At 67.5% G+C, this 54,937-nt stretch carries 54 protein-coding genes (2 of these 54 running past the window's edge); 25 read left to right on the top strand and 29 right to left on the bottom strand.

Annotated features, from left to right (window positions below; translation table 11 throughout):
- The 3 genes in view from MRBLST15_RS17445 to MRBLST15_RS17435 are tightly spaced (each overlapping or abutting the next) and all read left to right on the top strand, a layout consistent with a single transcriptional unit that may run on beyond the window.
- Positions 1-1,078, top strand: the 3' portion of a protein-coding gene (locus tag MRBLST15_RS17445; RefSeq protein WP_367787035.1) for a DUF4350 domain-containing protein. It extends 107 nt beyond the left edge of the window; the window shows 1,078 of its 1,185 coding nt (coding positions 108-1,185); its start codon lies beyond the left edge, outside the window; its stop codon occupies positions 1,076-1,078.
- Positions 1,075-2,061 carry an AAA family ATPase gene (locus tag MRBLST15_RS17440; RefSeq protein ID WP_089237639.1) on the top strand — a complete coding sequence of 329 codons (987 nt, stop codon included), beginning with the start codon at positions 1,075-1,077 and terminating at the stop codon, positions 2,059-2,061. The genes MRBLST15_RS17445 and MRBLST15_RS17440 overlap by 4 nt, the downstream gene beginning before the upstream one ends.
- Positions 2,058-3,356, top strand: coding sequence for a DUF58 domain-containing protein (locus MRBLST15_RS17435; RefSeq protein WP_251474235.1), 1,299 nt, complete (start codon positions 2,058-2,060; stop codon positions 3,354-3,356). The genes MRBLST15_RS17440 and MRBLST15_RS17435 overlap by 4 nt, the downstream gene beginning before the upstream one ends.
- A gap of 157 nt (positions 3,357-3,513) precedes the next feature.
- Here MRBLST15_RS17435 and MRBLST15_RS17430 read toward each other — a convergent pair whose 3' ends face one another.
- From MRBLST15_RS17430 to MRBLST15_RS17420, 3 genes are read right to left on the bottom strand one after another with little or no spacing between them, the layout of a single operon-like run.
- Positions 3,514-4,176, bottom strand: a complete 663-nt coding sequence (locus tag MRBLST15_RS17430) for a hypothetical protein (RefSeq protein ID WP_312704551.1) — start codon at positions 4,174-4,176, stop codon at positions 3,514-3,516.
- Positions 4,176-5,354, bottom strand: a complete 1,179-nt coding sequence (locus MRBLST15_RS17425) for a glutathionylspermidine synthase family protein (protein WP_165378387.1) — start codon at positions 5,352-5,354, stop codon at positions 4,176-4,178. Before MRBLST15_RS17425 ends, MRBLST15_RS17430 begins: the two co-directional genes overlap by 1 nt.
- Positions 5,355-5,361: 7 nt before the next feature.
- Entirely contained in the window at positions 5,362-5,931 is a 570-nt protein-coding gene (locus tag MRBLST15_RS17420; protein ID WP_367787032.1) for a DUF1190 domain-containing protein, read from the bottom strand.
- Between the two features lie 342 nt (positions 5,932-6,273).
- Here MRBLST15_RS17420 and ilvD point away from each other — a divergent pair, with 342 nt between their 5' ends.
- Together ilvD and MRBLST15_RS17410 are read left to right on the top strand one after the other, a co-directional pair.
- The gene (ilvD, locus tag MRBLST15_RS17415; RefSeq protein WP_367787030.1) at positions 6,274-8,112 is read left to right on the top strand and encodes a dihydroxy-acid dehydratase; all 1,839 of its coding nucleotides are present in this window, start codon (positions 6,274-6,276) and stop codon (positions 8,110-8,112) included.
- A gap of 88 nt (positions 8,113-8,200) precedes the next feature.
- Positions 8,201-8,812: a hypothetical protein gene (locus MRBLST15_RS17410; RefSeq protein WP_367787028.1), complete on the top strand. Its 612-nt coding sequence runs from the start codon at positions 8,201-8,203 to the stop codon at positions 8,810-8,812.
- Between the two features lie 69 nt (positions 8,813-8,881).
- On the opposite strand, the gene dinG is transcribed toward MRBLST15_RS17410, so the two are convergent.
- From dinG to aroE, 3 genes are all read right to left on the bottom strand, one after another.
- Entirely contained in the window at positions 8,882-10,984 is a 2,103-nt protein-coding gene (gene dinG, locus MRBLST15_RS17405) for an ATP-dependent DNA helicase DinG (protein ID WP_367787026.1), read from the bottom strand.
- Positions 10,985-11,136: 152 nt separating this feature from the next.
- On the bottom strand, positions 11,137-11,487 hold the full coding sequence (locus MRBLST15_RS17400; RefSeq protein ID WP_100553948.1) for a hypothetical protein: 351 nt from the start codon (positions 11,485-11,487) through the stop codon (positions 11,137-11,139).
- A 3-nt stretch (positions 11,488-11,490) separates the two neighbouring features.
- Positions 11,491-12,336 (bottom strand): shikimate dehydrogenase, encoded by an 846-nt coding sequence (gene aroE / locus MRBLST15_RS17395; RefSeq protein WP_367787024.1) that lies wholly within the window; start codon positions 12,334-12,336, stop codon positions 11,491-11,493.
- Positions 12,337-12,384: 48 nt separating this feature from the next.
- On the opposite strand from aroE, the gene MRBLST15_RS17390 reads away from it, so the two are divergent.
- A complete protein-coding gene (locus tag MRBLST15_RS17390; RefSeq protein WP_265951191.1) occupies positions 12,385-13,248 on the top strand; it encodes a TolB family protein in 864 nt (287 codons plus the stop codon).
- A gap of 96 nt (positions 13,249-13,344) precedes the next feature.
- Here the strand turns inward: MRBLST15_RS17390 and MRBLST15_RS17385 are convergent, their stop codons facing one another.
- The 4 genes from MRBLST15_RS17385 to MRBLST15_RS17370 form a co-directional block, all read right to left on the bottom strand.
- Entirely contained in the window at positions 13,345-13,614 is a 270-nt protein-coding gene (locus MRBLST15_RS17385) for a hypothetical protein (RefSeq protein WP_100462057.1), read from the bottom strand.
- Between the two features lie 33 nt (positions 13,615-13,647).
- Entirely contained in the window at positions 13,648-14,637 is a 990-nt protein-coding gene (hemB, locus tag MRBLST15_RS17380) for a porphobilinogen synthase (protein WP_025877543.1), read from the bottom strand.
- 19 nt (positions 14,638-14,656) lie between these two features.
- The gene (locus MRBLST15_RS17375; RefSeq protein WP_265951190.1) at positions 14,657-15,574 is read right to left on the bottom strand and encodes a bestrophin family protein; all 918 of its coding nucleotides are present in this window, start codon (positions 15,572-15,574) and stop codon (positions 14,657-14,659) included.
- 124 nt (positions 15,575-15,698) lie between these two features.
- Entirely contained in the window at positions 15,699-15,947 is a 249-nt protein-coding gene (locus MRBLST15_RS17370) for a hypothetical protein (RefSeq protein WP_032952021.1), read from the bottom strand.
- 182 nt (positions 15,948-16,129) lie between these two features.
- Here MRBLST15_RS17370 and MRBLST15_RS17365 point away from each other — a divergent pair, with 182 nt between their 5' ends.
- Complete coding sequence (locus tag MRBLST15_RS17365; protein ID WP_089237661.1) at positions 16,130-16,594, top strand: hypothetical protein; 465 nt, start codon at positions 16,130-16,132, stop codon at positions 16,592-16,594.
- An 82-nt stretch (positions 16,595-16,676) separates the two neighbouring features.
- Here the strand turns inward: MRBLST15_RS17365 and MRBLST15_RS17360 are convergent, their stop codons facing one another.
- The 4 genes from MRBLST15_RS17360 to MRBLST15_RS17345 form a co-directional block, all read right to left on the bottom strand.
- A complete protein-coding gene (locus tag MRBLST15_RS17360; protein WP_367787020.1) occupies positions 16,677-18,473 on the bottom strand; it encodes a DUF885 domain-containing protein in 1,797 nt (598 codons plus the stop codon).
- 76 nt (positions 18,474-18,549) lie between these two features.
- Positions 18,550-19,065, bottom strand: coding sequence for a cytochrome c oxidase assembly factor Coa1 family protein (locus tag MRBLST15_RS17355; protein ID WP_265951187.1), 516 nt, complete (start codon positions 19,063-19,065; stop codon positions 18,550-18,552).
- Between the two features lie 25 nt (positions 19,066-19,090).
- Positions 19,091-21,316, bottom strand: a complete 2,226-nt coding sequence (locus MRBLST15_RS17350) for a S9 family peptidase (RefSeq protein WP_367787018.1) — start codon at positions 21,314-21,316, stop codon at positions 19,091-19,093.
- Between the two features lie 175 nt (positions 21,317-21,491).
- Positions 21,492-22,181, bottom strand: coding sequence for a glutathione binding-like protein (locus tag MRBLST15_RS17345; RefSeq protein WP_367787016.1), 690 nt, complete (start codon positions 22,179-22,181; stop codon positions 21,492-21,494).
- Between the two features lie 113 nt (positions 22,182-22,294).
- On the opposite strand from MRBLST15_RS17345, the gene MRBLST15_RS17340 reads away from it, so the two are divergent.
- Positions 22,295-22,921: a TIGR00645 family protein gene (locus tag MRBLST15_RS17340; RefSeq protein ID WP_265951184.1), complete on the top strand. Its 627-nt coding sequence runs from the start codon at positions 22,295-22,297 to the stop codon at positions 22,919-22,921.
- Positions 22,922-23,121: 200 nt separating this feature from the next.
- On the top strand, positions 23,122-24,129 hold the full coding sequence (locus MRBLST15_RS17335; protein ID WP_312705461.1) for an energy transducer TonB: 1,008 nt from the start codon (positions 23,122-23,124) through the stop codon (positions 24,127-24,129).
- A gap of 73 nt (positions 24,130-24,202) precedes the next feature.
- Here the strand turns inward: MRBLST15_RS17335 and MRBLST15_RS17330 are convergent, their stop codons facing one another.
- Positions 24,203-24,457: a hypothetical protein gene (locus MRBLST15_RS17330; protein ID WP_367787014.1), complete on the bottom strand. Its 255-nt coding sequence runs from the start codon at positions 24,455-24,457 to the stop codon at positions 24,203-24,205.
- A 75-nt stretch (positions 24,458-24,532) separates the two neighbouring features.
- Between MRBLST15_RS17330 and MRBLST15_RS17325 the strand changes: the two genes are divergently transcribed.
- Positions 24,533-25,336, top strand: coding sequence for an AraC family transcriptional regulator (locus tag MRBLST15_RS17325; RefSeq protein WP_367787012.1), 804 nt, complete (start codon positions 24,533-24,535; stop codon positions 25,334-25,336).
- A gap of 72 nt (positions 25,337-25,408) precedes the next feature.
- Here the strand turns inward: MRBLST15_RS17325 and MRBLST15_RS17320 are convergent, their stop codons facing one another.
- The 5 genes from MRBLST15_RS17320 to MRBLST15_RS17300 form a co-directional block, all read right to left on the bottom strand.
- On the bottom strand, positions 25,409-26,593 hold the full coding sequence (locus tag MRBLST15_RS17320; protein WP_367787010.1) for an ABC transporter permease: 1,185 nt from the start codon (positions 26,591-26,593) through the stop codon (positions 25,409-25,411).
- Positions 26,590-27,336, bottom strand: coding sequence for an ATP-binding cassette domain-containing protein (locus MRBLST15_RS17315; RefSeq protein ID WP_025877565.1), 747 nt, complete (start codon positions 27,334-27,336; stop codon positions 26,590-26,592). The genes MRBLST15_RS17320 and MRBLST15_RS17315 overlap by 4 nt, the downstream gene beginning before the upstream one ends.
- Complete coding sequence (locus MRBLST15_RS17310; protein WP_312705459.1) at positions 27,333-28,859, bottom strand: alpha/beta hydrolase; 1,527 nt, start codon at positions 28,857-28,859, stop codon at positions 27,333-27,335. Before MRBLST15_RS17310 ends, MRBLST15_RS17315 begins: the two co-directional genes overlap by 4 nt.
- Positions 28,860-28,978: 119 nt before the next feature.
- Positions 28,979-29,674 carry a GGDEF domain-containing protein gene (locus MRBLST15_RS17305; RefSeq protein WP_367787007.1) on the bottom strand — a complete coding sequence of 232 codons (696 nt, stop codon included), beginning with the start codon at positions 29,672-29,674 and terminating at the stop codon, positions 28,979-28,981.
- Complete coding sequence (locus tag MRBLST15_RS17300; RefSeq protein ID WP_367787005.1) at positions 29,572-30,177, bottom strand: hypothetical protein; 606 nt, start codon at positions 30,175-30,177, stop codon at positions 29,572-29,574. Before MRBLST15_RS17300 ends, MRBLST15_RS17305 begins: the two co-directional genes overlap by 103 nt.
- Positions 30,178-30,312: 135 nt before the next feature.
- On the opposite strand from MRBLST15_RS17300, the gene MRBLST15_RS17295 reads away from it, so the two are divergent.
- The 4 genes from MRBLST15_RS17295 (at position 30,313) to MRBLST15_RS17280 (ending at position 33,947) form a co-directional block, all read left to right on the top strand.
- Positions 30,313-30,798, top strand: coding sequence for a DUF1203 domain-containing protein (locus tag MRBLST15_RS17295; RefSeq protein ID WP_312705457.1), 486 nt, complete (start codon positions 30,313-30,315; stop codon positions 30,796-30,798).
- A 236-nt stretch (positions 30,799-31,034) separates the two neighbouring features.
- Positions 31,035-32,204 (top strand): lytic polysaccharide monooxygenase, encoded by a 1,170-nt coding sequence (locus MRBLST15_RS17290; RefSeq protein WP_265951176.1) that lies wholly within the window; start codon positions 31,035-31,037, stop codon positions 32,202-32,204.
- A gap of 216 nt (positions 32,205-32,420) precedes the next feature.
- Positions 32,421-33,578 carry a lytic polysaccharide monooxygenase gene (locus MRBLST15_RS17285; protein ID WP_367787003.1) on the top strand — a complete coding sequence of 386 codons (1,158 nt, stop codon included), beginning with the start codon at positions 32,421-32,423 and terminating at the stop codon, positions 33,576-33,578.
- Between the two features lie 87 nt (positions 33,579-33,665).
- A complete protein-coding gene (locus MRBLST15_RS17280; RefSeq protein ID WP_265951174.1) occupies positions 33,666-33,947 on the top strand; it encodes a DUF1883 domain-containing protein in 282 nt (93 codons plus the stop codon).
- Between the two features lie 17 nt (positions 33,948-33,964).
- On the opposite strand, the gene MRBLST15_RS17275 is transcribed toward MRBLST15_RS17280, so the two are convergent.
- A complete protein-coding gene (locus tag MRBLST15_RS17275) occupies positions 33,965-34,714 on the bottom strand; it encodes a ferredoxin--NADP reductase (protein ID WP_089237690.1) in 750 nt (249 codons plus the stop codon).
- Positions 34,715-34,798: 84 nt separating this feature from the next.
- On the opposite strand from MRBLST15_RS17275, the gene MRBLST15_RS17270 reads away from it, so the two are divergent.
- From MRBLST15_RS17270 to MRBLST15_RS17255, 4 genes are all read left to right on the top strand, one after another.
- Positions 34,799-35,767, top strand: a complete 969-nt coding sequence (locus tag MRBLST15_RS17270) for an ABC transporter ATP-binding protein (RefSeq protein WP_367787000.1) — start codon at positions 34,799-34,801, stop codon at positions 35,765-35,767.
- The gene (locus tag MRBLST15_RS17265; RefSeq protein ID WP_088101854.1) at positions 35,764-36,564 is read left to right on the top strand and encodes an ABC transporter permease; all 801 of its coding nucleotides are present in this window, start codon (positions 35,764-35,766) and stop codon (positions 36,562-36,564) included. Before MRBLST15_RS17270 ends, MRBLST15_RS17265 begins: the two co-directional genes overlap by 4 nt.
- Before the next feature lie 652 nt (positions 36,565-37,216).
- On the top strand, positions 37,217-38,155 hold the full coding sequence (panE, locus tag MRBLST15_RS17260) for a 2-dehydropantoate 2-reductase (RefSeq protein ID WP_367786998.1): 939 nt from the start codon (positions 37,217-37,219) through the stop codon (positions 38,153-38,155).
- Positions 38,156-38,159: 4 nt separating this feature from the next.
- Complete coding sequence (locus MRBLST15_RS17255) at positions 38,160-39,074, top strand: NAD-dependent epimerase/dehydratase family protein (protein WP_367786996.1); 915 nt, start codon at positions 38,160-38,162, stop codon at positions 39,072-39,074.
- A gap of 58 nt (positions 39,075-39,132) precedes the next feature.
- Here the strand turns inward: MRBLST15_RS17255 and MRBLST15_RS17250 are convergent, their stop codons facing one another.
- The gene (locus tag MRBLST15_RS17250) at positions 39,133-39,930 is read right to left on the bottom strand and encodes a TatD family hydrolase (protein WP_367786994.1); all 798 of its coding nucleotides are present in this window, start codon (positions 39,928-39,930) and stop codon (positions 39,133-39,135) included.
- A 68-nt stretch (positions 39,931-39,998) separates the two neighbouring features.
- Between MRBLST15_RS17250 and hrpB the strand changes: the two genes are divergently transcribed.
- Complete coding sequence (gene hrpB, locus MRBLST15_RS17245; protein ID WP_367786992.1) at positions 39,999-42,506, top strand: ATP-dependent helicase HrpB; 2,508 nt, start codon at positions 39,999-40,001, stop codon at positions 42,504-42,506.
- 162 nt (positions 42,507-42,668) lie between these two features.
- Positions 42,669-43,058: a hypothetical protein gene (locus tag MRBLST15_RS17240; protein WP_025877588.1), complete on the top strand. Its 390-nt coding sequence runs from the start codon at positions 42,669-42,671 to the stop codon at positions 43,056-43,058.
- 105 nt (positions 43,059-43,163) lie between these two features.
- Here MRBLST15_RS17240 and MRBLST15_RS17235 read toward each other — a convergent pair whose 3' ends face one another.
- Both MRBLST15_RS17235 and MRBLST15_RS17230 read right to left on the bottom strand, forming a co-directional pair.
- Positions 43,164-43,703 carry a pseudouridine synthase gene (locus tag MRBLST15_RS17235; RefSeq protein ID WP_100462038.1) on the bottom strand — a complete coding sequence of 180 codons (540 nt, stop codon included), beginning with the start codon at positions 43,701-43,703 and terminating at the stop codon, positions 43,164-43,166.
- A 176-nt stretch (positions 43,704-43,879) separates the two neighbouring features.
- Entirely contained in the window at positions 43,880-44,737 is an 858-nt protein-coding gene (locus MRBLST15_RS17230; protein ID WP_089237702.1) for a class I SAM-dependent methyltransferase, read from the bottom strand.
- A gap of 169 nt (positions 44,738-44,906) precedes the next feature.
- Between MRBLST15_RS17230 and MRBLST15_RS17225 the strand changes: the two genes are divergently transcribed.
- The gene (locus tag MRBLST15_RS17225; protein ID WP_367786990.1) at positions 44,907-45,863 is read left to right on the top strand and encodes an aldo/keto reductase; all 957 of its coding nucleotides are present in this window, start codon (positions 44,907-44,909) and stop codon (positions 45,861-45,863) included.
- Between the two features lie 66 nt (positions 45,864-45,929).
- Here MRBLST15_RS17225 and MRBLST15_RS17220 read toward each other — a convergent pair whose 3' ends face one another.
- Positions 45,930-46,835: an NAD(P)/FAD-dependent oxidoreductase gene (locus MRBLST15_RS17220; protein ID WP_367786988.1), complete on the bottom strand. Its 906-nt coding sequence runs from the start codon at positions 46,833-46,835 to the stop codon at positions 45,930-45,932.
- Positions 46,825-47,280 carry an Rrf2 family transcriptional regulator gene (locus MRBLST15_RS17215; RefSeq protein ID WP_367786986.1) on the bottom strand — a complete coding sequence of 152 codons (456 nt, stop codon included), beginning with the start codon at positions 47,278-47,280 and terminating at the stop codon, positions 46,825-46,827. The genes MRBLST15_RS17220 and MRBLST15_RS17215 overlap by 11 nt, the downstream gene beginning before the upstream one ends.
- Before the next feature lie 183 nt (positions 47,281-47,463).
- Between MRBLST15_RS17215 and MRBLST15_RS17210 the strand changes: the two genes are divergently transcribed.
- Positions 47,464-49,584 (top strand): methyl-accepting chemotaxis protein, encoded by a 2,121-nt coding sequence (locus MRBLST15_RS17210; RefSeq protein ID WP_367786984.1) that lies wholly within the window; start codon positions 47,464-47,466, stop codon positions 49,582-49,584.
- A gap of 91 nt (positions 49,585-49,675) precedes the next feature.
- On the opposite strand, the gene MRBLST15_RS17205 is transcribed toward MRBLST15_RS17210, so the two are convergent.
- Positions 49,676-50,578, bottom strand: coding sequence for a LysR family transcriptional regulator (locus MRBLST15_RS17205; RefSeq protein ID WP_265951650.1), 903 nt, complete (start codon positions 50,576-50,578; stop codon positions 49,676-49,678).
- A 105-nt stretch (positions 50,579-50,683) separates the two neighbouring features.
- Here MRBLST15_RS17205 and MRBLST15_RS17200 point away from each other — a divergent pair, with 105 nt between their 5' ends.
- Both MRBLST15_RS17200 and dkgB read left to right on the top strand, forming a co-directional pair.
- Complete coding sequence (locus tag MRBLST15_RS17200; protein ID WP_089237714.1) at positions 50,684-51,898, top strand: MFS transporter; 1,215 nt, start codon at positions 50,684-50,686, stop codon at positions 51,896-51,898.
- An 85-nt stretch (positions 51,899-51,983) separates the two neighbouring features.
- Entirely contained in the window at positions 51,984-52,793 is an 810-nt protein-coding gene (gene dkgB, locus MRBLST15_RS17195) for a 2,5-didehydrogluconate reductase DkgB (RefSeq protein ID WP_099819865.1), read from the top strand.
- 116 nt (positions 52,794-52,909) lie between these two features.
- Here dkgB and MRBLST15_RS17190 read toward each other — a convergent pair whose 3' ends face one another.
- Complete coding sequence (locus tag MRBLST15_RS17190; RefSeq protein ID WP_367786981.1) at positions 52,910-53,617, bottom strand: alpha/beta fold hydrolase; 708 nt, start codon at positions 53,615-53,617, stop codon at positions 52,910-52,912.
- A 45-nt stretch (positions 53,618-53,662) separates the two neighbouring features.
- On the opposite strand from MRBLST15_RS17190, the gene MRBLST15_RS17185 reads away from it, so the two are divergent.
- A complete protein-coding gene (locus tag MRBLST15_RS17185) occupies positions 53,663-54,043 on the top strand; it encodes a YbjQ family protein (RefSeq protein WP_100462026.1) in 381 nt (126 codons plus the stop codon).
- Positions 54,044-54,085: 42 nt separating this feature from the next.
- Here MRBLST15_RS17185 and MRBLST15_RS17180 read toward each other — a convergent pair whose 3' ends face one another.
- Positions 54,086-54,937, bottom strand: the 3' portion of a protein-coding gene (locus tag MRBLST15_RS17180; protein ID WP_367786979.1) for a bifunctional acetate--CoA ligase family protein/GNAT family N-acetyltransferase. 1,875 nt of this gene lie beyond the right edge of the window; the window shows 852 of its 2,727 coding nt (coding positions 1,876-2,727); its start codon lies off the right edge, out of view; it ends in the stop codon at positions 54,086-54,088.

Below are 54,937 nucleotides of genomic sequence, written 5' to 3'. Positions count from 1 at the left end.
CGTGCTGCCGCCACAGGGCGAAGCCAGCTACAACCCGCTGTATGTGCTGGGCCAGGCCCTGCGCGCCGACGGCATCGAGGTGCAGTCCCGGCAGCGGTTGGACCTGGCACAGATGCCACTGGCCGCCACCGATACGCTGGTGCTGCTGCAGGACACCACCGACATGCCGCCGCGCACTGCGCAGGCCCTGCTGGACTGGGTGGATACCGGCGGCCATCTGCTGCTGCGCACGCAGCCGCCGGCCGAGGACGACGCCAGCAGCACACAGGGTCCCTTGCTGGACAGGATCGGCGTGGACAGCCTGTTCCATGCCAGCGACTGCCAGCCCTTCCATGTGGTCGATGACCCCAGCCATGTCGAGTTCTGCGGCGGCCGGCGCTTCAGCCTGGGCTTCCAGGCCAACGCCACGGCCGAGCGCCGCTGGGGCGGCAACGAAGGACTGGTGTTCGCGCGCCTGCCGCACGGCAAGGGCCGCATCGACGTGCTGGCGGACATGGACGTCATGCGTGGTGAAGGACCGAACGCATCAACGCGCCGCCGCACATTCGATGCCGTCGCCCGCGATGGCCTGCATGACCTCTCGCACCGCGACCTGACACGCTACCTGCTCGATCCCAACTATGGGCGCGGCACGGTCTGGCTGGTGTACGGCAGCCGCCCTCCCTCCCTGGGCGCGCGCATCTTCTACCAGGGCTGGCCGCTGTGGGTGCCGCTGCTGCTGGCGATCCTCGGCTGGCTGTGGTCGCGTGCGCAACGCTTCGGCAGTGCCCTGCCAGCGCCAGTGATCGAGCGCCGTTCGCTGCTGGAACACGTCCGCGCCAGTGGCGAACTGCTGCTGCGCTTCGGTCATGGCGCGCGCCTTTACCAGGCCGTGCAGGCGCTGTTCCTGCATCGCCTGCGCCTGCGTGCCCCCGTGGCGGCCGCACTCGACGGTGCCGCGCGTGACCAGGCCATCGCCGCGGTGCTGCAATGGCCGGTCAGTCGTGTCACCAGCGCACTCACGCCACCTTCGCCGCATGATTCCTCCGCCCTGCGCGAGCGCATCCGCTTGCTGCTCCAGATGAGATCCCTGCTATGACCGATGCCCCTGAACTTCCGGCGGCCGCCACCGCCCGCCTGATCGAACGCGTCGACGCCATCCGCCAGGCCGTCGGCCACGCCTTCATCGGCCAGGCCGATGTGCTCGACCAGATCCTGGTCGCCCTGCTGGCCGGTGGCCACGTCCTGATCGAAGGCGTGCCCGGGCTCGGCAAGACCCTGCTGGTGCGCGCGCTGGCGCAGGCACTGGAGCTGGACTATGGCCGCGTGCAGTTTACCCCCGACCTGATGCCCAGCGACGTCAGCGGCCATGCGGTGTACGACCCGAAGAGCGAGAGCTTCAAGATCCGTCGCGGCCCGGTGTTCACCAATCTGCTGCTGGCCGATGAAATCAACCGCGCCCCGGCCAAGACCCAGTCCGCGCTGCTGGAAGTGATGCAGGAAGGCCAGGTCACCATCGAAGGCAAGGCCTTCACCCTGGCGCCGCCGTTCATGGCGCTGGCCACGCAGAACCCGCTGGAACAGGAAGGCACCTATCCGCTGCCGGAAGCGCAGCTGGACCGCTTCCTGCTGAAGGTGCTGATCGACTATCCGCAGCTGGAGGACGAGAAGCGCATGGTCGCGGCGATCACCAGCGGCCGTGCCGCCAGCGATTTCGACCTCAGCCAGGTGCCGCGCGTACTCGGTGCCGGTGAGCTGCTGGCATTGCAGCAGGCCACTGCGGCGATCACCGTCGATGACGAAGTGATCGACTACGCGGTGCGCATCGTGGCCGCCACCCGCCAGTGGCCAGGCATCGCCGTCGGTGCCGGCCCGCGCGGCAGCATCGCCCTGGTACGTGCCTCGCGCGCGCAGGCGGTGCTGGCCGGGCGTGATTTCGTCACCCCCGATGATGTGCGCGACATCGCCCGCCCTGCCCTGCGCCACCGCATCGCACTGGCACCGGAGCTGCAGATCGAAGGCCAGGATGCCGACGACGTGCTGGGTGCGCTGCTGGCCAAGGTCGAAGCGCCGCGCCGATGAGGCCTGCGCCGCTGCTGCTGGCGTTGCTGTTGGCCTGGGCCGTGCTGGGAGGCGTGGTGCTGGGCGGCCTGCTGCCGCGCTGGAGCTGGGCGCTGGCCGGCGCATTGATTGCGGTGCTGGCACTGGTTGATCTGTGGCGACAACGGCGACGGCCCTCGCCCAGCGTCGAGCGCGACGTGCCCGAGGCGCTGGCACTGGGCGTGCGTCGCGAAGTCGGCCTGCGCCTGCACAGCGAACAGGCCATGCTCGTGCACGTGTTCGATCTGGTGCCGGGCGGTTGGCCACTGGAATCGCTGCCACAACGCGTGCCGTTGCGGGCCGGCCATGTCAGCTCCCTGCATTACCACGTGCAGCCGCAGCAGCGCGGCCGCTTTGCCTTCGAGGGCGTGCAACTGCGCATCCGCTCGCCGTGGCGATTGTGGTGGCAGCAACGCACGCTGCCACCGGCGCTGGAGGTACGGGTCTATCCCAACTTCGTGCCGCTCACCCGCTTCGCACTGTTCAGCGCCGATCAGGCCTCACGCCTGGTGGGCGCCCATGTGAAGCGGCGCCGTGGCGAGGGTACCGACTTCCATCAGATGCGCGAGTACCGCATCGGCGACAGCCTGCGCCAGCTCGACTGGAAGGCCACCGCACGCGCGCGCAAGCTGATCTCGCGCGAGTACCAGGACGAGAAGAACCAGCAGCTGCTGCTGATGCTCGACAGCGGCCGCCGCATGCTGGCCAGCGAAGGCGGGCTCTCGCATTTCGACCATGCCTTGAACGCCTCGCTGGTGGTGGCTTACCTGGCGCTGCGCCAGGGCGATGCCGCCGGCCTGTTCGCCGTGGGCGGCGAGCGCCGCTGGGTGGCGCCGCAGCGCGGCATGGGCACGGTGCAGCACCTGTTGCGCGCCAGCTACGACCTGCAGCCGCAGGCCGTGGCCACCGATTACCTGGCCGCCGCCACCGAAGTATCACTGCGCCAGCGTCGGCGCGCGCTGGTCATGCTGGTCAGCAACGTGCGCGATGAAGACATCGAAGACCTGCTTGCTGCCGTGCGCCTGCTGCAGCGCCGTCACCTGGTGTGCGTGGCCAGCCTGCGCGAGCGCGAGCTGGATGCCGCGCTGGAGGGCGAGGTACATACGGTGGAAGATGCCGCGCAGGCCGGCGCCGCCGCGCTGTACCTGCAGCAGCGCGCGCAGGCGCACGACGCGCTGCGCGCCGAACGCGTGATGGTGCTGGATGTGACCGCCGATGCACTGCCCGCCGCGCTGGTGGAACGCTACCTGGCGGTGAAACGCGAAGGGTTGCTGTAACCGGTAATGCCGGCCGCTGGCGGGCGGATCACCGTGGGTACCGGGCATGGCCCGGCGCTACCGGCCCGTTGCTCTGGTAGGTGCCAACCTTGGTTGGCACACAATCAACGGCGCCGACCAAGGTCGGCATCTACCAACTAGGGCTACCGACGCGCAATCAGCGTTCGCCCAGCAAGCGCTTCTGCAGCCGCTCCACCGAGCGCTGCAGCAGTACCCTGTTGCGCGCGAGCTTCATCCATTGCGGCAGGCGCGAGAACATCGACGCATTGGTCACTCCGGCGCGTTCACGCAGCGGCGCGACCGCGTAGTCGTGCAAGGCCTGCAGATGGTCTTCGTTGTAGGCCCAGAGCAGTCCGGCGGCGGTCTTCTCAACCAGACGCAACGGCAGGCCGAAGTGCGGGTCGATCGCCTCATTGCCTCGCAGCCGCGACAGCGTCACATCGACCTCGCTGCTGCGCCCACACTGGCTGCAGTCCGCGACCAGCGTCCGCACTGCAGACGCAGCGCGCGCTTGGCGCACCTCGGCACTGACCCATTTATGCCCGCAGTAACCGCAGGGGCGGTAGCCGCTGTAGCGCACCGGCCCCACCCAGTCTCCCGCACCACAACGACTGCAGCCACACCCGCCGTCCAAGGCTTCGCTGCAGCCCAGGCAGCGGAAGCGTCGCGATTGCGATGTGCCGACCACCCAACCTGGGGTGTCACAGCGGTGGCAGCGCACCGCGATGCGGTCGGCATAGCGCCACAGGCCATGGCCGTCATCCAAGTGACGTCCAGGCAGCGGCGCAGGCCGCAGATCGCGGTTGCGCCGCACCACCATCAGACGTAGATCCGCGTCGGCGCTTCGTCGATGATCGCGTGCGGCACGAAGCGCGCGCTGTCGCGGGTGATCGCGCTGTCGTCTTCGCGGATGCCGATGCCGCAGGCGTGGTCGCCGATCACCCAGCTGCCGATCAGCGGGTAACCGCCTTCGAAGCGGGTGAGCGGATGCGCACGCTGGAGGATGGCCGGACCGTCGTACGGGCCATCACTGCGCTGCGTGCTACCGTCGGCCAGGTGCATCTCGATGTTGGCGCCTTCGCGCGAGAACAGCGGCTTGCGCACCCAGCCCGATGCCAGCGCGCTGCCGTCATCGAAATGTGCTTCCAGCAGGTTCGGGTGACCGACGTTGCGCTGCCACAGCAACGGCAGAATGCCCTTGTTGCTCAACACCGCCTTCCATGCAGGTTCCAGCAGCTGCACGCCCGACCCCGGCAACGCGCGCCCGAATTCCTCGGCCATCAGGTCTTCCAGCGGGTACAGCTTGAACAGCGTGCCGATCACCGTATCGTCCAGCGCGGTGAAGCGCCCATCTTCGGACAGGCCGATATCCTCGATGGCGATGGCCTGCCCGTGCAGTCCCGTCTGCGAGGCGCAGTCGCGCAGGTAATCGACCGTACCGCGGTCTTCGTCCGAGCTGCCCACCGCACTGAAGTACAGCGGCGGCGGCAGCTGCGTGGCCAGTTCGCCGAAGCGTTCGACCAGGGCTTCATGGATCGCATTGAACTGGTCGGCATGCTGCGGCAGGCGGCCGGCATTGCGCTGGTCCTCCAGCCACTGCCACTGGAAGAAACTGGCTTCGAACAGCGAGGTCGGCGTGTCGTAGTTCAGCTCGTACAGCTTGGCCGGACCGGTGCCGTCGTAGGCCAGGTCCAGGCGCCCGTACAGGTGCGGCTGGCGCTGGCGCCAGCTGTCGGCGATCCAGTCGCGGTAATGCGCGGGGATCGCCAGCTGGTCCATCAGCCGCTCGCTGCCGATGACATCGCCGACCAGGTCCATCGCCATCGCATGCAGCTCGGCGCTGGGGTCTTCGATGTCCTGTTCGATCTGGCGCAGGGTGAAGGCGTAATACGCGCTTTCATCCCAGTACGGCTGGCCGTCGATGGTGTGGAAGCGGAAACCGGCTTCCTCCGCGCGCGCCCGCCACTGGGCGCGCTCGGCAATACGGATACGTTGCATGGATTGATCAGCCGCCGACGCTGCTGCCGCTGCGGCGCGCACTGGTGCTGCCGAAGCCGCTGCGGCTGGCGGTGACCGCGCGGTTGGGTTCGCTGCTGACCGGGGCCAGCCCGGCCTTGCCCGCGCCGATGCCGCTGGCGGTGTTCAGGCCGCCGCTGCCACCCGGCGCAGGACGCGCCCAGCCGGCGCTCTTGTCCTGGTAGGCCGGCGCCGAAGCCGGCGCCTGCGGGGCCAGGCCACCGCGGTTGCTCAGCATCTGCGACATGAAGAAGCCCATCATCATCGGGCCGATGAACGACGTACCGGCCGAGGTGTGCTGCTGCACGCACTGCTCAGGCTTGTAGTCCTGTTCGCAGGCTTCCTTGGTCGAGTACTTCGGCGCCGCATCGGCGGACTTCTTCTGCGCCTCGGCAAATGCATTGCGGCAGGCTGAAGGATCAGCGGTGGCCGTGGTGCAGGCCTCCACCGAGGTATACAGGCCTTCCTGCACCTGCACCTGCTCTTCCTTCTGGCAGGCAGTGAACAGCAGCGGCGCAGCGCTCATCAGCAGCAGCGCAGTGGTGCGGGAACGTTTCATGGCCTCATGCCTTCAAGTCGGAACAATGCCCATCATGCCAAATCCCGGCCAACAACCGGAATCGGCAAAGTGGGAAAGATGAACGGAATTTCATTTTCGTTGTTCTGTCCCTCGCTCCATCCACGCATGGCGTGGATCTACCGAGTGCCTGGTCTGTGCAGCCCATCGTCCGGGCAGGAGCCCCCTTGTTGTTCAAGGGGGCGCGCCAACGGCGCGGGGATAAGGTGGAATGCGCGAACCACCCAGCCGCTGCAAGCGGCGCAGGTGGTTGCAGCAGCAACCGAAAAACTCCGCCATCATCAACCGACTCCCACGTCGTACGGCCCGCCCGTTCCGCCAGCCATGCCTGAATACCGCTCCCGCACCTCCACCGCCGGCCGCAACATGGCCGGCGCCCGCGCCCTGTGGCGTGCCACCGGCATGAAGGATGGCGACTTCCACAAGCCGATCATCGCCATCGCCAACTCCTTCACCCAGTTCGTGCCCGGTCACGTGCACCTGAAGGACCTTGGCCAGCTGGTCGCGCGCGAGATCGAACAGGTCGGCGGCGTCGCCAAGGAATTCAACACGATCGCCGTGGACGACGGCATCGCCATGGGCCACGACGGCATGCTGTACTCGCTGCCCAGCCGCGAGATCATTGCCGACTCGGTGGAGTACATGGTCAATGCGCACTGCGCCGATGCGCTGGTGTGCATCAGCAACTGCGACAAGATCACCCCGGGCATGCTGATGGCCGCGCTGCGCCTGGACATTCCGGTGGTGTTCGTGTCCGGCGGACCGATGGAAGCCGGCAAGACCAAGCTGTCCGAGCACAAGCTGGATCTGGTTGATGCCATGGTCGTCGCCGCCGATGACAGCGCCTCGGATGAGAAGGTTGCCGAGTACGAGCGCAGCGCCTGCCCCACCTGTGGCTCGTGCTCGGGCATGTTCACCGCCAATTCGATGAACTGCCTGACCGAAGCGCTGGGCCTGTCGCTGCCCGGCAACGGCACCACCCTGGCCACGCATGCCGACCGCGAAGCGCTGTTCCGACGCGCCGGCCGCCTGATCGTCGAGCTCTGCCACCGCTGGTATGGCGGCGAGGATCCGCGCGCACTGCCGCGTGGCATCGCCACCCAGGCCGCGTTCGCCAACGCAATGACCCTGGACATCGCCATGGGCGGCTCCACCAACACCATCCTGCACCTGCTGGCCGCTGCGCAGGAAGCGGAGGTCGACTTCGACCTGTCCCACATCGACGCACTGTCGCGGCGCGTGCCACAGCTGTGCAAGGTGGCGCCGAACTCGCCCAAGTACCACGTCGAAGATGTGCATCGCGCCGGTGGTGTGTTCGGCATCCTCGGTGAGCTGGACCGCGCCGGGCTGCTGGATACCTCCGTACCCACCGTACACAGCAACACGCTCGGCGAAGCACTCGATCGCTGGGACGTGATGCGCAGCGACAACGACACCCTGCACACCTTCTTCAAGGCCGGCCCCGCCGGTATTCCCACCCAGGAAGCCTTCAGCCAGGCCACGCGCTGGCCGTCGCTGGATGTTGACCGCGCTGAGGGCTGCATCCGCTCGCTGCAACACGCTTACTCACTGGAAGGTGGCCTCGCCGTGCTGCGCGGCAACCTCGCCGTCGACGGCTGCGTGGTGAAGACCGCCGGCGTGGACGAATCGATCCACGTGTTCGAAGGCAATGCACGCGTCTTCGAAAGCCAGGACGCGGCGGTCGCCGGCATCCTCGCCGATGAAGTGAAGCCCGGCGACGTGGTGGTGATCCGCTACGAAGGCCCGAAGGGTGGCCCGGGCATGCAGGAAATGCTGTATCCAACCAGTTACCTGAAGTCGAAGGGGCTGGGCAAGCAGTGCGCCCTGCTCACCGACGGCCGCTTCTCGGGCGGCACCTCTGGCCTGTCGATCGGCCATGTCTCGCCGGAAGCGGCCAGCGGCGGTGTGATCGGCCTGGTGGAGGATGGTGACCGCATCCGCATCGACATCCCGGCGCGGCGCATCGACCTGCTGCTGGACGACGCCACGCTGGCACAACGCCGCGCCGACGCCGATGCACGTGGCTGGAGACCGCGCGCGCCGCGCCCACGCAAGGTCACCAGCGCGCTGAAGGCCTACGCCCTGCTGGCCACCAGCGCCGACAAGGGCGCCGTGCGCAATACCGCCCTGCTCGGCGATTGAAGACGGGTAGTGCCGGCCGCTGGCCGGCAGTGCCCCTTCAGCACGCGGCACTATCCACCTCCGGGGTGCATCATGTGCAGCCCCGCACATGGACGTCACGATGCGCTTCCACCGCAGTCTGATAGCACTGGCACTGGCCACTGCGACCACGTCGGCGTCCGCCGACGAATGCCGCTTCGACAATCGTGCCGAACTGCTGGCGATGTCGCCTGGAGCATTCGACCACGGCCCCGGCGAAGGTTGGGACGCGCTGGTCCGGCGTGCCGGTTGCCAGTTGGAACTGGCTGACCTGTTCGCCGCATACCGGCGCCAGGCCAAGGCAAGCGGCCACCCAGAGCTGGCCTGGCACGAGGCGCAACTCCGCGCCTACGAGGGGCAACGTGATCCGGCCAGCGCGCTGATGCGGTTGACGTACAGGCCTGCCGGCGCCGATCCGGAGGGGTGGAACCTCTACGTGGATGCGACCATCGCCTTTCTGGATGACGACCTGCCGGCACTACGACGTGCTCGCGCGCGCTTGGCCGCCCTGCCGCTGCCACCCGGTACCACGCTCAAGGAAGGGATGGTCGAGATGCGTAACGCACAGGGCCTGCAGCACGTCGCATGGCCACCGCGGCTGAAGACGGTGGACGACCTGATCCGCTGCATGTACCAGCCCTACGCACTGGCGTCCGAGTCATGTCCGCAATCGCAGGACTGAAAGGCGGAACGACCCTGCTCGCGCGGCGGGGTCAGAGCCCTTCCGGCGGAGGGGATCTGACCCCGCTGCTCAGCCGATGGTGCGCTTGAACGGCGGCAGCGCGTCGATGATGCGCTTGCCGTAGCGGCGGGTCAGCAGGCGCGAGTCGAGGATGATCACCCGCCCGGTGTCGGTGGAGGTGCGGATCAGGCGGCCGGCGAACTGGGTCAGCGTGCGCAACGCATGCGGAATCGCAATCAGGTTGAACGCATTGAGGCCACGCGCTTCCACCCACTCGCTGAGCGTGGCGGTCTGCGGATCGGTCGGCACCGCGAACGGTACCTGGGTGATCACCACCGTGGTGCAGGCCTCACCGGGAAGATCCAGGCCTTCGCCGAACGAGTTCAGCCCGAACAGCACCGAACCCTCGCCGGCCGCCACCCGGCGCAGATGTTCGTCGATCATGCGCGTCTTCGACATCTCGCCCTGCACCAGTACCTGCTTGCGCTTGGCGGCCGGCATCAGGCCCGCCACCTTCTCCATCTTCCAGCGCGAGGTGAACAGCACCATCGAGCCCTTCGTCCAGTCCAGTTCCTTGCCGATGTAGCGCGCCACTTCACGCGGATGGCCTTCGCGGTCATCGGGCGTGACCGGGAACGGCGGCACGATCAGCTCGGCCTGGTTGGGCAGGTCGAACGGGGAGGACAGCGAGACCATCTCGGCGGTTTCAGGGATACCGTTGTCGATCGCCAGCGCCTGGAAATCGCCGCCGCCGGTCAGCGTCGCCGAGGTCAGCACCACCGAATCCACTTCATCCCACAGCAGCTTGCGCAGCACGTGCGCGGCCGACACCGGCGAGCCATGCAGCACCAGGTCGCCGTCGCGGGTGGCGGTCACCCAGCGCGCCATCGGCGGCGCGCCTTCCTTGTCCTCGCGGCGCCAGACCTGCCACAGGTTGTACTGCTGCTCGATCATCTCCAGGGCCATGCCCAGGTTGCGCTGCAGGCGCTCGCGTGCCGGATCGTCCGGCTTGCCCTTGGCGACCTGCGCGGTGGCAGCGTGTGCCCAGTTGTAGAGGCTGCGGGTATCGTCGGCCAGCGCCTCGATCGGTTCGCGCCAAGCCTCGGGCAGGCGCCCGTTGGTGGCGCGCCACATCGGTTCCTCATCGGCCGGCGCCGGCATCCACACCGCCTCGACATGATCGCGGAATGCACGCAGGCCCTTGGCCACGTTGCTGGCCGCGTCGATGGCTTCGTTCGGCAACAGGTTGCCAAGGCGATCCTTGTCGACCGCGCGGTAGGCGCCGGCGATCAGGATCTGCAGGCGGCCGGTGCGCTTGGCCATTTCATCCAACGCCAGGCTGGCCGCGCCCTGATCGATGGCCACATTGCCAACGTGGTGGCCTTCGTCGAGCACCAGCAGCATGTCCGACGGCGCGGCGATCATCGGCTGGCCGTTGTCGCTGTCACCAATGGACAGCGCCGACAGCAGCAGCGCGTGGTTGGTGACCACGATCTGCGCATCACGCACGGTGTTGCGCGAACGCAGCACCGCGCACTGCGCCGAGTACGCACAGCGCCGCCCCGCACAGCCCGAGGCCGGCGTGGTGATGCGCCCGCGCAGGCCGGGGCTGATGGTTTCCGGTGCGTTGTCGATGTCGCCGTCCCAGCTACCGCTGGTGAAGGCCACGGTGAGGCGCTTGGCGATGTCCATCTCGATCGGCGCCAGCGGGCGGTCGAACAACGGCTGCTCGTCCTCGAACATGCCGTTCTGCGCGCCCTCGCCGTGCGCCTCGGCGGCGTTGCGCGTGCACAGGTAGCGGGTGCGGCCCTTGGCCAGTGCAACGGTCGCTTCCAGGCCGGTGGCCTTGAGGAAGTTCGGGATATCGCGCTCGACCAGCTGCGACTGCAGCGCCACGGTGCCGGTGCTGATCACCAGCTTCTTCTTGCTGGCCAGGGCAATCGGCACGCCCGCGGTCAGATAGCCCAGGCTCTTGCCAACGCCGGTCGGCGCCTCGACCACGCCCACGCCACCGCTGGTGGACAGCGCACGCGACACCACGCCGATCATCTGGCTCTGCGAGCGGCGGGTGGAGAAGCCGGGGGTATTGGCCTGCAGCGTCGTGTACGCCTTGCGGATCGCGTCCTTCAGGGTGTCATCGAGCTTGCGAGGGGCGGCGACGGTTTCGGTCACGCCAGAACTACCGTAGCGGGGTCAGGCCGGCCATTGTCGCATGGCCGGCCACGGGCTCCGAGGCGCGGGCGCTGAACAGGGTCAGCCGCGTCGCGCGATGGCTGGATGCGCGCCTCGCGACGCCACCGGCGCGGCCACTGCCGCCATCGCGGTCAGGGCGTCGCAGTGCGCTGCCGCAGCAGCCGTACCAATGCCCAGACCAGCAGGACCGTGCCGACGGCATCGAGCATCGCCAGGCCGAAGTGGACCACGCCCAGCACGGTGCTCAACTGCGAGATCGCACTGAAGTCACCCCGGCTGACCATCCACATCGGCACCAGGTTGGCCAGCAGGCTGCCCATGCTGGACCCCAGCAACAGCAGCAGTCCGGTCAGCGCGCCAGTGCGTGCCGGATCGCGCGGCGCGCCCATTACCCAGACCAGGCCGACGCACAGGGCGATGAGCACCGGCAGGCGCACGCCGACCATGGTCAGCAGGGAGACCATCAGAGCCTGGCTGTCCATCGATCAGTCCTGCCCGGCGAAGGCGCCGGCACCGGCGCGCAGCTGCTGGTAGACCTCGTCGGTCTGCGGACGTACGGCATGCCACTGCAGGAAGCTCTCGGCCGCCTGTTCGACCAGCATGCCCAGGCCATCAACCGTGTTGCGGCACTGCGCAGCGCGCGCCCAGGCCAGGAACGCGATGGCGGCCTCGCCGTAGTTCAGGTCGACGGCGGTGGTCATCGAATTGACCAGCGACAGCGGCAGCTTGAACTCGGCGTCGCGATCGCGGCCGGCCGAGGTGGCGTTGAGGATCAGCTCGAAATCTCCGAGGTCGCGCAGATCGTCCCAGTAGCGGCTGAGCGCTCGGCCCGGCTCGCCCATGGCATCGATCAGTTCGTCGGCGCGTTCCGGCGTGCGGTTGACCACCACCAGTTCGGTGATGCCGGCATCCAGCAGCGCCGGCGCAACGCTGCGCGCCGAACCACCGGCGCCCAGCAGCAGCACGCGGCGGCCGCGCAGGTCCAGGCCGTGACGATCGGTGAGGTCGCGCACCAGGCCGATGCCATCGGTGGTGTCACCGTGCCAGCGGTCGCCCTTGCGCAGCAGGGTGTTGACCGAGCCGGCGCGGCGCGCGCGCGCGGTCAGCGTGGTGCACACCGAGAACGCCGCTTCCTTGTGCGGTGAGGTGACGTTGGCACCGACACCGCCCTCGGCGGCGAACGCCTCCAGCCCGGCCAGGAAGGCGTCCGGGGCAAGATCGATGCTGCAGTAGTCGAGGGAGATGCCTTCCTGGCGACCGAACGCAGCATGGATCTGCGGCGACTTCGAGTGGGCGACGGGGTGTCCGAAGACGGCGTAACGATCGGTCATGGAATCCTCAAGCTGGCTAGACTGGTGCTCTTTCGTGCATGGACCTGGATGATGCGTATCGCCCCGACCCTGCTGGTGCTCGCCGCCAGTCTACTCTCTGCCCCGGTGGCGATGGCGTTGAACGAGTACGGCATCGAGGGCATGGGCGTGGTCTCCACCCGCGCCGATGAGGGCCGGGCCACGATCAGCGCCGATGGCCAGCGCATCGTCTTCGCCCGCCGTGGCGATGCCGGCTGGGGGCTGTGGCAGGCGCGCGTGGTCGACGGCCGCTGGCAGCAGGCGCAGGCCTTGCCGCTGGCGGTGACCGGTGAGGTGCGCGACCCGTATTTCAGCCGCGACGGCCGCTGGCTGCTGTTCGCCGCAGGCCGCGAGGGCCGGCTGGCGCTGTACCGGGCGGCGATTGCCGCCGATGGCGGCTTGGGCACCCCACAACCGTTGGCCGGCGATGGCGGTCGCCATGAGGAGCGCGGCCCGGCCTTGAGCGCGGACGGGCGGCGGCTGCTGTTTGCCCGTCAGCAGGGCCGTGGTGCCGGCTGGGACCTGTTCGTGGCCACGCTGGACGCGCACGGCGCGCGAGGGCCGGCGACGGCGTTGCAGGCGTTGAACAGCGCTGCCGATGAAACCGACGGCGACTGGCTGGGCAGCGCAGGCGCGGTGGCCTTCAGCCGTGGCAGCGGTGACACCGCGCAGGTCTGGACCAGTGGCTGTGCGTGGACAGGCGCTGCGTTGCAGCCGTTGGGGTTGTCGTTCAATCAGGCCAGCGGCTGGACCGGCGCGCCAGTGGTCGACAACGCCAAGCCGGGCGAAATGATGGTGGCCAGCAGTGCCGCGAAGTCGCCACGCGCCGGTGGCGTGGATGTGTACCGGCTGGCAGTGCCGAAGGTGGTGGCAGTGGCGGAGTGCGTGCGGTAGATCCACACCATGCGTTGATGTCGTCTTCTGACAGGTGCCGACCTTGGTCGGCACACCGGAGCGCCAACCAAGGTTGGCGACTACCAGAACATCAACTCAGCGCGACAGCACCTTCGCGCGCTGCTGTTCGTATTCCACTTCGCTGAGCTGGCCATTGTCCTTGCGCCGGTTCAACGCGGCCAGTTCGGCCTGCACGCTCTCCGGCAGGGCCTGCTCGCGGGCAACCTGGGCGGCAGCGGAAAGCTGCTCGGGCGGGCGCCTGGCGGCGCGCCAGGCAGCAACGAACACGCCGACGATGATGGCCCCGAACACCAGCGTACCGGTGCCCCAGATCAACCATTGCATCCAACCCATTTCAGGTCCCATCGCGTGTTCCTCCGTCCGTCGTGGGCGCTATTGTCAGCGCTCGCGCAGCCAACGCGCCACCTGCGGCGCGAAGTAGGTCAGCACGCCATCGGCGCCGGCACGCTTGAAGCCCAGCAGCGATTCCAGCACGCAGGCGCGCTCGTCCAGCCAGCCGTTGGCGAACGCCGCCTTCATCATCGCGTACTCGCCGCTGACCTGGTAGGCGAAGGTCGGCACACCGAAGGTCTCCTTCACCCGCCGCACCAGGTCCAGGTACGGCATGCCCGGCTTGACCATCACCATGTCCGCGCCCTCTTCCAGATCCAGCGCGATCTCGCGCATCGCCTCGTCACCGTTGGCCGGGTCCATCTGGTAGGTCTTCTTGTCGGCCTTGCCGAGGCTGGCGGCGCTGCCCACCGCGTCACGGAACGGGCCGTAGAACGCCGACGCGTACTTGGCCGAGTAGGCCATGATGCGCACGTTGAGGTGGTGGTCGGCGTCCAGCGCACGACGGATCGCACCGATACGGCCATCCATCATGTCAGACGGCGAAATGATATCCGCGCCCGCCTCGGCGTGCGACAGCGACTGCTTGACCAGCGCTTCGACGGTGATGTCGTTGAGCACGTAGCCCTTGTCATCGATGATGCCGTCCTGGCCGTGCGTGGTGTACGGATCCAGGGCAACGTCGGTCATCACCCCCAGTTCCGGGAAACGCGACTTCAGCGCGCGGATCGCACGCTGCGCCAGGCCGTCTTCGGCCCACGCCGCGGAGGCGTCCAGCGACTTCTGCGAGGCGTCCAGCACCGGGAACAGGTCGATCACCGGGATGCCGAGTTCCAGCGCTTCCTCGGCCACCTTCAGCAGTTCTTCGATCGACAGGCGCTCCACGCCGGGCATCGACGGCACCGCAACGCGGCCAGCCGGTTCGTGCACGAACACCGGATAGATCAGGTCGTCAGTGGTCAGCGTGTTCTCGCGCATCAGGCGGCGCGAGAATTCGTCATGGCGCATGCGCCGCGGGCGGTAATGGGGATGAGGCATGGCAGGCTCCGAGGAGTGGCTATTGCAACAGGTAACCCTGCGGCAGCAGGGGTTCGGGCAACGGGCGTTCGCCGAGGGCATCGAGCTGGTCAATCTCGATGGTGCGCACCAGCGCGTCCAACGGCAGGTCGTTCGGCTCCAGGCCGAACGGGTCTTCCATTTCTTCACCCAGCTGGTCCAGGCCGAAGAAGGCATAGGCCAGCACCGCCGACAGCACCGGCGTAGCCCAGCCCAGCGAACTGGCCAGACCGAACGGCAGCAGTACGCAGAACATCCACGCGCAGCGGTGCAGCAGCAGGGTGTAGGCGAACGGCAGCGGGGTGGTGAGGATGCGCTCGCAGCCGGCCTGGATCGAGGACATCGCGTGCAGGCGCTCTTCCAGCTGGACGTAGAGGATGGAATCGAGCGTGCCTTCGCAACGGGCCTGGGCCAGTTCGGCGGCGATCATCGCCAGCAGCGCATCGGGCACGTTCTCGCGCTGGGCGAGCTGCCCGCGCTGTTTCTCGTCCAGCCATGGCACCGCGGCCAGCGCCACGTCGCGGGCGCGCAGGCGCGCGGCCAGTGCATAGGCGAAAGCGGTGGTCAGGTAGCTGATGCGCTGGCGGCGCGGCGCATCGTCGGCCAGCAGCACCTGTACCTGGCGGGCCAGCGAACGCGATTCGAACACCAGCTGGCCCCACAGCTTGCGGCCCTCCCACCAGCGGTCGTAGCAGGCGCTGTTGCGGAAGCTGAGGAAGATCGACAGGACCAGGCCGAGCAGGGTGAACGGGGTGACCGAGACGCGCTCGATGCCGACCGGCGGCGCCAGTTCCACCACCGCGGCGACCGCGATGGAGAGGGTGAGGATGGCCAGTACCTTCGGCGCGATCGCCGGGACGATGGAGCCACGCAGGATGTACAGCAGTTGCCAGCCGTGGGGACGGGAACGAATGATCATGGGAGCAGCCGCGCGGCGCGCGGTTCAACAGGCACGCGGGGGGCTCGCGCAGCCGCCCATTCTACTCCCTGCCCGGCCAGTGGCCGTGTCACTGCGACGCCCTGTCGCACCGGCAGGGGCCGGCTCAGATCACGCCACCGCCCAGCCCCAGGCGCAGGATGCCGACCACCACCACGATGCCGTTCAGGATCAGCCCCGTCCAGGCCCGGCCGCGCTTGCTGGGGTGGGTGAACAGGATGCCGAGCGCAGCGATGATCGCGCCGACCGCGGCAAAGGGGATCAGGAACCAGTTGCCCCAGCCCAGCAGCGGTATCAGCGCCAGGATCATCCACAGCAGCGCCAGTACGCCCCACAACAGACTGATCACACCCATAGCGCGCTCCCGTGGTTGTTCGTGCTCCCAACCATAGCCGTTCCCGGCAGCGCCGCCTACCGCCGTTGCCGTCAACCTCACCGGCGCCGTGCTAGCGTGCGGCCATGGGTCGAGCCCCGATGTTGGCGCCGATTCAGAGTGCCCGGCTGATGATCCGAACCAGTCCTACAGGGGTATACGCCATGAACATCCGTTGGGTCGCCTTGGCGGCCATGCTGCTGACCGTTGCCGGTTGCGCCAGCACCTCCAAGGTCATGCTGGGCCGCGCCCGCGCGCCGATCGATCCGGCCCAGGTGCAGATCTATTCGACGCCACCCGCCGGTTCGCAGGAAATCGCCCAGTTGGAGTCGTCTTCAGCAGTGGGCTTTGGTACGCAGGGCCAGACCGATGCCGCCGTGGCTCGCCTGAAGCGCGAAGCGGCTGCGCTCGGTGCCAACGGCGTGATCCTGATGGGCGTGGGCAGCAGTGGCTCGCCGGTCGGCATGTCGGTGGGTGCCGGCAGTTACGGTTCACACGTGGGCGGTGGCGTGGGCATCGGCATACCGACGACGCAGAAGCGCGCCGCCGGCGTGGCGATCTGGGTGCCGAATCCGGCGCCACCGGCACGCCTGCCAACGCAGACGATCACCCCGCAGCCGCAGCGGTGACCCACACGGATCAACGCAGGTAGCGCCGGGCCAGGCCCGGCGTCTCTTCCCTTCCGCTGCGCTCGCCGGGCGTGGCCCGGCGCTACCGGTACTTCGGCACGAACACCTGGTTCACCGCTTCGGCCAGCTGGTCCGGCGGCAACAGGCCCTGGTCGAGCAGGAAGTTGTTGAACGCCAGGCGGTCGAACTTCGCGCCCAGTGCCAGCTCGGTCTGCATGCGCAGTTCGAGGATGCGGGTGTAGCCGTAGAAGTAGCTGCCCGCCTGGCCCGGCATGCGCACCATATAACGGTCCAGTTCCTGGGTGGCCATCGCCTTGGACAGACCCACCTGCTCGATCAGCACGCGTTCGCCGTTGGCACGGTCGGTCAGGCCGAGATTAAGCATCGGGTCGAGCATCGCGCGGGCGGCACGCAGCAGGCGGAACTGCAGCGCGATCATCTGCCCGTCCAGCGGTTCGTACGGCACCATCTCCGCTTCGGCGTACAGCGCCCAGCCTTCCACGTTCACCGAATTGAACGCGAACATCGTGCGCGCCAGCGACACGCCACGCTCGACCATCGCGGTGAACTGCAGTTCGTGGCCCGGGCGACCTTCATGTGCGCTCAGCGTCCAGGCCGCCGAGCCGAAGTTGAAGTCGTCGTACTGCGCGCCTGCACCGGCGGCCGGGTTGCCCAGCGGCAGCACGAAGGTGCCCTGCTGCCCGGTGTTGTTGACCAATGGCGCGGGCAGGAAGTGCGGTGCGGGGCTGGCAGCGCTTTCGGCGGCCGAGCCCAGGCGCATCTGCATCGCACGCTGCGGCACATCGACAATGCGATGTTCGCGGATCAGCGGATCGATGGCATCGATCACCTTGCGGTAATGACCTTCAAGCTGGTCATCGGCGATCTTCTCGCCCTTCAGCGCGCGGATCACCGCCACCGGGTCGCTGGGGTCACTGACCTTCAGGCCCTTCTCTTTCGCCACCAGCGGGGCCAGCTGGCGCATCGCCGAGCGGGTTTCCATGAACTCCAGCTGCGCGCGCTGCATCAGCAGCTTCGGGTCGATATCAATACCGACCTGCTTGAGCTGATAGGCGTACAGCGGGGCCGGCAGGCGCGCATCGGCACGTGCCTTCGGCAGCACCTCCCTGCGGGTCCATGCGGCGTACTCCTTCATCTGCGAGGCAAGCGCCTTCATCGCCTCGTCGGCACCAGCAACCTGGTATTTCTTCAGCAGCGACTCGATACCGGTGATGTAGGTCTCGACGTTGTCCAGCGACTGCTGCACTTCGATCTTCGTCGGCTGCAGCAGCGTGCTGTCCTTCAACCGCTCTTCGTAGCGCTGGCGGGCCAGCGTGGTGAACGCGGTGCCGCCTGGCTGCAGGCCGGCGTATGCCTTGAGGCGATCGACCGCCTTGGCCCGGCGCTCGGCCGGCACCTGGTCGGACAGCAGCAGGTTGAGGCCGCTGAACACGCTTTGCGGCGCATCGCGCCACGGCAGCAGGTACTTCTGGTTGAGCTCACTGCCTTCGATGTTCTGGTTGGCGGCGGCGATCATGATCTCCAGGTCCTGGCGGACGTTGGGATCCTTCTCGCTGGCCAGCTTCGCCTTCAGCTCGTCGCGGGCCTTGGCCATCGCGGCGCGGTAGCGCTGGTCATTGTCCGGGCCGAGGTCGGCGACCTTGTCGTCGTAGCCGGGCACGCCGAAGAAGCCGGTTTCCTCGGGCTGGAACGGGCCCTGGGCATCCAGCAGGATCTGCGCCAGCGCGTTGCTGCGCGCGACCCAGGCCGGGCTGGCCGGCGTGGAGGCCTTGGCGGCCGGTGCGGCCAGGGCCGGTGGGGCCGACAGCAGCGGGGCGGCGGTGAGGGCCAGGGCGATGGCAAGCGCGATCGGCTTCATGGAGCACTCCAGGACAGGGTTGCCCGCACCCTACGCGCTCATGGCGGTGGCGACAATCGGCCGGAGGTCACGTCCTCTACAGCGCGGCCGTCAGCGCACATTCCCCACGAGCGCGACATTCCTGCAATTCGCATTCGCCGGCCGCCTCGGCATCATCCAGCGCACTCAGGTCGAAGGTCTGCTTGTCTTCGGCCAGCACGTACATCACCGGGTAATCCCACACGTCGTCGCTGCGGGTGCCCTTCACGAACAAGCGGCCATGCGCATGCGGTCCTTCCAGCGCCACGGTCAGGCCGACATCGCGCTCGCCGTTGATGGCGGTCTGCATGCTGCCCAGCGGCAGCGTTCCGGCCTGCAGCGGTTCGCCGAACACCTGCACCAGTTCGACGCTGCAGCCGGCGCGACGCATCGCCTCGCGCATCGGCGCACTGTCGTGCGCGGCCTCGGTCCAGCGCAGCACACTCCAGGCGATGGCACCGCCGAGGGCGGCCAGGAACAGCAGCACCGCCAGCGGCATCGCCCAGCGCCAATGCCGGCACCACCAGCCGGAGGCCGGGTTGGAGGGAGCAGGAATCGGCGGCGGCAGGGTCATGGGCGGGCTCCTTCCCGGATGATGATCAAGGCTTCAGGCAACGTCCCAGGAAGGCTTCGGCGACGCGGTAGCGATGCAGTGCGTCGGCGCCGGACAGGCCGTGCTTGGCACCCGGATAGGTCATCAGTTCAAACGGCTGGCCACGCTTCTGCAGCGCGCTCATCAGGCTGGTGGAATTGGTGAACAGCACATTGTCGTCGGCCATGCCGTGGATCAGCAGCAGCGGCGAACGCAGGCCCTCGATGTGGGTCAGCACGCGTGCTTCGCGGTAGCCGGCATCGTTGCGCGCCGGCAGGTCCATGTAGCGCTCGGTGTAGTGGCTGTCGTACAGGCCCCAGTCGGTCACCGGTGCGCCGGCCACACCGCAGGCGTAGCTGTCCGACGCCTTGGCCAGCAGCATCAGGGTCATGTAGCCGCCGTTGGACCAGCCCTGCACGCCGATGCGCGCCGGGTCCACCCACGGCTGCTGCTTCAACCACGCCACGCCACGCAGCTGGTCGGCCACTTCCACCGTGCCCTGCTTGCCATACAGCGCGCCACCGAAGTCACGGCCACGGCGCGGGGTGCCGCGGTTGTCCAGCGAGAACACCACGTAGCCCTGCTGGGCAAGGTACTGGTTGAACAGATGGTCGCCACGGCCGGGCCAGCTGTCGGTGACGGTCTGGCTGGCCGGGCCGCCATACACGTACACCGCCACCGGGTAGCGCTTGGCCGGATCGAAGCCGGCCGGCTTGATCACGCTGTAGTTCAGCGGCGTCCTGCCGTCGGCAGCGGTGAGCGTGCCGAATTCGACCGGGCGCTGCGCCTCGCGGTAGCGCGCGTAGGGATGCTTGGGATCGGCCAGATCGTTCTCGACCAGGGTGGCGATCTTCTCGCCATTGGCGCGGAACAGTTCGATCTGCGGCGGCGTGCTGCTGTTGGACCAGCTGTCCACGTACACGCTGGCGTTGCGCGCGAAGCTGGCGCTGTGCATGCCCGGCGCCTTCGACAGGCGCTGCGGCTGGCCACCCTGCAGCGGGACGGCGTAGATCTGGCTTTCGCGCGCCGATTCGATGCCGGCACGGAAGTATGCCAGGCCGGCCTTTTCATCGACCGCCAGCAGTTCATCGACCGACCAGTTGCCGTGGGTCAGCGCGGTGGCCTTGCCCTTGCTGTCGATGCGGTACAGATGCTGGAAACCCGTGCGCTCGGACGACCACAGCACGCTGCCGTCGTCGAGGAAACGCAGGCTGTTGTGCAGCGGCACCCAGGTCGGGCTGGTTTCGTGGGCCAGCACACGCTGCTGGTTCGAGGCCAGGGTGACTTCCACCAGGTCGAGCTTCTTCTGGTCGCGCGACTGGCGCTGGAAACTCACGTGCTGCGGATCGCGCCAGTCGACGCGGGCCAGGTAGATGTCCTGCTCCTTGCCGAGGTCAATCCACTGCGTCTGCGCCTGTTCCGCCGGCGAGATCACGCCCAGCTTCACCTGCACGTTGGCATCGCCCGCGGCCGGGTAACGCTGTTCGATCACATCGGTGCGGTCGGCATAGACTTCGTAACGCTTCTGCACCGGCACCGGGCTTTCGTCGATGCGGGCGTAGGCGATGGCCGAATCGTCCGGCGCCCACCAGTAGCCGGTATGGCGGTCCATTTCTTCGTCGGCGACGAATTCGGCGATACCGTTGCCGATGGTCGTGCTGCCATCAGCGGTCAGCTGCATCTGCTTCCCACTGGCCAGGTCGATCACCCACAGGTTGCGGCCGCGGATGAAGCTGACGAAGCCGCCCTTGGGCGACAGCTTGGCATCGGTTGCAAAGCCTTCACCGTGGGTCAGCTGGCGCACTGCCGCCTTGCCTTCCTGCTTGAGGTCGTACAGGTACAGCTCGCCGCCCAGCGGAAACAACAGGCGCTGCGCGTCCGGCGACCACTGGTAATCGACAATGCCGGTCATCGCGGCGATGCGCTGGCGCTCGCGGCGGGCCTTTTCTTCGTCACTGAGGGTTTCGGTACCCGGCAGCACCACCTTCGAGTCCACCAGCAGTCGGGTCTGACCGCTGCCGATGTCGTAGCTCCACAGGTCCAGCTGGTTGCGGTCGCTGTCCTTGCCGCGCAGGAAGGTCACGCGCGAGCCGTCCGGCGCCACCTTCGGCTTCATCAGGGTCGGGCCGGACAACGGCAGTGGGCCGGTGATGGCTTCCAGAGTGAGTTTTTCAGCGTGGGCGACGGTACTGGTGGCGAGCATGAGGGCGAGCGAGGCGAACAGATGGCGCATGGAGGATCCCGGCAAACGGCAGGTCCGTCACCGCGACGGGCGCGGGACGGTCAGCCTCCATCCTAACCAAGCCGGTGCTGGAAGACAGCATGACCTTCTGCCCATGGCAGCGCTATTGAAGGGTCAGAGCCCTTTGCGATGCAAAGGGATCCGACCCTTGGGCCACCGTCCCGGGTCAGCGCTTGCCGAACAGGTGCTTGCGCTCTTCGTCGCTGAGCGGCTTGCCAGCGTCCGGGTTCACCTGCGTGCGCAGCGCATAGGCGCGCTGGGTGGCCGGACGGGCGGCGATGGCCTGGTGCCAGCGCTTGAGGTTCGGGAACGCGTCGAAGTCCGCCGGCAGCTTGTCGTAGGCGCCAACCCACGGGTAGCTGGCCATGTCGGCGATGGTGTACTCCTCGCCGGCCAGGAAGGCGTGCTGGGCCAGGCGCTTGTCCATCACCCCGTGCAGGCGGCGCACTTCATTGTCGTAACGCTCGATCGCGTACGGGATCTTCTCCGGCGCGTACACATTGAAGTGGCCCATCTGCCCGCTCATCGGGCCCAGCCCGGCCATCTGCCAGAACAGCCATTCCAGGGTGGTGACGCGACCACGCGGGTCGGCCGGCAGGAAGCGGCCGGTCTTCTCGGCCAGGTACAGCAGGATCGCGCCGGACTCGAACACGCTCAGCGGGGCGCCGCCGTCGGCCGGGGCGTGGTCGACGATGGCCGGCATCTTGTTGTTGGGGGAAATGGCCAGGAATTCCGGCTTGAACTGGTCGCCCGAGCCGATGTTGACCGGGTGGATGCGGTACTCCAGGCCGGCTTCTTCCAGCAGCAGGGTCACTTTGTGGCCGTTCGGGGTAGGCCAGTAATACAGGTCGATCATGGCGGCGACTCTGGGGTACGGAAAGGAACCTGAAGTCTAGTGGGTGCGTTGGCTTGGCACCGTCATGGCGGGCCGGTAACCTCGCCTCTCCCCCGAAACGCAGCATCCTCCGCATGAGTGCAAACCGTCCGCCGCTCTCCCCGCTGTCCACCCTGATCTTCGCCTCGCGCTGGCTGCAGCTGCCGCTGTACCTGGGTTTGATCGTTGCCCAGTGCGTTTACGTGTTCCTGTTCGGCAAGGAACTGTGGCACCTGATCTCGCACTCGGTGTCGATGGGCGAGCAGCAGATCATGCTGATCGTGCTGGGCCTGATCGATGTGGTGATGATCTCCAACCTACTGGTGATGGTGATCGTCGGTGGCTATGAAACCTTCGTCTCGCGCCTGCGCCTGGAAGGCCACCCGGACCAGCCGGAATGGCTGAGCCACGTCAACGCCAGCGTGCTGAAGGTGAAGCTGGCGATGGCGATCATCGGCATCTCCTCGATCCACCTGTTGAAGACGTTCATTGCCACCGGCGCGCTGGGCGGCATCCCGCTGTGCACCCCGGAGCAGATGAGCGTGGCTGCCGCAAACATCGGCGTGGCCCGCTGCTCGATGCTGACGGCTGACGGCGTGCTCTGGCAGACCATCATCCACTGCGTGTTCATCCTGTCGGCGATCGGCATCGCATGGACCGACAAGCTGATGTCCGGCAGCCACGACAAGCCGGAAGGCCACGGCAAGTCCGCCGCACATTGATCCCGATCCCGGTGGCGGTACCAGTGCCGCCACCGGCCCGCTATGCCTGCCCTTGTGCGCAGGTGAGGCCGGGATGCTAGATTGCACCCTCGCCGTCATCGGCGATGGCGTCGGGAAACGTCATCGACCGCGCCCGGACCTCCAGTCCCGGCAGGCTTGCCTACGTTTGTCGTAACGTCGTCTTCTTAGAGGGGAGCAGGATGTCGCACGTCGCAATGATCGCTGCCGCGCGCCGGTGGTTGCCGGTCGCTCTGGCTTTGGCCCTGGCTGCCTGCTCGGGCAAGGAAGAAACACCGGCCCCGGCCGCGCAGGGTGCCACCACCCCCGCCGCTGCAGCGCCAGCCGCACCGGCCGTGGCTGCCAAGGTGCAGTCGATGGGCACCGAGCAGCTGCGCGAATCGGCCAGCCAGGCACTGCGCGAGAACCGCATGTACGCCCCGGCCGGCGACAACGCCATCGAGTACTACCTGGCCCTGCGCGACAAGACCCCGGACGATGCCTCGGTGAAGAGCGCGCTGACCGACCTGCTGCCCTACACCCTGATCGCCGCCGAGCAGCACCTGGGCCGCGAGGACTTCACCGAAGCGCAGCGGCTGGTCGCCCTGATCGAAAAAGTCGACGCCTCGGCCCCGGCCCTGCCGCGCCTGAAAGAAGGCCTGAGCAAGGGCGTACAGATCGCGGCCAAGCGCACCGAAGACGAAACCGAGAAGGTCAAGAAGGACGCTGAAGACCGCACCAGGCAGCTGGCCGAGCAGCAGCGCCTGACCGAACAGCGCGCCAAGGAAGCCGAGGCGGCCAAGCAGATTGCCGCGCAGCAGGATGTTGCCCGTCGTGACAGCGAGCGCCAGGAAGCCGAGCGCCAGGCCGCCGCGCGCCGCGATGCCGAGCAGAAGCAGCAGCAGGCCGCTGCCCAGCAGGCCAACGCCGCCCGCCAGGCCGCGACCGCCGCCGCCCCAAGCCTGCGCCCGGTCAGCACGCCGGCACCGCGTTACCCGGCCGAAGCCCTGCGTTCGGGCACCTCCGGCGAAGTGCTGGTGGAAATCACCGTCGGCACCGACGGCTCGGTGACCAACGCGCGCGTGCTGCGCGCGACGCCCTCGCGCGTTTTCGATCGCGAAGCCCTCACCGCAGTCAAGCGCTGGCGCTTCGAGCCGGTCAATGCCCCGGTCACCACCCGCCGCACGCTGGTGTTCGCACCGGGCGGCTGATGCCCAAGGCGGTAGCGCCGGGCGCGCCCGGTGGTTCTGGAGCAAGGCCCGGCATGTCCGGGCTTTGTTCGTTTCAGGCTGCGCCGTCGATCAACCGTTGCAGCGCCGGATCGCGTGCCGCCAGCACCTGGAACAGACCCAGTGCGTGTAGTCCGTGCAGCAGACTGCGCAGATCGGCTTCGGCGGCTGCACGGGTGGCGGCATCACTGGCCGGGTCCTGCCAGTCGCGGACGCTGGCCAGGAAGGCGCCGACACTGCCCTTGCGCACGGTGAGTCCGTTCACCTGCACGTCGTTCTGATGATCGGGAAGGATGTCATGGGGCTGCATGGAGTACTCCAGGGGAATGGAGGACCAGTGTCGACGCTCGCTTCCGTCCGTTCTGCCGTATAACTGCCAATGGATATGGCAGAACAGACACTCCAGGAACCCCTGATCGATCCTGCACTGGCTGATGCCAGCGCGGGGCCAGCCCTGCTCGGCACGCAGCTGGCGATGCCGGGTTCGCGCCGCACCGCCCGTCATCAGCACGCGCGCGGGCAACTGCTGGGCGCCCACACGGGTCTGTTGCGGATCGAGGCGGGCGACATCCACTGGCTGCTTCCGGCCGGACACGTGGCATGGCTTCCGCCGCAGCACCCGCATGCGCTGTCCAGCATCGGCAGCTTCGATGGCTGGAGCCTGTACTTCGGCAGGGAAGACTGCGCAGGCTTGCCCACCGCAGCGCGCATCTTCCAGCCCAGCGACCTGCTGCAGGTGGCGGTGCCGCGGGCACTGCAATGGTCCGGGCAGGCGTTGGATGCGGTGCAACAGCGCCTGGCTGGGGTGATCATCGATGAAATCGCCGCCGGCACGCCCTTGCCGCTGGCCCTGCAGCAACCCAGCGACCGCCGCCTGCGCCGCGTCGCCTCGGCCCTGGCACGCGCGCCGCATGACACCCGCAGCGTCGAGGGCTGGGCCGCAGCGAGCGGCCTGTCCAGTCGCAGCCTCGCCCGCCGCTGGCAGGCCGAGACCAACATGACGCTGACCCACTGGCGACAGCGCCTGCGCGTGCTGCTGGCGCTGCCGCGATTGCTGGCCGGCGAACCGGTCACCACCGTCGCACTGTCATTGGGCTACGACACGCCCAGTTCCTTCATCGCCGTGTTCAAGCGCGAGATGGGAGTGACGCCAGCGCGGTACGCGGACGGAAACGCCCCACTGCGCTGAAAGGGACGAGGCCCGGAATGACCGGGCCTCGTTCGATATCCGCCGGGCATGGCCCGGCGCTACCGGTTCCGCTCAGCCGGAAATCGCCAGGCGTTCGTTGTGGTAACGACGCACGGCAGCAAACCACAGCACCGCGGCCAGGCCCAGGCTTGCGCCGAGGTAGACCGCCCAGATGGTCGGGCTGATCGCCTCGTGGCGGATCACCTTCAGCAGCATCTGGTTTTGCGACAGGAACGGCACCGCGTACTGCCACAGCTCGCTCTTCACCGGGTAGGCCATCAACGCGTAACCGGGCAGCATCGGCAGCAGCACCAGCCAGGTCATGTGGCTCTGCGCTTCCTTCATGCTCTTGGCCGCGGCCGAGAGGAAGGTCAGCAGCGAGGTGCCGATCAGCAGCATCGGCACCATCACCAGCAGCATCTGCAACATCGAGCCGATGTTCATGTTGAGCTGCCGGCCGACATTGCCGGGCGCGATCTGCGCACTGGCCTTGAACGCGATCAACGTCAGCAGCAACGAGGCGAAGCCGACCACGCAGGCGGCGGCGATCTTGCCGCTGACGATGGCGCTGCGCGAACCCGGGGTCGCCAGCAGCGGCTCCAGCGATTGCCGCTCGCGCTCGCCGGCGGTGGCATCCATCACCAGGTAGGCGCCACCGATGAACGAGGTCAGCGTCAGCAGTACCGGCAGCAGCATCGACAGCATCATGCCGCGCTTGGCCTCGGCGCTGGCCATGTCCTGGGTGGCCACATCCAGCGGCCGCGCGACCTGTGCGTCGACGCCACGTGCCATCAGCCGCAGCGCACCGACCTGGCCGTTGTACGTCGCCAGGGCCGCCTGCAGGCGGGCGCTGGGCACCTCGGCGGCGCGCCGGGTGCTGTCACGGATCACTTCCACCAGCGCGGGCTTGCCATCGGCCCAGTCCTTGCCGAAATCGGGGCTGATGCGCAGGGCCACGTCGATCTCCTGCGAGCGGATCGCCTCGGCCAGATCCTTCGGCGCCGGCGCGGTGTTCAACCCCTGCGCGGCCAGGAAAGTCATCAGGTTCGGCGCATTCTCGGCACCGATGGTCGGGATCTGCAGTGGCTGTTCAATCTGGATGCGGACACGGCTTTCGGCCAGCTTGCCCATGCCCAGGATCAGCAGCGGGTACAGCAAGGGACCAAACAGCAGGGTCAGCATCAGGGTGCGGCGGTCACGCGAGAGGTCGCGCAGTTCCTTGCGCATCACCGTCATCATGGTCGACATCATGCTCATGCGTGCAGGCCCTCTTCGCTGCCGATCAGTTTCACGAACGCATCTTCCAGGTTGGGTTCGCCGGACTGCGCACGCAGTTCATCGGCGCTGCCGGCGGCCATCACCGTGCCCTTGGCGATGATCACGATGTGGTCACACAGCGCACCGACCTCCTGCATGATGTGGCTGGACAGGATCACGCAACGCCCTTCCTCGCGCAGTCCCAGCAGGAAGCGGCGAAGTGCGCGGGTGGTCATCACGTCCAGGCCGTTGGTGGGTTCATCGAGGATCACGTTGCGCGGGTCGTGCACCAGCGCACGGGCAATGGCGGTCTTGGTGCGCTGGCCCTGCGAGAAGCCATCGGTCTGCCGATCGAGGATGTCAGCCATGTCCAGCGCATGCGACAGCACTTCGATGCGCTCGCGGATGCGCGACGCGGACAGGCCATGCAGCTCGCCGAAGTAAGCGATGTTCTCGCGCGCGGTCAGCCGCTTGTAGACGCCACGCGCGTCGGGCAGCACGCCGAGGTGGCGACGCACTTCCACCGGATCGCGGGCGGCGTCGATGCCATCGACGGTGATGCTGCCTTCATCCGGCGTCATCAGCGTGTACAGCATGCGCATGGTGGTGGTCTTGCCGGCGCCATTCGGCCCGAGCAGGCCGGTGATGCGGCCATCCTCGGCGCGGAAGCCGACATCGGCCACCGCCTGGATACGGCCGGTGCGGGTGTTGAAGGCCTTGTGCAGGTTGTCGGCGACGATCATGGGGCCCATCCGTTGAACGAGGTGAACGCCGGCACGTAGCTCAGCGTGTCCAGGCAGCTGGCATCCAGCGCCTTGGCATCGGTGGTGTCGATGAACTGGCCGAGCAGGCGCGGCATGCAACCGGCGGCCAGGGTGCCGTGGCCTTGCCCGCGGGCAACCAGCGCACGTCCCTTCGGCAGCCCCTTGAGCACCTGTTCGGCGTAACGCGGCGGCGTCACCGGGTCCAGCTCGCCGGACAGCAGCAGTACCGGCAGATCACTGCGCAATGGCACTGCCGCTGCCGCCGGTGCCGGCTGGTGCGGCCAGACCGGGCAGGCAGCGAAGAACGCACGCGCCACTTCCGGTCCAAACAACGCATCTCCGCTTTCCGCCGGCGCCTGGTAGCGCGGTGCATCTTCGCTGCAGATCACCGACCACTGCATCCCGCGGTTGATCTGGAAATCCATGCTGCGGGTCGCCCCGCGTACCAGCGAGGCCAGTGGCGCGTAACGCCCCTGCGCGGCCTCGTCCAGCACCAGTGGCAGCAGCGAGGAATACTGCGGCACGTAGGAGAAGGCAAACGCCAGGCCGACCACGCTGTCCGGGGTCAACACATCCTTGCGCGGCGCATTGGTGCCCGGATCGCGGTACTCGACGGTAACCGGCGTGCGGCGCAGGGTGTCCGCAACGCTGCGCAGCTGTGCGCGCGTATCGACCGGGAAGCGCTTGCTGCAGGCAGCATCCTTGCGGCACTGCGCCGACTGCAGGGTGATGGCGTTGTCGAAGGTATTGGCGAACTCCCCCCCGACCACCAGATCGTTCGGTACCACGCCGTCGATGACGATGCTGCGGGTGTGCTGCGGATAGGCCGCAGCGTAGCGCTGGGCAACGCGGGTGCCGTACGAGCCGCCGACCAGGTTGAGCGTATCGGCGCCGAGCGCCTGGCGTACCGCGTCCAGATCGGCGATGGCCTCGGCGGTGGTATAGAAGCGCGGGTCGGCACGGCCCTTCAGCGACGCGGCGCAGCGCTCCGCGTACTCGCGCAGCAGCGCCTCGCTGGGCGCAGCGTCTTCATCCATCGGCAGCTCCTTGCCATCCGCGCCCAGGCAGCTGAGCGGGTTGGAGCCACCGGTGCCACGCTGGTCGATCAGGAAGATGTCGCGCTGTTTGCGCACCTGGCGCAGTGCCGTATCGACGATGACGGCCACCTCGCTGGCCGCCTGGCCAGGTCCGCCGGCCAGGAAGAACACCGGGTCCGGCAGGCCCGAACCGCTGTTGCCCGACTCCAGCCAGGCCACGCGCAGATCGATCCTGCGGCCCTCCGGCTTGCTCCGGTCTTCCGGCACCTGGAATGTCGCGCACTGCGCCTCGACGTTCGCGCTGGCGCCTTCAGTGGCCAGCGTGCAGGGATGGAAATCGATCTGGCCGTAGCGGCGGCTGGGCGTATCGCCTGCGCCGTCGGTGCCTGCCTGCGGCGGTGCGCTGCAGCCGGCAATCAGCATGCTGGCCAGCAACCCGGCCCGCGCGAAATGGTGTCGTTGCATCGTGCGTGATTCCCCTGGGAATGTTCCTGTCCACCACGACGGTGTGCCGCGGCAGATGTGACCAAACAGATGTGACCCAACTTACACGCGCCGGGCGCTGGCGGCGACAGGCGGATGTCCTAGGCCGGCGTCGGCACCGCCACCAGGCGGTTGCGGCCCTCGGCCTTGGCCCGGTACAGGGCGGTGTCGGCCAGCGCGATCAAGCCGGAAAGATCGGTCCGGCCGTCGTCCAGCACCAGCCCGATGCTGGCGGTCACCGCCACCGGACCGGTATCGAGCAGGGCGGGACGCTGCTGCAGGCCGTGGCGGATCGCGTCGGCCAGCGCCGTCGCCTCATTGCCGCTGCTGCCAGGCAGCAGCAACAGGAACTCCTCGCCGCCATAGCGGCTGAGCAGATGCACGCGGCCGATCGCGCAGCGCTGCAGCACCGCGGTGAAGTGCTGCAGCACGTGGTCACCCGCCAGATGACCCCAGCGATCGTTGACCTGCTTGAAATGATCCACATCCAGCAACAGCAGCGCCAACGGCGTACCGTGCCGGCGCGCCTGTTCCAGCTGCAGCTGCCCATCCGCCAGCACCGCGCTGCGATTGAGCAGGCCGGTAAGACCATCGATCCGCGCCGCCCGACGCAGTTCCACCAGCATGCGTTCGACCAGCAGCAGCACCAGAGCGAAGCAACGGGCCAGCTCCAGCATCACCCCGGCCAGGTAGGTCACGAACATCGGCGTGCCGGTATGCATGATGTCCTCGCCGGCGTCGGCAGCCACCGGTAGGAACAGGCGCACCACGTACAGCAGGCCCTCGGCGAGGAACACCGCAGCGGCCAGCCTGCAACTGGTGCGCTGCTGTGGCGGGGCGGGGCGTGGCGCAGCAGCAGCCAGGCGATCCAGCCGTCGATGAGCGCAGCGAACACACTGAATACATGCAGGCGCACGACCAGGTTCGGCCACGGCACCAGGAACAGGAAGATGCCGGCCATGAACGCGGCCACCAGCAACAGCGGTCGCCACACCGGCAGGGGTTGGCCCAGATGCAGGGCCATGCCACGCAGCAGCAGCACCGCGCAGGCGGCCATCGCCGCGTTGCCGGCCAGAATCGCTGGCACCTGCGGCAGGTAGGGACGCAGCGCCAGCAAGGTCACCCCCAGCGTCAGTGCCCACAGGCTCAGCGTCCACAGCCGCAACACCGGTTGCCCGCGCAGCACCACCAGCAGCAACGAGAACCCCAGCGCGATGCCCACGCAGAGCAGGAAGCCAAGCACGGCGACGGTGGGGAAATCCAGGGACATGCGGCGCTGGAAGGAAGGCGGCGCGCGCATCTTAGCGCCTTGTGGCGGCCGCACGGACCGTCGCACCTGGGCAGGGGCAGGCGAGCCATCGAATCCGGTGGCGGAAAATGGCGAGCACGCAGCCCGTGTCGCCGACAGAATGCGCGGAAAACCGGGAGACACTCCATGCATTCGTGGCAACTCAGTGGCATCGACCACCAGCCGTTCGAAGCGCTTTTCGAATCCAGCGACGACGCCTTGGCCGCACAGGGAATCGTGCGGCGACGCGCCGGCGACAGCGGCGGCTACCCCTGCAGGGTCAGCCTGACCGACGCGCCTGCGGGTGCGGAACTGCTTCTGCTGCCATACACACACCTGGCCTCGCAGTCGCCGTACCGCGCCTCGGGCCCGATCTTCGTGCAGCGTGGTGCCATCCGCTGCGTGCTGCCGGCAGGCGTGGTACCTGCCTACGTGCACCGTCGGCTGATGTCAGTGCGTGCCTATGACAGCGCGGACTTCATGCTGAGCGGCCTGGTCTGCCAGGGCACCGAGGTTGCTGCGCACCTGGACCGGTTGTTCGCCGATGCGACGGTGGCCTTCGTGCAACTGCACAACGCAGGGCATGGATGCTTTTCGTGCCAAGTGGATCGGGTCGGCAATCAACGGTCATGACGGTGCGCACGAACGTGATCGTTGCCGCGATGCAGGCGTGACCGCCAACGCATTCGTTCAGTGTGGCGTGAAGCCTGCGGGAAAGGCTTCACACACGTAGTCACGGATCGGCGTTGACGTGGTTTCCCGCGGTGCATCGCCGCTCGATACTCGCGGCGGTACCGCCCACTGTCCGTCGCGTGGCACAGCGCGGCTGCTGCGGTCACCGCTCCCTTCGACGATCACAAGGATGCGCCATGTCTCTGCGATACACCCCCTTGCTGCTGGCTACCGCCTTCGTTGGCGCCGGTGTTGGCGTTGCCGGCAACGCGGCCGCACACGGCACGATGATCACCCCGGTCAGCCGCGTCTATGCCTGTTTCCAGGGCAACCCGGAAAACCCCACCAACCCGGCCTGCGCTGCCGCCAAGGCAGTGGCCGGCTCGCAGGCGTTCTACGACTGGAACGGCATCAACCAGGCCAACGCCAACGGCAACCACCAGGCCGTGGTGCCCGACGGCAAGCTGTGCAGTGGCAACAACCCGACCTTCCGCGGCCTGGACCTGGATCGCAGCGACTGGCAGACCACGCCGATCCAGCCCGATGCGAACGGCAGGTTCACCTTCGTGTTCAAAGCCACCGCCCCGCATGCCACGCGTGACTGGAAGTTCTTCGTCACCCGCGCCGGCTGGCAACCGGGCAGCCCGCTGCGCTGGGCCGACCTGCAGGAATTCTGCTCGCTGGGCAATACGCCGCTGTCGGCCGATGGCACCTACAAGCTCCAGTGCACGCTGCCGCAGCGCAGCGGCCAGCATGTGATCTACAACACCTGGCAGCGCTCGGATTCGACCGAAGCGTTCTACACCTGCATGGATGTGCGCTTTGAAGGCGGCGGCGGCACCACGCCGGTGCCGCAGTGGCAGGATGCCGGGCCGGTCACCGCGCGTACCGAGCTGCCGGTGGGCACCACGTTGGCCTTGCGCGTGTTCAATGCTAACGGCAACGACGTGGAACGTGTGGAAGCCACGCTGGCCGCAGGCCAGACCACGCCGGCGCAGTGGCCGCTGGCGCTGGCCCGCAAGGTCAACGCCAGTGCCCAGCATGCGCGCGTGGGGGTGCTCAGCAACGGCGCGATCACGCCGGCCGCCTCGGCCACCGACAACCGCGTGTACCTGAAGGACGGCAATCGCTTCCAGCTGGACACGAAGGTGCCGGACCCGGGCACGCCATCGCCCGGCGGTGACTTCGACCATGTGTATCCGGCCGGCATCGGCAGCTACGTACCCGGACAGACCGTGGTGAAGGGCAGCGACGGCAAGCTGTACGCCTGCCGCCCATTCCCGGAAGGCGCGTGGTGCAACGTCAATGCCGAGGCGTACCGGCCGGGCGTGGGCTCGGCCTGGCGCGATGCCTGGGTGCCGTACTGAGTGAGTGAGAGATGGAGCGGGAGCGGCGCGCACGTGCCGCCCCGCTTCTGCAGTCGGGCAGATGCAGACCTGCGGGTCCGGCTTGAAGTGTTAACCCGTTCGCGCAGGCACTGCACATCCCGTCGCAGCCTGCAGCTTTTCGGAATCGTTGAATGGTTAGCGCTGTGCATCGTGTGGACACTCGCTGGACCTTCCACCGTCCACAGGATCCCCATCATGCAACCGCTCAATCGACTTGCTCTCGCGGTGGCTGCCATCGCCAGCCTGGGCGCCTCTGCCAGCGCGCTGGCACACGGCACCATGTCCAAACCCACCAGCCGGGTCTATGCCTGCTACCAGGGCAATCCGGAGAACCCGACCAATCCGGCGTGTGCCGCCGCAAAAGCGATCGGTGGCGCACAGCCCTTCTATGACTGGTCCGGCATCAACCAGGCCAATGCCAACGGCAATCACCAGGCCGTGGTGCCGGACGGACAGTTGTGCAGCGGTGGCAACAGCAAGTACCGCGGTCTGGATCTTGATCGGTCCGACTGGTCGACCACTCCGATCCGCGCCGATGGCAACGGCCGCTACACCTTTGAATTTCTTGCCCCCGCCCCGCATGCCACCCGTGACTGGAAGTTCTATGTGACGCGCGAAGGATGGCAGCCAGGTTCGCCCGTGGGCTGGTCGGATCTGCAGGAGTTCTGCACCTTGGGCAACGTGCCACTGTCGGAAGGTGGTGTCTACAAGCTGGATTGCCCGTTGCCCCAGCGCACCGGGCAGCATCTGATCTACAACACTTGGCAGCGCTCGGATTCGGCCGAGGCGTTCTACACCTGCATGGACGTGCGTTTCGAGGGTGGCGGTGGTGTAACGCCGCCGCCGCAATGGCACGATGCCGGCCCTGTCACCGCGCGCGGAGCCCTGGACGCGGGTACGACCCTCACCCTGCGCGTGTTCAACGCGAACGGCAATGATCTGGAACGCATCAACACCACACTGACCACTGGCCAGACGCTGCCAACGCAGTGGCCGCTGACTCTGGCCCGTGCGGTCAATGCAGGTGCGCGGTATGCCCGCATCGGCCTGCTGGAGAATGGTGTGATCACGCCGATTGCCTCAGCAACGGCAAACCGCGTCTACCTGGCGCAGGGGCATCGGTTCCAGCTGGATACGAAGGCGCCCGATCCGGTGCAGCCGCCGGGCGACTTCGATTTCATCTATCCGGCCGGCATCGGCAGCTACGTGCCCGGGCAGACCGTGGTGAAGAGCAGCGACGGCAAGCTCTACGCCTGCCGCCCGTTCCCGGAAGGCGCGTGGTGCAACGTCAATGCCGAGGCGTACCGGCCGGGCGTGGGCTCGGCCTGGCGCGATGCCTGGGTGCCGTACTGACCGGGAAGGAGCCGGGGGCAGCCGCTGGCTGCCTCCACTGATCACAGCGGCCTGCACTCGCAACGGCCATCCAGAAGGCAGATGCAGATGAACTACGTGAAATGGGACCTTGGAATCCTGCAGGCGGGTGACGTGATTGAAATCACACTGACCCGCGCCGCCAATGTCCGCTTGATGACACCAAGCAATCTGGCCAGTTACCGGAATGGGCGGCGGCATCAGTTCCACGGCGGGCTGGTCAACACGTCACCCTTCCACCTCACGGTCCCTTCTTCGGGCCAATGGCATCTGACCATAGACACGGCCGGACTGGCGGGCAGCACCCAAGCCTCGGTGCAGGTACTGCCGCGCCCCTTGCCACCGGCCTGATCCCGGCGGCAGCGGGCTTACTTGCTGCTGACGTACTTCTCGCGGCGGATCTGCGGATTGCCCAGGCCCGCCGCCTTCAGCGCTTCTGCACAAGCGTCGACCATGTCCGGGTTGCCGCACAGGTAGGCGATGTCGGTGGCCGGGTCCGGCGTGAACTCCGCCAGCGCCTGCTGCACGTAGCCATGGTGCACGTCCGGGTGCGGCTCGGCCGGCAGTTCCCGCGACAGGCAAGGCACATAACGGAAGTTCGGGTGCTTTTCGGCGAAGCTGTAGAAGTCTTCGCTGTACAGCAGCTCGCCCGGACTGCGTGCGCCCTGCAGCAGGACCACCTGCACGCCGCGCTCGGCCATCGCCGTTGCCAGCAGCGGCAGCATCGAGCGGTACGGGGTGACGCCGGTACCGGTGGCGATCAGCAGGTAGCGGCCGTTGTGGTCGCCGGGGTTCAGGCAGAACCGGCCGTAGGGGCCGGACGCGCTGACCTGGCCGCCGATGTCCAGCGCCTCGAACAGCGCCGTGGCGGCGCCGCCGGGGACGAAGCTGACCGCGATATCCACCGCCTCGCCCGGGCCCAGCGCGTGGTCGTGGATGGTCGCCAGCGAATAGCTGCGCTTGGTTTCAGTGCCATCGGCGTAGCTGAAATGGACCTGGATGAACTGGCCGGGCTGGAAATCCAGCGGCTGGCCGTCGTCACGCACGAACTGGTAATGGCCGATGGAGGGCGCCAGCATGCGGCGGTCGACCAGTTTGATGGGGAATTGGACAGGCACGACTTTTCGGGACAGTGTGTAGCCGGGGCAAGCCCTCGGGGTCTTCTATAATAGACCTTCCCCGCCCCTCTCCAGCGCCAGCCCATGGGCGCGAAGGCTTCGAGCTTGGCTTCCCAGAACGATACGGCGCCCGCCCTGCGCGTGCGCGACCTGCGTAAAACCTATGACAACGGCACCCAGGCCCTGAAAGGGGTCTCGCTGGAAGTAGCCCCCGGCGACTTCTTCGCCCTGCTGGGCCCGAACGGTGCCGGCAAGTCCACCCTGATCGGCATCATCAGCTCCCTGGTCAACCTCAGCGAGGGCCAGGTGGAGGTGTTCGGCAGCGACCTGGTGCGCAACCGCAGCGCCACCATGCGCCTGATCGGGCTGGTGCCGCAGGAGATCAACTTCAACCTGTTCGAAAAGCCCTTCGACATCCTGGTGAACTACGCCGGTTTCTACGGCGTGCCGCGCGCGGAAGGCGAGCAGATGGCCGAGGTCGAACTCAAGCGCGCCCACCTGTGGGAGAAGGCGCAGGTGATGAGCCGCACCCTGTCCGGTGGCATGAAGCGCCGGCTGATGATCGCCCGCGCGATGATGACCCGCCCGCGCCTGCTGATCCTGGACGAGCCGACCGCCGGCGTGGATATCGAGATCCGCCGCGACATGTGGCGGGTGCTGAAGGAGATCAACGCCGCCGGCACTACGATCATCCTGACCACCCACTACCTGGAAGAGGCCGAGCACCTGTGCCGCAACCTGGCCATCATCGACCATGGCCAGATCGTCACCCAGGGCCCGATGCGCGAGCTGCTGGCCAAGCTTGATGTGGAAGGCTTCCTGCTCGACATCGACGGCGCCCTGCCCGCGCAGCTGCCGGTGATCGAGGGTGCGACCCTGATCGCCACCGATGGCCACACGCTGGACATCGACATGCCGCGCGCGATGGATCTGAACCGCGTGTTCGAGGCACTGAACGCGGCGGGCATCCGCGTGCGTTCGATGCGTACCAAGAGCAACCGCCTGGAGGAACTGTTCGTGCGCCTCACCGGCAACCAGGAGACATCCGCATGAGCAGCACCCCGACTCCGGTCCTGACCGACGGCCAGCGCAACCGCATCGCACTGATGACCATCGTGCGCCGCGAAGTCGCCCGCATCATGCGCATCTGGGGCCAGACCCTGGTGCCTCCGGCGATCACCATGACCCTGTACTTCCTGATCTTCGGCGGCCTGATCGGCTCGCGCGTGGGCGACATGGGCGGCTACACCTACATGCAGTTCATCGTGCCGGGCCTGGTGATGATGAGCGTGATCCAGAACAGTTACGGCAACATCAGTTCGTCATTCTTCGGCGCCAAGTTCGGCCGCCACGTGGAAGAACTTCTGGTCAGCCCGATGCCGAACTGGGTGATCCTGTGGGGCTACGTGGCCGGTGCGGTGCTGCGCGGCCTGATGGTGGGCGTGATCGTGCTGATCATCGCGATGTTCTTCACCCCGGTGCGCATCCCGCATCCGCTGGTGACGCTGACCACGGTGATCCTGGGCGCGACGATCTTCTCGCTGGCCGGTTTCATCAACGCGGTGTATGCGAAGAAGTTCGATGACGTGGCGATCGTGCCGACCTTCATCCTGACTCCGCTGACCTACCTGGGTGGCGTGTTCTATTCGGTGAAGCTGCTACCGCCATGGGCGGAGGCGGCCACGCACGCGAACCCGATCTTCTACATGGTCAACGCGTTCCGCTATGGCCTGCTGGGCAGCAGCGATGTGCCGGTGGTGGTGGCGTATGCGCTGATGATCGGTTTCGTGGTGGTGCTGACGGCGTTGGCGCTGTGGTTGCTGCGCCGTGGCGTGGGCATGCGCAGCTGAGGACGTCCTGCAGGGCCTGCGGCCCTGCACCCGCTGCAGGCCGGAGCAACGTCAACGTCAACGGCGAGATATACCTGGTTTGGCAGGGTGGTGTCGGGTTGCAGGGACGCCGCAAGTACGTCCGTGTAGGCTTGGCCGCGCCATCCATGGCGCGGACACCCCGCAACCCGACACCACCCCGCCTTCGACAGTTTCCCGATGCTGCCGGAATGGCGGTCTGTACTGCTGTTGGTGGGTGTCGACCTTGGTCGACACGGCAGATCCACGCCATGCGTGGATGGCTGGAGATCATGTAGAGCCGAGCCGATGCTCGGCTCTTTTTGTTTGCGATCTGATGGATGTGGATCCACCGGAAAGATGATCGAGAGAACCGAGCGGAGCGACCCGCTGTTGCTTTTGATTTTCTTCTTTGTCTTCCGTGGTGAACGCACACGGAAACCGTCAGGGCTCGGGCGGGGTGGGCTCGCGGGGGTGTCCGCGCCATGGATGGCGCGGCCAAGCCTACAAGGACGTATTCACGGCGTCCCCCGCGAGCCCACCCCGCCCGATCCAAACACGGCTTGTGCTTCAAGCCACCACGAGGGACGCAGCCGTTGGCCGCAAACTCCGGCACAATCGCGGCAGTGAATTCTCCAACTGCAGTGAGCGTGCAATGCGTATCCTGATCCTCGGCGCCGGCGGTACCGGCGGTTACTTCGGTGGTCGCCTGGCCCAGGCGGGTGTGGACGTGACCTTCCTCGTGCGCCCTCCCCGCGCCGAGCAACTGGATCGTGATGGCCTGGTGCTGCGCAGCCCGGTGGGAGATGCCACGTTCCCGGTGCAGCACGTGACCGCTGATGCCCTGCCTGCACTGGCTGCGGCCCAGCCGTTCGATCTGGTGATCCTCAGCTGCAAGGCCTACGACTTGGACAGCTCGATCGATGCCATCGCACCGGCCGTGGGCGCGGGCACTACCGTGCTGCCGATCCTCAACGGCCTGCACCACTACAACGCGCTCGACGCACGCTTCGGCCGCGACGCAGTGCTCGGCGGGCTGTGCTTCATCAGTGCGACCAAGGCGCCCGATGGTGCCGTGCTGCATCTGGGCAAGCCGGCCAAGCTGACCTTCGGCGAACGCGATGGCGGTGCGGTCTCCGCGCGCGTGCAGGCATTCGCTGCAGCCTGTGCACAGGCGAATCTCGATCATCTGGCCAGCGAACACATCGGCCAGGAACAGTGGATCAAGTACACGTTCCTCACCGCGCTGGCTGCGGCTACCTGCCTGCTGCGTACAGACATCGGCACCATCGTCGCCACCGACAACGGCGAGGCCATCGTGCATGGCCTGTATGACGAATGCCTGGCGGTGGCCGAAGCTGCGGGCGAACCGGTGCCGCAGGCGGCGCAGGACACCGCGCGCGGTACCCTGACCCAGGCCGGTTCGGCGTTGAAGGCGTCGATGCTGCGCGACCTGGAAGCGGGCCAGCAGGTGGAAGCCGCGCAGATCGTTGGCGACATGCTGGCGCGTGCGCGCGCCGCGGGCCAGGAAGCGTTGCTGCTGCAGGTGGCCTACAGCAGCCTGCAGGCTTATCAGGCCCAGCGCGCGGCGTGATCCGATGAACCTGCCTGGCCCGTTGCCGAAGCGCGTACTGATCCTCGGCATGGGCTGGAGTGGGCGCGTGTTGGCTGCGCACCTTCAGGCCCAAGGCGTGCGGGTGGAAGGCACGGTGCGCGATCCGGCGTCAGCACCTGATGATGGCCTGCAGCGCCATCTGCTGCATGCCGGCACTGCGCTGTCACCCGCCCTGCTCGATGCCATCGCACATGCCGACGCAGTGCTGTGCAGCGTGCCACCCGATGCCGAGGGCGACCCAGCGCTGCGCTTGCTGCATGCCGCGTTGCGCGACAGCGCGTCACTGCGTTGGCTCGGCTACCTGTCATCGACTTCGGTCTACGGTGACCGCGACGGCGGCTGGATCGACGAGAGCAGCGTTGCCGATGCCACAGAGCCTGTGGGCATGCAGCGTCAACTCGCCGAATCGCAGTGGCGTGCGCTGGCGGAGGCGCGCGGCATCGCCTCGGCCGTGTTCCGCCTGCCGGGCCTCTATGGCCCAGGGCGTAATGCGCTGCTGCAGTTGGCGCAGGGCCGCGCGCGGCACGTGGTGCGGCCGGGGTTGGTGTTCAATCGCCTGCATGTCGAAGATCTGGCTGCCGTGGTGATCGCCGCGATGCGGCGCCCCATGGCCAATGCGCTGTATCTGCCGAGTGATGACGAACCGGCGCCGTCGCAGGAGGTGCTGGCCTTCGCCGCGCAGCTGGGAGGTTTCGCCATGCCGCCGGCAGTGGCCTGGGATGATCCATCGCTCAGCGCGACATTGCGGCGCTTCTACCAGAGCAACAGGCGCATCGACAGCCGCGGCACGCGCGAAGCGCTGGATTGGACGCCGCGGTTTCCAACGTATCGGGAAGGGCTGACGGATCTTGCCGCTTCGCTCGCCGGGCATGGCCCGGCGCTCCCGGCTGACCGGTAGTGCCGGCCGCTGGCCGGCAGCAGGGTTCGATTGCCGGCCAGCGGCCGGCACTATCCGATCAGGCAGCGTCAGGCAGGCGGAAGAACGCACGCGTGGCGGCCGTGGCGTTCGCTGCCGTGGTCTGCACATCCTCGCCACGATCCCGCGCCAGCTCTTCCACGATGTGCGACAGGAACACCGGTTCGTTGCGGCGGTCCTTCGGCATCGGCTTCAGGGTGCGCGGCAGCAGGTACGGCGCGTCGGTCTCGATCATCAACCGGTTGGCCGGAATGTTCTTCACCAGCTCGCGCAGATGGCCACCGCGGCGCTCGTCGCACAGCCAGCCGGTGATGCCGATGTACCAGTCCTGGTCGAGATAATCGAACAGCTCCTGGCGCTCGCCAGTGAAGCAATGCACCACGGCAGGACCGATGCGGCCTTCGAAGTTCTTCATCTGCGCCATGAAATCTGCATGCGCATCGCGCTGGTGCAGGAACAAGGGCTTGCCGTTGTCCGCAGCCAGCTGCAGCTGGCGCTCGAACGCGCGATGCTGCGCCGGACGCGGCGAGAAATCGCGGAAATAGTCCAGCCCGCACTCGCCCACTGCGACAACTTCAGGGTGGGCATGCAGCGCGCGCATCTCCGCATCGCACTCGTCGGTGTACTCCACCGCGTGGTGAGGGTGCACGCCAGCGGTGGCGTACAGGAAACCCGGGTGCTGCTGCGCCAGCTGCAGGGCCAGCGGCGAATGCTCGCGACTGGCACCGGTGATGATCATCTGCACCACACCGGCGTGCCGAGCGCGGTCCAGCACGGCGTCGCGGTCGCGGTCGAAGGAGTCGTGGGTCAGGTTGGCGCCGATATCGATCAGATGCATGAGGGCAGCAGGGACAGGAAAACCCGCGCATTGTACCCGTGCCCGCCATGGCCCCTTATCCTTTGCGGATGAACGTCCCGCAATTCCCCATCTCTCCGCTGCTGCCGCAGATCCAGCAGCACCTGGCCGCGCACCCGCGGCTGGTGCTGGAAGCCCCGCCCGGCGCCGGCAAGACCACCCAGGTGCCGTTGGCGCTGCTCGATGCGCCCTGGCTGCAGGGCAGCAGGATCATCCTGCTGGAACCGCGCCGGGTGGCCGCGCGCAGTGCCGCGATGTTCATGGCGCGCCAGCTCGGCGAGGAGGTCGGCGGCACCGTCGGCTACCGCATCCGCTTCGAGAACAAAGTATCGGCGCGCACCCGTATCGAGGTGGTCACCGAGGGCATCCTGACCCGGATGCTGCAGGACGACCCGATGCTGGAGACCGTCGGCGCGATCCTGTTCGATGAATTCCACGAGCGCCACCTCAGTGGTGATCTGGGCCTGGCGCTGGCGCTGGACGTGCAATCGCAGCTGCGCGATGACCTGCGCCTGCTGGTGATGTCGGCGACGCTGGACGGCGAGCGGCTGGCACGCTTCCTCGATGCACCGCGGTTGAGCAGCGAGGGCCGCAGCCATCCGGTGGCGATCAGCCACTTCCCGGCGCGGCGTGACGAGGCGCTGGAACTGCAGGTGCGGCGTGCCGTGCAGCAGGCGCTGGCCGAGCAACCGGGTGACCTGCTGGTGTTCCTGCCCGGCCAACGTGAGATCGCACGCGTGCAGGCCGGTCTGCAGGACAGTCTTGATGGCGCTGCGGTGGACGTGCTGGCCCTGCACGGTGAACTGCCGGTGGAACAGCAGGCGCGCGTACTGCAGGCCTCCAGCGACGGCCGCCGCCGCGTGGTGCTGGCCACCAACGTGGCAGAGTCCTCGGTGACGCTGCCCGGCGTGCGGGTGGTCATCGACAGCGGCCAGGCGCGCGAGCCGCGCTACGACCCCAACAGTGGGTTCACCCGCTTGGACGTGGTCGCCATCGCGCAGGCGTCGGCCGACCAGCGTGCCGGCCGTGCCGGGCGTGTGGCGGAGGGCGTGGCCTGGCGGCTGTGGCCGCAGTCGCAACGGCTGGAACCGCAGCGTCGCGCCGAGATCGACCAGGTTGAACTGGCCGGCCTTGCGCTGGAACTGGCCGCCTGGGGCAGCAGTGACCTGCGCTTCCTTGACCCGCCACCGAGCGGTCCGATGGCCGCCGCACGCGAACTGCTGCAGCGCCTGGGCGCGTTGTCCAGCAGCGGCGCGATCACTGCACTCGGCCGTCGCGTGCTGGCGCTGGGCACCCATCCGCGGATGGCCGCGATGCTGCTGGCCGCACCCGATGCCCGCGCACAGGCCTTGGCCGCCGATCTTGCCGCATTGCTGGAAGCCCGCGATCCATTGCGCCAGGGCGGTGATGCAGTGGCCGCGCGCTGGCGCGCACTGGCGGCCTTCCGTAATGGCCGTGCGCCTGCCGATGCCAATCGCAGTGGCCTTGCCGCCATCGACGCTGCTGCCAAACAGTGGCGCCGTCGCCTGCGCTGTGAGGCCGCGCCGCCGACCAGCATCGAGGCGCACGAGCTCGGCGACCTGCTGGCCCACGCCTTCCCCGACCGCATTGCGTTCCAGCATCCGAACGACCCGCTGCGTTACCTGCTGGCCAATGGCCGCAGCGCCCGCCTGCATGAACTGAGCGACCTGCGTGGCGAACCGTGGCTGGTGGCCAGCGAACTGCGCTTCGAAGCACGCGACGCACTGCTGCTGCGCGCCGCACCGGTGGATGAAAGCTATCTGCGCAGGTGCTGGCCCGACCGCTTCGTGACCGAAGACGCGGTGCGCTGGGATGACACGCGCCACGCCCTGGTCGCGCTGCGCGAAACACGCTTCGACCGCATCGTGATGGACAGCCGTTCGGCCGGCCGGGTTGATCCGCAGCAGGCGTCGCAGGCGCTGACCGACGCCGTTGCCGAGCTCGGTCTGCAGGCGTTGTCATGGACCGAGGGTCTGCGCCAGTGGCAGGCGCGGGTGGAATCGCTGCGGCGCTGGATGCCCGAGCTGGGCCTGCCCGACTGCAGTGATGCCGCGTTGCTGGCCAACCGTGCGCAGTGGCTGCAGCCGGCGTTCGCTGGCAGGACACGTCTGGATGCGCTGGACGAGGCCAGTTTCGGCGAAGCGCTGAAGTCGCCACTGGAGTGGTCGCAGCGGCAGCTGGTCGAGCGCCACGCGCCCACCCGGATCACCGTACCGTCAGGGCTGGAACGGCCGATCACCTACGCGCTGGACGGTGAAACCGGCGAGCCGCTACCGCCCGTGCTGGCGGTGAAGCTGCAGGAGTTGTTCGGCCTGGCCGACACGCCGCGCATCGCCGATGGCCGGGTGCCGCTGACCCTGCACCTGCTGTCACCGGGTGGTCGGCCGTTGCAGGTGACCCAGGATCTGCGCAATTTCTGGGAGAACACCTATGCCGAGGTGAAGAAGGAAATGAAGGGCCGTTACCCGCGCCACCCGTGGCCGGACGATCCGTGGACGGCCACGGCGACCCACCGGGCCAAGCCACGCGGGACCTGAGTGGCGGGGTCGGATCCCTTTGCCAACGGAGAGGGATCCGACCCCAACCTGCCTGATCCTGAATGGCTGCGGTAGAGTCACACCACGCGCCCGCCTGACTGACATACCGTTTACGGGCAACAGGCGACACTGGACTTCGACCCGAGGCAAGGACACCCCCGCATGAGCAAGTTGACCGTAATCACCGACCGCGCCCTGGAGCGCGCCCTCGACCTGGCCCATACCGCGGGCGATGGCCTGAAGAGCGCTGGCGGCAGCCTGCGTCACCTCGGCCCGCAGGCCAGCGACTGGATCAAGACCGGCGCCGCGCTTGGCGCAGTGAAGACCGGCGGCAAGGTCGCCACCAAGTTCGCCCGCCGCAATCCGGCGGTAACCATCGCGGCAGCTGCCGTGGGCGTGGGTCTGCTGGGCTACGCGCTGTACCGCAAGCAGCAGAAGAAGAAGGCCGCCAATGGCCATGTCGTGAACGGCCAGGCCCAGCGCATCAATGCGCGCGACCGCCGCAACGACACCGTGGTCGATGAGCACAGCGATATCGGCAGCGACGCCTGATTGGCCGGGGTCGGATCTCTTCCGCAGGAAGGGCTCTGACCCCATGACGCTGCACGAGGGCCGGACGCCGCAAGGCCTCCGGCCTTTTTTCTTTCAGCTTTTCTTTCAGCCGATCTGCCGCCACTGCCCCGGCTGCAGGTCATCCAGCCGGTACGGCCCCATGGCAGCACGTACCAGGCGCAGCGTCGGCAGGTTCACGGCCGCGGTCATCCGCCGCACCTGGCGGTTGCGTCCTTCGCGGATCGTGATCGCCAGCCAGCTGTCGGGCACCGTCTTGCGGAAACGCACCGGTGGATCGCGGGGCCACAGCTCAGGCGCAGGATCGAGGCGCTCGATCTTTGCCGGCAGCGTCGGACCATCATTGAGCACCACGCCATCGCGCAGCTGCTGCAGCTGCTCGTCGCTGGGCGTGCCTTCCACCTGCACCCAGTAGAGCTTGTCCGCCTTGTGCTTCGGGTCGGTCAGCTTGTGCGCCAGCGTGCCGTTGTCGGTCAGCAGCAGCAGGCCTTCGCTGTCATGGTCGAGGCGGCCGGCGGCGTAGACGCGCGGCGGCAATCCAAAACCCGCGAGGGTCGGCCGCGGCGGCACGCTGCGGTCGGTGAACTGGCAGAGCACGTTGAACGGCTTGTTGAAGGCAATCAGCATCGCGGGGACGACAGGCGGCGGGTAAGGCATTGTCCCATGCCGCGCGTCGTGCAACCGACCTGTAGAGCCGAGCCGATGCTCGGCTGCTGTTGCGTTCCGCCGCGCTGTGCGCGATGAGCCGAGCATGGGCTCGGCTCTACAGTGGGGAATCCGCGCTGGCAGTACGACGTGCCGGCTTACGGTTTGACGAAACGCAGGGTCATGCGGTCGCTTTCACCGATGGCCTGGTACTTGGCGTCGTCCGCCTTGTCATGCTGGTTGGTCGGCGGCAGGGTCCAGACGCCGTTCGGATGGTCCTTGGTATCGCGCGGGTTGGCATTGACCTCGGTGCGCGCGTCCAGCTTGAAACCAGCGGCCTCGGCCATCGCGATCACCTGCTGCTGGCCCACATAACCGGTGTCGTCAGCGTCGGCCACGTCGGCCTTGGCGCGGTGCTCGACCACGCCGAGCACGCCGCCCGGCTTGAGCACGTTGAAGAAGCCCTGGAACATGCCCTGCGCCTGGCCGGCCTTGCGCCAGTTGTGCACGTTGCGGAAGGTCAGCACCACATCGGCCGAGTTGGCTGCACCGAACACCGGCTTGGCCGGGTCGTAGGCGACCACGGCGGTCTTGTCGAACTGTGCCGGTGCCGCGGCGTACTTCTTTTCCAGGCTGTCGCGGCTGCGCTGCTGGTAGTCGCGGCCGCGGCCTTCCGCCACGGCCTGCGGATCGACCACCGCAGCGATGTAATGGCCCTTGTCGCGCAGCAGCGGCGCCAGGATTTCCGAGTACCAGCCATTGCCGGGCGTGATCTCGATGACGGTCTTTTCCGGCGCCACGCCGAAGAAGCCCAGCGTCTGCGCAGGATGGCGGAAACCGTCGCGCTTGACGTTGGCCGGGTCGCGGGTCGAGGCCTTCACCGCGGCATCGATCGCCGGCGACACCTGGATCTTTGCCGGTGCGACCGTGGCCGGTGCAGCGAATGCGGGAACGGCGACCAGCAGCGCCGAGGCAAGCAGCACGCGGCAACCACGCAGGGATGAGGCAGCAATCATCGGGGCGACTCCAGCGGAAGATGCGGCGAGACTAGCAGCCGCCGCGCCGCAGGTGTTCACAAAACGTTAGCCGCGTGCGCGTCGCGGAACACAGTTTTGTGGTCAGCGCCGCAGCGCGGTCACACATCGCGCTCTATCCTGAAGGACTTCCCCCAAGGAGTCCGTGCCCATGACGGCAATCCGCGAACTGGGCCGTTCCGGCCTGCATGTAGCTCCGCTCGCCTTCGGTGGCAACGTATTCGGCTGGAGCGCCGATGAGAAGGCCAGCTTCGCCCTGCTGGATGCCTTCGTCGATGCCGGCTTCAACCTGGTCGACACCGCCGATGTGTATTCGGCGTGGGTGCCGGGCAACCAGGGTGGTGAGTCGGAGACCCTGCTCGGCAAGTGGTTCGCGCGCAGCGGCAAGCGCGACAAGGTGGTGCTGGCGACCAAGGTGGCCAAATGGGCCGAGCGGCCCGGCTTGACCCCGGACAACATCAATGCAGCGGTGGAGGATTCGCTGCGTCGGCTGCAGACCGATGTGATCGATCTGTACCAGGCCCACGAGGACGATGAATCCACGCCGCTGGAAGCCACCCTGGCTGCGTTCGGTCGCCTGATCGAGGCAGGCAAGGTGCGCGCGATCGGTGCGTCCAACTACAGCGCCACGCGCCTGGCCGAAGCACTGAAGGTGTCCACCGACTACAAGCTGCCGCGTTACCAAACCCTGCAGCCGGAGTACAACCTGTACGACCGCGCCGGCTACGAGAAGGAACTGGAACCGCTGGTGCAGCGCGAGCAGATCGGCGTGATCAATTACTACGCACTGGCCAGTGGCTTCCTCAGTGGCAAGTACCGCACGCCCGACGATGCCAGCAAGAGCAGCGCGCGTGGTGCCACCGTGGTCAAGCGCTATCTGAACCCGCGCGGCCTGCGCATCCTGCAGGCGCTGGATGATGTGGCCAGCAAGCACAACGCCACTGCCGCGCAGATCGCGCTGGCCTGGCAGATCGCGCGGCCATCGATCACCGCACCGATTGTCAGCGCCACCAGCGTGGAACAGCTGCACGACCTGCTGGCGGCGGCGAACGTCGCGTTGAGCGTGCAGGACGTGGCGCAGCTGGATGCGGCCAGCGTGGAAGGCTGAGGAAGGACGGTGCCGACCAACGTCGGCACCGTTCAGTAGATCCACGCCACGCGTGGATGCAGCAGCTCAACGCGGCAGACTGTCTTCGCCGACCAGCGCATGGTGCACGCCGATACCCGCACGCACCCCTTCGGCCATGGCCAGGGTGATGTTGCCGACCGTGGTCGCATCACCGGCCGCATGGACGTTCGGCACCGAGGTCTGTTTCATCATGTCCACCTCGATCAGCACGCCCAGCGGACTTTCCACCAGCGCGCAGCCCAGCTGCTGCACCAGCGGCGTGGCCATCGCCTGGCCGGCGGGCACGAACAGCGCACGCTGGGCGATGCGGCGGCCATCGGCCAGCTCGACCTCCAGCCAGGTGGGCTGATCGCCCTGCACGCCGACCACCGGGGTGGTTTCGATCTGCACGCCGCGCTGCTGCATGGCCGCCAGCTCCTCGTCGCTGAGCGGCAGGCCCTGGCTGAAGAAGGTGACGTTGCCCCAATCGGCGAACAGCGGCGCCTTGCCGGCCGACATCGGATGGCCGCCGAGCAGGCCGATCGAACCGCCACCCACTTCGTAGCCGTGGCAGTACGGGCAGTGCAGCACGGTGCTGCCCCAGCGTTCGGCCATGCCGGGCAGATCGGGCAGCTGGTCGGCGATGCCGGTGGCCAGCAGTAGCTTGCGCGCCGCCAGCACCTGGCTGTCGGCGGTATGCACCTCCACGCCATCGGCGTTGGCCGTGGCCCGCACGGCTTCGGCATTCAGCCAGCGCACGGTCGGGTAATCCAGCAGTTGCTGGCGTGCGTTCTTCAGCAACTCGGCGCCACTGATGCCGTCCATGCCCAGTACGCCGTGCGAATGGCTGGCGAAGCGGTTTCGCGGTGAGCCCGCATCGATGATCGTGACCGGCCGGCGCGCACGCGCCAGGATCAGACCGGCAGCGATGCCGGCGTAGCTGCCGCCGACGATGAGGACATCAGGATTCATGGTGGCCTTCCAGGGAACGGTGATGGGCAAGATGGCGGGCGAAGTCGGCGCCCAGCTGGTCGAGGGTGGTTGCCTGCAGCCGCTGTTCGAGCAGGCGCTGCGCTTCGCGGGCACTCTCCAGGAGGGCCTGGTTGACCAGCTGCTGGATCGGGCAGCCGCCCATGCCTTCGCGGGTACCGACCTGGACCATCGGCGGCGCGCCGATGGCCTGGTAGACGTCGTGCAGGGTGATCGTCGCCGCCTCGCGGGCGAGCTGGCTGCCGCCACCGTGGCCGCGCGCGCTGCGGACCAGGCCGGCCTTGTGCATCTGCGCCAGCAGGCGGCGGATCACCACCGGATGGGTCGGCAGGCAGGTGGCCAGCTGTTCGGAGGTCCGCGGCCCGGGCTGGCCGACGAGATGGGCCATCACATGCAGGGCGTCGGAAAGCGGGTTCGCGGATTTCATGTAACAACAATAGTTACATTTAAACCGACTGTCGAGAGTCTTCTTTCGTTCCATCTGGACACATTTGTCCTATTAAACACATCCTTCACATCACTAAACAGAACGGGAATGTGACACGCATCGCACTTCAGAGACCTAAAGGATGGTCGATACCGCATCGCACCCCTTCCGAGATCTCGTCCCATGAAAGCCTCTTCCCATGCGCCGCGGCTGCAGTCGAAGCTGCTCGGCGCCGTTTCTGTTGGTCTGGCCGTTGTCCTGGTATGCGCCTTGGCGGGCCTCGCGTCTGCCTGGTTGAAGCTGTCCACCGAAGTCCCCCCGGAGGTCGCCCACAGCCGCGACGCCGAGCGCCTGCAGCGTGAGTTCCGCGGGCAGGTGCAGGAATGGAAGAACGTGCTGCTGCGCGGCCACGATGACGCGTTGCGCCAGCACCACCTGCAGGCCTTCGACAGCGAAGGCCGCCTCGTTGCCGAACTGGCCAAAGGCCTGACCGCCAGCCCCGATGCGCGCACGCGTGAACTGGCTCAAGCGTTTTCCGGCCTGCATGCTCAATTGCAGCTGGATTACCACGCGGCACTGCAGGCCTTCGCTGACGCCGACTATGATCCTGCGGCCGGCGATTCGCTGGTGCGTGGCAAAGACCGTCCGGCGGCCAGCGCGCTGGATGCCCTGAGCACGCGTGCCACCGCGGTTGCCGAGACCGCAGTGACCGCGCGCTCGCAGCAGGCACGGCAGACGCTGCTGCTGTGCGCCGCACTGACCATTGGCGCGGCCGTGCTGCTGTTGATGGGCCTGGGCTGGTGGCTGCGGCGTGCCGTGGTGCAGCCGGTGCTGGCCGTGGAAGCGGCCGCACGTGCGGTCGCTGCCGGCGATCTCGACTACCACGTGCAGGTGCGCAGCCGCGACGAGATCGGTCGCCTGGCGCAGGCGATGCAGGCCGTGCAGAGCACCCTGCGTGGCGTGCTCGACGCGCAGACTGCGATGGCCAAGGCTCACGACGCCGGCACGATCAGCCACCGCATGGACAGCAGCGCCTTCCCCGGTGCCTACGGCACGATGGTGGCCGATACCAACACCCTGGTCGATGCACACATCCAGGTGAAGATGCGCGCGATCACGATCATGGGCCGCTATGCGGTGGGCGACCTCAGCCTGGACATGGAGCGCCTGCCGGGCGAAAAAGCCGTGATCACCCAGGCGCTGGATGCGGTCAAATCCAACCTCGGTGCGATCAACGGCGAGATCCGCCGCCTGGCCGAAGCCGCTGCCGCAGGCGACTTCAACCAGCGCGGCGACAGCGCGCGCTTCGAGCATGATTTCCGCGCGATGGTCGATGGCCTGAACCGGTTGATGCAGAGCACCGAACACAACCTCGGCGAGGTCTCGACCATGCTGCGTGCCATTGCCGATGGTCGCCTGGGGGCACGCATGCAGGGCGATTTCCAGGGCGTGTTCGCCCGCATTGCCGGCGATGCCAACGCCACGGCGGCGCAGCTGGCCACGATCGTCTCCGACATCAAGCACGCCTCGGGCAACATCCACACCGCCGCCGCCGAGATCGCCACCGGCAACAACGACCTGTCCCGCCGCACCGAACAGCAGGCGGCGAACCTGGAAGAAACCGCCGCGTCGATGGAGGAACTGACCTCCACCGTGCGCCAGAACGCCGAGCATGCGCGGCAGGCGAACCAGCTGGCGATCGGTGCGCACAGCGTGGCCTCGCACGGCGGTGAAGTGGTCGGCCAGGTCGTGGCGACGATGGATGCGATCGAAGGCTCGTCGCGGCAGATCGCCGACATCATCAGCGTGATCGACGGCATCGCATTCCAGACCAACATCCTGGCGTTGAACGCGGCGGTGGAAGCAGCACGTGCCGGCGAGCAGGGCCGCGGCTTCGCGGTGGTCGCCAGTGAAGTGCGCACGCTGGCGCAGCGCTCGGCGGCGGCAGCCAAGGAAATCAAGTCGCTGATCGAGGCGTCGGTGGAACAGGTGGGCCACGGTACGCAGCGTGTGCGCCAGGCCGGTGACACCATGGCCGAGATCGTCGCTTCGGTGCAGCGCGTGACCGACATCATGGCCGAGATCTCCGCTGCCTCGCAGGAGCAGTCGGCGGGCATCGAGCAGGTCAGCCAGACCATCATCCAGATGGACGGCACCACCCAGCAGAATGCTGCGCTGGTGGAAGAGGCGAGCGCGGCGGCACGCAGCCTGGAACAGCAGGCGAACCGGTTGATCGACTCGGTGGATGTGTTCGATCTGTCGACCACGGCGGCGGCGAAGGGTGCCTTGGCGCGCGCGGCGTGATCCTTTGCAGGCAGCCGAGCACGGGCTCGGCCCTACACCGGGCCATCGACCGTTCCGGGCTCTGTAGAGCCGAGCCTACGCTCGGCTCACATCAGCGCAGGTAATCCGATGCGGCCATCGCTTCACCCAGGTAATCCAGGAACGAGCTGATCCGTGCCGATACGGCCGTGTTGCGGTAGTACACCGCATGGATCGGCTGGTACACATCCAGCGTCTGTGCGGCCAGCACCGGCACCAGCCTGCCGGCCGCACGATCGCGTTCGGTCACGAAATCGGACAGGCAGGTGATGCCCACGCCTTCCACCGCAAGCGTGCGCAGCGTCTCGCCACTGGATACGGCGATATCCGGGCGCACCAGCAGCTGCCCATCGGCATCGCCCGGCAGTGGCCAGCGATTCAACGATTCCGGTTCGTTGAAGCTGAGCAGCGTGTGCTGGCCCAGCGCCGCCACGCTGGTCGGCTCCCCGTGCGCGGCCAGGTAGCCCGGGCTGGCCAGCACCTGCAGCCGGCAGCGCCCCAGTGGCCGCGCATGCAGCGTGGAATCAGCCAGCGGGCCGATGCGGATCGCCAGGTCGGTACGCCGTTCCAGCAGGTCGATGTAGCGCTCGGAACTGTTCAACTCCAGCTGCACCTCCGGATAGCGCGCGCGGTAGCCAGCCACCAGCGGCGCGATCACGTGCAGCACGAACGGCATCGCCGCATCCACCCGCAGCCGGCCAGCCGGGCGCTCGCGGCGCGCGGCCATCTGTTCCTCGGCCGACTCCACTGCATCAATGATCGCCCGCGCATGACGCAGGTAGGCCTCGCCCTCGGCGGTCAGGTGCAGGCGGCGAGTGGTGCGGGTCAGCAGGGTGGTGCCCAGCTTGTCCTCCAGCCGGCCCAGCGCGCGGCTCACGCCTGAAGGCGTCTGCCCCAGCTGCTCGGCGGCGGCGCTGATCGAACCGCTGTCGATCACCGCCAGGAAGGCCTGCATTTCGTCGAGGGTGGTTTTCATGCGGCCATTATTGACCACGCGGCAAGAGTGATTGGCGTGAAGACCGGTTTTTCGGCAAAGGTCGGCCGCGCACACTGCGCCCCTTCCTTCGCTCTGGACACTGTCATGATCCGTGGCATTCCGCTCGCCCTGCTGGCGCTGACCCTCGGCGCCTTCGCCATCGGCACCACCGAGTTCGTCATCGTCGGCCTGATCCCGACCATCGCCGCCGACCTGCAGGTCAGCCTGCCGTCGGCCGGCCTGCTGGTCTCCCTGTATGCGCTCGGCGTGGCCGTCGGCGCACCGGTGCTGACCGCACTCACCGGCCGTGTGCCGCGCAAGACCCTGCTGGTCGCGCTGATGGTGCTGTTCACCCTCGGCAACGTCATCGCGTGGATGGCACCGGGTTACACCTCGCTGATCGTCGCCCGCATCCTCACCGGCCTGGCCCACGGGGTGTTCTTCTCCATCGGCTCGATCATCGCCACCGCCGTGGTGCCGAAGGAGAAGGCCGCCAGTGCCATCGCCATCATGTTCACCGGCCTGACCGTGGCGCTGGTGACCGGCGTACCGCTGGGTACCTTCATCGGCCAGCACCTGGGCTGGCGCGCCACGTTCCTGGCCGTGGCCGGGCTGGGCGTGATCGCGCTGCTGGGCGCCCTGCTGTTCGTGCCGCGCGGCCTGGCACAGAGCGCGCCGGCCACCTTCCGCCAGCAGCTGGGCGTGCTTGCGCAGCCTCGTCTGCTGATGGTCTACGCCATCACTGCACTCGGCTACGGCGGCACCTTCCTGTCCTTCACCTACCTGACGCCGATCCTGCAGGACGTCACCGGCTTCTCGGCCAACGCGGTCAGCCTGGTGCTGCTGGTGTATGGCGTGTCGGTGGCGATCGGCAACCTGTGGGGCGGCCGCATGGCCGACCGCATGGGCCCGGTGCCCGCGCTGAAGCGCATCTTCGCGCTGCTGGCCGTGGTGCTGCTGGTGATGACCTTTACCGCCCACAACACCTGGTTGATGCTGCTGACCGTACTGGCACTGGGCGCGGTGGCATTCGGCAACGTGCCCGGCCTGCAGGTGTATGTGGTCAAGCAGGCACAGCGCTACGCACCGCAGGCCACCGATGTGGCCTCGGGCCTGAACATCGCCGCGTTCAACATCGGCATCGCGCTGGGTGCATCGCTGGGCGGCCTGGTGGTCGAACACATCGGCCTGATGCACACACCGTGGCTGGGCGCGCTGGTGGTGGTCGGCGCGTATGGCCTGACCGTGCTGAGCGGTCGCCTGGACCGTCGCGACGGCATCGATGATCGCGCCGAAGGCATCACCGTTGCGGCGCATTGATGAGCGCAATGCACCGTTGCCGGCATGCACACGGCCCCTGCCCTACCCTTTGCAATCACCTCCTTCCCCCGCTTTGGAGTTCCCCATGACTGTCCCCGCTTTCGGTCTCGGCACCTTCCGCCTGAAAGACCAGACCGTGATCGACTCGGTGCGCAACGCACTGGACGTCGGCTACCGCGCCATCGACACCGCGCAGATCTACGGCAACGAAGCCGAGGTCGGCCAGGCCATCGCCGAGTCCGGCGTGCCGCGTGACGAGATCTACCTGACCACCAAGGTGTGGATCACCGAGTTCAAGCGCGACGCACTGCTGGCGAGCCTGCGCACCAGCCTGGAAAAGCTGCGCACCGACCATGTCGACCTGGCATTGATCCACTGGCCGTCGCCGAACGACAAGGTTGATACGCCGATGGAGGAGTACCTGACCGCGCTGGCTGAAGCCAAGGCGCAGGGGCTGACCCGCGAGATCGGTATCTCCAACTTCACCATTGCCCAGACCCGCAAGGCGATTGAAATCCTCGGCGCCGATGCGATCGCCACCAACCAGGTCGAGATCCACCCGTACCTGCAGAACCGCCTGCTGGTGAAGTTCCTGCAGGACAACGGCATCCGCGTCACCGCGTACATGAGCCTGGCCTATGGCGAGGTGATCAAGGACCCGGTGATCCAGGCCATCGCCGGCCGCCACCAGGCCAGCCCGGCACAGATCGCGCTGGCGTGGGCGCTGCAGCAGGACTACGCGGTCATTCCGTCGTCGACCAAGCGCGAGAACCTGGCCAGCAACCTGGAAGCGGCAGCGATCCGCCTGACCGAGGACGACATGGCGCAGATCGCCAAGCTGGACCGCGGCCATCGCCTGGCCAATCCGGAAGGCATTGCGCCGGCCTGGGATTGATCCCAGCGTCGGGCACGGGCAGGTTTTGGTAGATGCCGACCTTGGTCGGCGCTTGCCCCTGGTCGATCGATGAAACACCGTGCCGACCAAGGTCGGCACCTACCAGAAGCGTGGGTTCAGCCCTCGCCCTGCAACAACCACCCACGCATCGCCGCACTGACTTCATCCGGCTTTTCCATCGGCGCCAGATGCCCGCAATCGGGCACCACCACCAACTGCGAATGTGGCACCAGCGCGTGTATCTCTTCGCTCACCGCCAACGGCGTGATGCGGTCGTTCGCACCACAGACGATCAGCAGCGGATCGCGGTAGCTGGCCAGCACGTCGTGACCATCACGGCGCTCCAGCGCGCTCTGCCGCAGGAACACTTCCGCACCCAATCGCGCGGTCATGTCGCGCACACGTTGCACCAGCACGTAGTCGTCCAGCCGCGAGGCATCGATGTAGCTGCGCATCAGCACATCGCCAAAGCCATGGAATTTCCCCGGCAGGCGCACGCTGGCACGCTGGCTGCGGCGCTGTTCGGCACGTTCCGGGGAGTCGGCATGGATCGAGGTGTCGATCAGGGCCAGCTGCAGCACGCGCTCCGGCCCGGTGCGCAGGATCTGCTGGGCGACGAAGCCGCCCAGTGAGAAACCGGCCAGCGCGAATCGCGGGGGCGCCTGCGCCAGCACGTCCTCGGCCACCGCCTGCAGGGTCTCGCCCCGGGTCTGGTCGCCCACGGTGCAGTCGGCGATATCGGCCAGGTCGGCCAGCTGCGCGCGCCAGAGTTCGGCATCGTTGAGCAGGCCGGGGAGCAGCAGCAGGGGAATACGGTCGGTCATGGCGGTATTGTGGCGCCTTCAATCCCACAAGACGACCAGACACCCATGGCCGATCCCTACAACAGTGGCACTCCCACCACCTCCGCAGCGCGCCTCGATGATTCGATGGTGACCACCGCCTTCGAGCTGCCCGGCTTCCGCATCGCGCGCAATCTGGGCGTGGTGCGCGGCATCACCGTGCGCTCGCGCTCGATCGTGGGCAACTTGCTCGGCGGCCTCCAGACGATCTTCGGCGGCAACATCACCATCTATACCGAGCTGTGCGAGCAGGCGCGCGAGGAAACCTACCGCGACATGGTGCGGCACGCGCGGCAGCTGGGTGCCAACGCGATCATCGGCATGCGCTATGACGCCACCGATGTGATGACCGGGCTGACCGAAGTGCTGTGCTATGGCACGGCGGTGGTGGTCGAGCCGCTGCGTTGAATCCGATATTCCGCCGGGTATGGCCCGGCGCTACCGTCACGGTCACGCCACCGGTGGGACGTCGGGGACCTCGACCTGCTGCACCGGCAACGTCACCATCATCACCGTCGGATCGTCCGGGTCCAGCCGGGTCTTGAAGCCCAGGCTCTGGCACATCGCCAGCATGGTGCTGTTCTCGCGCAGCACCTGGCCTTCCACCACGTCCAGGCCCAGCCACTTGGCGTACTCGATCATGATCGCCATCAGGCGCCAGCCGATGCCGTGGCCCTTCAGGTCCGAGCGGATCAGGATGCCGTACTCGCCGCGGTGATAGTCCGCATCGGCATGCAGTCGCACCGCACCGAGCATTTCACCGGTGCGCGGCTCAATGGCCACCAAGGCGATCGAGCGCGCGTAGTCCAGCTGGGTCAGGCGGGCAATGAACTCGTGGCTGAAGTGCTTGACCGACTGGAAGAAGCGCAGGCGCAGATCCTCGTCACTGACGCGCGCGAAGAACGCGCGGAACAACGCGTCATCTTCCGGCCGCACCGGGCGTACGAAGGCGCGACCGCCATCGGATAGTTCGATGGTGCGCTCCCATTCCTTCGGATACGGGAACACGGCGAAGCGCGGATGGCCACGCCCTTTGTGCAGGATGCGCGACGGGGCCACCGCCACGCGTGCGTCCAGCGCCAGGATGCCCTTGCTGTCGACCAGCAGCGGGTTGATGTCCAGCGTGCGCACTTCGGGAATGTCTGCCGCCAGCTGCGCCAGCTTGACCAGCGCCAACGCCAGCGCGCGCTCGTCGGCCGCTGGCACATCGCCGTAGGCCTTGAGGATGCGCGAGGCCCGGGTCTGGCCGATCAGCTCGTGGGCCAGGCGCAGGTCCAGCGGCGGCAGTGCCAGTGCCTTGTC

It is taken from the genome of Stenotrophomonas sp. LST15-1-1.1, assembly GCF_040815575.1.
Classification (GTDB): Bacteria; Pseudomonadota; Gammaproteobacteria; order Xanthomonadales; family Xanthomonadaceae; genus Stenotrophomonas; species Stenotrophomonas lactitubi_B.
This window is presented reverse-complemented; position numbering and strand designations above follow the sequence as displayed.

Coding starts and splice junctions, on each gene's coding strand:
- MRBLST15_RS17270 (WP_367787000.1), top strand. CDS start 34,799: ATGGGCGCGAAGGCTTCGAGCTTGGCTTCCCAGAACGATACGGCGCCC.
- MRBLST15_RS17360 (WP_367787020.1), bottom strand. CDS start 18,473: ATGAAGCCGATCGCGCTTGCCATCGCCCTGGCCCTCACCGCCGCCCCG.
- MRBLST15_RS17235 (WP_100462038.1), bottom strand. CDS start 43,703: ATGCTGATTGCCTTCAACAAGCCGTTCAACGTGCTCTGCCAGTTCACC.
- MRBLST15_RS17290 (WP_265951176.1), top strand. CDS start 31,035: ATGTCTCTGCGATACACCCCCTTGCTGCTGGCTACCGCCTTCGTTGGC.
- ilvD (WP_367787030.1), top strand. CDS start 6,274: ATGCCTGAATACCGCTCCCGCACCTCCACCGCCGGCCGCAACATGGCC.
- MRBLST15_RS17250 (WP_367786994.1), bottom strand. CDS start 39,930: ATGCATCTGATCGATATCGGCGCCAACCTGACCCACGACTCCTTCGAC.
- MRBLST15_RS17385 (WP_100462057.1), bottom strand. CDS start 13,614: ATGGGACCTGAAATGGGTTGGATGCAATGGTTGATCTGGGGCACCGGT.
- MRBLST15_RS17300 (WP_367787005.1), bottom strand. CDS start 30,177: ATGCGCGCGCCGCCTTCCTTCCAGCGCCGCATGTCCCTGGATTTCCCC.
- MRBLST15_RS17215 (WP_367786986.1), bottom strand. CDS start 47,280: ATGAAATCCGCGAACCCGCTTTCCGACGCCCTGCATGTGATGGCCCAT.
- MRBLST15_RS17200 (WP_089237714.1), top strand. CDS start 50,684: ATGATCCGTGGCATTCCGCTCGCCCTGCTGGCGCTGACCCTCGGCGCC.
- MRBLST15_RS17185 (WP_100462026.1), top strand. CDS start 53,663: ATGGCCGATCCCTACAACAGTGGCACTCCCACCACCTCCGCAGCGCGC.
- MRBLST15_RS17240 (WP_025877588.1), top strand. CDS start 42,669: ATGAGCAAGTTGACCGTAATCACCGACCGCGCCCTGGAGCGCGCCCTC.
- MRBLST15_RS17330 (WP_367787014.1), bottom strand. CDS start 24,457: ATGCAGCCCCATGACATCCTTCCCGATCATCAGAACGACGTGCAGGTG.
- MRBLST15_RS17370 (WP_032952021.1), bottom strand. CDS start 15,947: ATGGGTGTGATCAGTCTGTTGTGGGGCGTACTGGCGCTGCTGTGGATG.
- MRBLST15_RS17210 (WP_367786984.1), top strand. CDS start 47,464: ATGAAAGCCTCTTCCCATGCGCCGCGGCTGCAGTCGAAGCTGCTCGGC.
- MRBLST15_RS17230 (WP_089237702.1), bottom strand. CDS start 44,737: ATGATTGCTGCCTCATCCCTGCGTGGTTGCCGCGTGCTGCTTGCCTCG.
- MRBLST15_RS17350 (WP_367787018.1), bottom strand. CDS start 21,316: ATGCGCCATCTGTTCGCCTCGCTCGCCCTCATGCTCGCCACCAGTACC.
- MRBLST15_RS17310 (WP_312705459.1), bottom strand. CDS start 28,859: ATGCAACGACACCATTTCGCGCGGGCCGGGTTGCTGGCCAGCATGCTG.
- MRBLST15_RS17410 (WP_367787028.1), top strand. CDS start 8,201: ATGGACGTCACGATGCGCTTCCACCGCAGTCTGATAGCACTGGCACTG.
- MRBLST15_RS17255 (WP_367786996.1), top strand. CDS start 38,160: ATGAACCTGCCTGGCCCGTTGCCGAAGCGCGTACTGATCCTCGGCATG.
- MRBLST15_RS17390 (WP_265951191.1), top strand. CDS start 12,385: ATGATGCGTATCGCCCCGACCCTGCTGGTGCTCGCCGCCAGTCTACTC.
- MRBLST15_RS17420 (WP_367787032.1), bottom strand. CDS start 5,931: ATGAAACGTTCCCGCACCACTGCGCTGCTGCTGATGAGCGCTGCGCCG.
- MRBLST15_RS17285 (WP_367787003.1), top strand. CDS start 32,421: ATGCAACCGCTCAATCGACTTGCTCTCGCGGTGGCTGCCATCGCCAGC.
- MRBLST15_RS17280 (WP_265951174.1), top strand. CDS start 33,666: ATGAACTACGTGAAATGGGACCTTGGAATCCTGCAGGCGGGTGACGTG.
- MRBLST15_RS17400 (WP_100553948.1), bottom strand. CDS start 11,487: ATGGACAGCCAGGCTCTGATGGTCTCCCTGCTGACCATGGTCGGCGTG.
- hemB (WP_025877543.1), bottom strand. CDS start 14,637: ATGCCTCATCCCCATTACCGCCCGCGGCGCATGCGCCATGACGAATTC.
- MRBLST15_RS17365 (WP_089237661.1), top strand. CDS start 16,130: ATGAACATCCGTTGGGTCGCCTTGGCGGCCATGCTGCTGACCGTTGCC.
- MRBLST15_RS17435 (WP_251474235.1), top strand. CDS start 2,058: ATGAGGCCTGCGCCGCTGCTGCTGGCGTTGCTGTTGGCCTGGGCCGTG.
- MRBLST15_RS17315 (WP_025877565.1), bottom strand. CDS start 27,336: ATGATCGTCGCCGACAACCTGCACAAGGCCTTCAACACCCGCACCGGC.
- MRBLST15_RS17325 (WP_367787012.1), top strand. CDS start 24,533: ATGGCAGAACAGACACTCCAGGAACCCCTGATCGATCCTGCACTGGCT.
- MRBLST15_RS17320 (WP_367787010.1), bottom strand. CDS start 26,593: ATGAGCATGATGTCGACCATGATGACGGTGATGCGCAAGGAACTGCGC.
- MRBLST15_RS17340 (WP_265951184.1), top strand. CDS start 22,295: ATGAGTGCAAACCGTCCGCCGCTCTCCCCGCTGTCCACCCTGATCTTC.
- MRBLST15_RS17375 (WP_265951190.1), bottom strand. CDS start 15,574: ATGATCATTCGTTCCCGTCCCCACGGCTGGCAACTGCTGTACATCCTG.
- dkgB (WP_099819865.1), top strand. CDS start 51,984: ATGACTGTCCCCGCTTTCGGTCTCGGCACCTTCCGCCTGAAAGACCAG.
- MRBLST15_RS17220 (WP_367786988.1), bottom strand. CDS start 46,835: ATGAATCCTGATGTCCTCATCGTCGGCGGCAGCTACGCCGGCATCGCT.
- aroE (WP_367787024.1), bottom strand. CDS start 12,336: ATGACCGATCGTTACGCCGTCTTCGGACACCCCGTCGCCCACTCGAAG.
- MRBLST15_RS17335 (WP_312705461.1), top strand. CDS start 23,122: ATGTCGCACGTCGCAATGATCGCTGCCGCGCGCCGGTGGTTGCCGGTC.
- panE (WP_367786998.1), top strand. CDS start 37,217: ATGCGTATCCTGATCCTCGGCGCCGGCGGTACCGGCGGTTACTTCGGT.
- MRBLST15_RS17295 (WP_312705457.1), top strand. CDS start 30,313: ATGCATTCGTGGCAACTCAGTGGCATCGACCACCAGCCGTTCGAAGCG.
- MRBLST15_RS17265 (WP_088101854.1), top strand. CDS start 35,764: ATGAGCAGCACCCCGACTCCGGTCCTGACCGACGGCCAGCGCAACCGC.
- hrpB (WP_367786992.1), top strand. CDS start 39,999: ATGAACGTCCCGCAATTCCCCATCTCTCCGCTGCTGCCGCAGATCCAG.
- MRBLST15_RS17345 (WP_367787016.1), bottom strand. CDS start 22,181: ATGATCGACCTGTATTACTGGCCTACCCCGAACGGCCACAAAGTGACC.
- MRBLST15_RS17425 (WP_165378387.1), bottom strand. CDS start 5,354: ATGCAACGTATCCGTATTGCCGAGCGCGCCCAGTGGCGGGCGCGCGCG.
- MRBLST15_RS17440 (WP_089237639.1), top strand. CDS start 1,075: ATGACCGATGCCCCTGAACTTCCGGCGGCCGCCACCGCCCGCCTGATC.
- MRBLST15_RS17225 (WP_367786990.1), top strand. CDS start 44,907: ATGACGGCAATCCGCGAACTGGGCCGTTCCGGCCTGCATGTAGCTCCG.
- MRBLST15_RS17355 (WP_265951187.1), bottom strand. CDS start 19,065: ATGACCCTGCCGCCGCCGATTCCTGCTCCCTCCAACCCGGCCTCCGGC.
- MRBLST15_RS17205 (WP_265951650.1), bottom strand. CDS start 50,578: ATGAAAACCACCCTCGACGAAATGCAGGCCTTCCTGGCGGTGATCGAC.
- MRBLST15_RS17190 (WP_367786981.1), bottom strand. CDS start 53,617: ATGACCGACCGTATTCCCCTGCTGCTGCTCCCCGGCCTGCTCAACGAT.
- MRBLST15_RS17430 (WP_312704551.1), bottom strand. CDS start 4,176: ATGGTGGTGCGGCGCAACCGCGATCTGCGGCCTGCGCCGCTGCCTGGA.